Here is a 57066-nt window from a genome sequence, read left to right as displayed (position 1 = left end):
GGCAACGGCTAGCTTCGTGAACTCATCGGTATGCTTCCAAGCCTTGAGCTCCATCTCATTCTGTATAGGCTGATCAAGGAGAGTCTTTGGTCTGTAGATTGATCCCGACAATATACTCCTCATCGAGATCGCGAATTGCTTCGCGTAAACCATGGATACTAGGTTCTGGGTCTTTTTCGAGAGGCGGAAATTTACGGCTTTTTTCTCTTTATCATCTGATGCACAGGTATCAAGGTGTAGGCGTTGAGTGGCCAGAGCCAGTTCTAAGGAAGGTTCGCAAAGCATGCTGCTGAGCTGCTCTGCAAGCGATTCAAGGGCGTCTGATGAAGCGGGCGTTCTGCGTTGGCTGATTGTCATATGAGAGCTCTGAGGCCCACGCAGAAGCGCGAGCAGATTTTCAAAATCGCCACCCCGGCAGAATCGCGAGGGTGTTCAGTCCTTACACCTATTTCTAAGCCTTTGACACTTGGCCTGTTCACGTCCCGGTCATGTGTAGGTCAAAGCCTTCACATACCACATCATCTTCTTCATCCGTTTGATCTGACTGCGCGAGCCTACGACGCTCCATCCATTCAAGGTTCGCGATTTCATCCTCGATTCCTTGAGCGTCTCCATTCATCTCCGCTTCCTCAAGGCGCTGTTTTGCGCGCATCTCAGCTACATCGTTTTCTGTCAGGATGTGAATCTGTAGTGTGGGCAGCTCCTCAATGTCCTGCGCCTGATTGAGCTTATCGATAGGCAGGGAACGTCGGGTCACATCTTGGGTTAGCTTGAGCGCCGTCGATGCGGCTGCGAGCCCCCTGAACGCAACCGGGTCCGTCGGGTCAAGCGCCTCCAAGGCGTTAGCGATCTTGGTCCTGATCAGATGACTCAGTGCCAGCTCCTCAGCTACCAGTGTTGCTACTGTCTGTTGTACAGCGTCGAGTGAAAAAGCAGAGCTGAGCAGCTCCTCCCTCGCTTTGTCGATGAGAGCCTGTGTTCCAGCGCCAGCGACAGCTTTAGTTGTTTTGATGATGCGTTGCACAGTGCTAATGCTTAAGTCCAGGCGATCCGCAATCACCGGCAGTGTGTATCCGGCTTCCCGGAGAATGACGACCTGAGTGCTTTGATCTGGTGTGGTTTTTTTGCCAGGCATCTCACACCTCGTCTTCAAGAACGGGGATGACAGTCGGCTTGGGGGGCAGCTTTGCGAGGGCTAGCAGCTCGCATTCAAGTCTGCCCCAGTTGCCTGTAACTGTGGCAAGCGGAAAGCCGGACAAGCGGGCGATATCTTTTCTCTGAAAGGGAGCTAGCGAGGCGAGCGGGGTGCCGGACGCTCTGAGTGCTTCTGTAAGAGCCTCAGCGATGGCTTGGCGTATGTGGTTGCGCTGCGTGATGCTTGCGGCCGGTTGATTCCTGCATGGTCTAGGCGAACGGATGCCGTTCTTACGGCAGAGATGGTAGGCGGAATCTTTCGTCCAGCGAACCCCGTCGGTTCTGGGATTGCTGTTGTTCAGATGTTGCGCTAGTCGGCGGTATGAGCTGAGTGAGTTGCTGAGGAAATCACGAGCGTTTTCTTCTACGGTACTCATCGGGGCGTATCCTTCGTTCAGGGGATTGGTAGCGGTTCATGAGTGAGTCTCTCGTCTGTTTAATGGTTAATCTGCTTCTATTGAGCAGTGGGTTGATAATAAGGCTTTGAGTGATTAGCGTCTAGCGTTTGAATCCAGATAGAGTGTTGATTTGCAAGCGTTTTTTCGACATTTATCACTGGAAGATTGGGCTGGCTAGAAGTCGTGGTTTCTTGATCCATGCGCCTGAAATTCACACTGCCGACTCCGCGCAAAATTCGTCCGTGGGCGCTGACACATTGCCAAGAAGCAAAAAGCCCGGACGAGGCGGGCTAGGGGACCTTACAGCTAGCTCAGGCGGTCAGTGCCCGCTTGATGCGGTACACAGTCGCAACGCCGCACTCGGCCATCTTGGCGATCTCTTCAGCAGACGCCTGCGGATGTTTTGCAAGGATGCTTTCAACCTTCTTCCACTTGGCCGCGTCCTTGCTCTTGCCGGTGGGCTTCCAGTCAGGGTTAGCGGCTTGCTTGTTCTGGATACCTTGGCGGATACGCTCCACGCGTTTTTCTTGATCGAGACGAGCCATGGTTGCCATTAGGTCGATCAGCATGCCGTTGACCACTTCCATGATCTGGCCGGTGATACCGCTGTCCTGTACAAGTAAGTGGCTGGTTGGTAGGTCAGCGATGACCAGTCGCAAGCCCTTAGCTTCAATCGTAGCTTTCAGCGATCTCCAATCAGACTGAGAGAGGCGAGTAAGCCTGTCTACGGATTCACAGAGACAGATGTCACCGGGTGCTGCTGCTTCGAGCATGGCGAGCAACTGAGGGCGATCAAGCTTAGTCCCGCTGATGTTCTCCGCGTAGATGCCCGCGATGGTGAGCCCTTTCTCTGTGGCAAAGGCTTCGAGTGCAGCTTTCGCTCTGTTGGCGTCTTGATCTTTGGTCGATGCGCGGAGGTAGAGATGGGCGAGCATTAGCGTTTATCCGTTAGACTAAGATTAGATAGGTCTATGATAATCTGATCATATAGCTATTCACGAGAGTTATTTGATAGATGGCGACAAATGGTCGGCTGACTATCAAACCTGTCTACTTTTTTGATAGTGATGGGGGCTGCTCTGGCGCAGGAAGAATGCTTGCTTGAGCTTTAGGGGCTGGCGCACAGCTTGTGGTGTATTTCAAAATTTTTTATGGCTAAAGGCTATGTCTCTTGACCAAAGCTATCGATTTGAGGTTAGTGCTTCAGTGCGTTCAAGGTAGAGAGCGCTACAGCACCAGCAGGGAATTGGGCTGCGCAAGCCGATATCGCCGTTGGAAATTCTAGGAAGAAAGTGGATACAAAGACTGGAGCAATTATGGATCGTGAAATTATCGGCCGACGCTCGCAAGACGTGCAGTCAGGCTTGCGTGATGTTTCGGATTTGCGCGTTTCGGCTACGATACCGGTCACGCGGCAGATCGGTATGGCTGCGCAGCTTGCGGTACACATTCGTGGTTTGGATACGATAGAAAACATCGTTGGCTTCCATCATTTTTGCAGCAACCTCGGGATTACCTCTGACTCGTTGCCTACCGTACTGGGGACGTTGGAGCAGATCGGGTGGATTCGCGTTGTGCCGAACGTGTTTGCCCCGAAGCGAATCGAGGAAAATATTCCTTTCTTTCAAGAACTCTATGGCTTGCTTGGAGAGCAATGGAGCGCGCGTAAGCCTGGCGAGCTGGAACAGGCGACCATGGCAATCATCGACCGACTGACGGTCGCTCCCGTGCCGCTCGAAACGCTAGCGTCTGAACTCGGATTAAAACCCATCGACATTCAGACGGTTATAGATATTGGTGATCTTGGCGGTTATCTAAGGCAGTATGACTCGCCCAAGGACAAAATTCCTATTTTGTATGCACCTCTGTTCACTGAAGAAAACCCCGAAACGCTGTTGAATTTTATCGCCAAAAATCCAGGCAGCCACAGCGCGATAGAGTCAGTTTTTCAAGCCGCTAGATCTCATCCGGGCGCGCCAATTAGTGCGTTAGAGCAAAGTAACCCTTTAGTTCTTGAGCTGGTGAATGAAAATATACTTCGAGCGCCTGCGATCATCTCTTCAGGTGGCGCACAGTCTTTCGCATTTGCACCCTACAAGACTACGCAGCCGCGAGCGATTCTTGAAAAAGCTCGGATTATATTAGCGTGTGTTCGTTACGGTGAAGGCTATTCATCCATCACCCAAATAGCAGATCCAAGTGCGATTCTGAAAGGATTACGAGACCGTAAGATGATTGGTCGGACACCGCATTCCAATATTCAGTCTCAATATGCAGCGGCGGCGAATATGGGTGTTGGTTGGATTGAGCCTGAGGGGGGCCGTTTTCGCTTCAGACTATATGACACCGAGGATAATCTCGCTGCGGTTGATTTGGCTATCGCGATGTGTGCGGGTCGGAGTGAGGATGTTGCGTCTTCGTTACTTTTACCTAATGAAGTAAGACAGCATTTTTCGCGATCTGAACCAGGCGGATTATTACTGCCTGAAGCAAATAGGGTTCGGGCACGCGGTGTGATTGCAACTCGTAAACTCGATCCAAATACGCAAACCGCCGCCAGACTCGGGCGCGCATTACTCGACGACTTGCGAGGAATTCATCGTGTCATCTAATGATAAAGATCATTCCTATAAGCTTTTAGGTAAGCGGATGGCATGGGCACTAGGTTATGTGCCATTGATCAACGTTCCAGTCACCCTGCCAGCGGATACGAGCTCCCGAGCTGGAACAGATCTGACCGATGCGGACGTTTTTGGCTTTCGTTTCAGTGCAAGCGGCAGCGTCTCTCGGCTGCTCATTGACTGCAAAACTACCAGTGGTCGCGCGGTTGATCGCGTGTTGTGGGTGAAAGGGCTGCAAAGTGTATTGCACGTCGAGGAACTCTACCTCTTTAAAAAGAAAATCCCTAACAGTGCTCGTTGGCTAGCCCATGAACTGACAGTGAACTGTGTTGATGAAGCAGAGCTTAACGAGCTCGATGCCAGGCTAGGACTGAGTCGTCTGAAGGGGCCATATTTTGACGGCACGGGTTATAAAAGTATTGAATCACTGCTGGCTTTCTCGAAGGGCAGCGAGTATCGCGCCTTAACCCAGTTCCTTACTACTGGTATTTGGATGCTAAAGCCAGCTAGCAGGGTTTTGACTTTGCTGAGCGTGGGGTATCAAAAAAATCTATACCAGAAGCTAAGACCCGATGATCCGGCGCATACATGCCTAGTTCTGTTGGCAGCAAGAGCGCTTGCGATAAGCCTCGGCCTTCTAGTCAGTAATATGAATGTCGTGGATGTGTTGAGAGTTGAGGAGCGATTGCGCGAAGAGCTTCACGGGGGCGCCGAATCGCTTGCACAGAAAGAACGCTTTGCTTCTGCGATTCAACGCTTGACCGGCGAAAGTGATGATCAGGCGCTTGATCACAAAGACTTCTCAAGTCTTCTCGAGGAGGTAAACCGGCTTCTAATTAGGCGTTATGCTCTTAACGACGCAATCCGAATCACTGATCTTGCATTGCACTACTTTGCGGCTGGTGCCGGGACACTACCTCGCCATTTGAGTGGTAGTGACTCTAAACTTTCTGCAAAGATGGCATCAGATATTCTGGCTCTGTTCGTGAAAAGCAATTCTCTTGATATCGGGTTCTCTCGAGCGATTATCGGATTGTTAGCATCCGCTCAGGATACTACGTCTGATCAAAGCGAGGAGCAGCGTTTCGATGGTCCGGCAAAGGGGGAGCAGTTTTCCTTACTGTCACCATTGCCTCCGCTAGAAGACCGATAGTACGGTGGGGCCCAGATTTTCTAGGCCCCACCAGCTGCATTCATATCTAATTATTCTGGATCCTTCTAATTAAGGCCTTGTTCCGCACGGTTCTGCTCAATTTTTCTGAGCCATCCCTTACCGGGTGAGGGAGAGCCATGGAATAGCCCGCTCAAATTAAGCTGTCCGTTCGCTCTGGTTAAGCTTGTAAGCATCTCGATGCCGTTGAATAGAGGGCTTGAGTTTGTATCCAAGGCGCGCTTGAAAGTCCTCGTATGTGACGGCAGCGAGATCGACAGGTATGACCAAGCTTTCCAAAACTTCCTGCTTCTTCGATTGGCTAAACCCATTGCCGTACTTAGCCACTTGACCTTCTTTGCCTCTTGAGTGCCCCGTGAGGTCGGGCAGTACGAGATATGCCTCTCCCCCAGCTTCACGGGCAAGATCAGTGAATGTGTGGCGAAAGCTATGAAAGTTTTTCCGGTCGGTCTTGCCGTCAGCATCTCTTTCGCGAATGCCGCATTTAAAAAAGTATCCGGATGCTGGTGTGCTCGGGCTAGGGAAGCGGCAGAAGAAATGAGTGGCATTGCTACCCCACCCTTTTTTTAGGTTGTAGGTCAGGCCGTCTGAGAACAACTTCTCGCGCCCTTCCTTGGCCGCTTGTTCTACAAAGGTGAGAAAGCCCATGCGAATAAGCTCACTGTGGATGGGTAAAATTCGTCGGCTGGACTGATTCTTCAATGACTTCGGAAGTGGCCGGTCCAATTCGTCATCCATCATGCTGATTGTCCAGATGCCTTCAGGCTCTTTTTTGCATACGTCCTCGGTGTCGAGCTGGCAGAGCTCGTTCAGACGCCCTCCGGTATAAAGCCCCAATACAGGAAGCCAAAACTGGTATGGGAATACAGCGTTGCTTTTTTCGAGCTCGCTGCCCGTATACAGGTAGCCGGAGAATATCGCTTGGAGGTCAGTCTTCGTGAACGCCTTCTCTACTGGCTTTTTCCCAGGCGGGTTGCGATCCGGAGCCGACCTTTCCGGGGTGTCTGGGTGAATTTTTGTTAGTCCTTTTTTAAAAGCAAATTCATGGAGCACGCCAAGACGAATGATGAGCTTATCGATTGTGCCTGCTTCGATGCGCCGATCTCCGTCTTTAGCCAGGATCGTATCTTTCGGCGAGTCCGGAGAGGGTAGCTTGCTGCCTCGGTTTGGCCGAACATCAAAAATTTCAGAATAGATGCGCTCGAAGTCTTCAACCGTGAACTGATTTATCGGTTTGCTGGCGCTTAAGATGTTCAGCCGACAAGCATGACCTTGCTCATCCTCTTTTGTCCGTTCGCTTTTCTTGCGACCTCTCGACAGTCTCGCGAGCGTTTCCCAGTGTTGCTGCCATAGCTCGTACAAGGTGGGGCCATCCGGTTGAGATGGTTCCTTATTGACGGAAGTAGTCAGTACTGGGGGATCATAGAGATGCAGCGCTATGCGCTCTATAAGCTTAGGTAGGAGCTTTTGGAATTGACGGATAGGAAGGCCGTGACCCTCCTCATATAAGCGCTCTGCTAGCTTCTGCTGGCTCGTGGGTATAGCCCGCCCCGCATGCCCGGTAAGAGCTTGCGCGATGATGGTCCGGCGTTGATTGTCTTCATGCTCTTGCCACTCCTCATCAGTGAGGACTGATTTGAACGACGGGGCGGGTTCAGCCTGGCTTGAGTCGGTACTCCAGAGACCTAATTCATCAACCTTCCCCATTTCTTTGAGGAACACTTCGTAATCATCGTCGGTTGCTTGGTAATCGTCGTGGTCAACCACTGCGAGCGTCCTATCAAAAATAGCTTCATAGCGTGCAGCGTATTGCCGAGCACGGCGAAGCGCTAGTCGTTGGCTATCTGTTTTTAGGGAGCGTCTAATTTCTCGTTGAGAGCCAAATGCTGAACGCAAAGGCTTCGGAACTACCAGTCTAAAGTAGTACGTTCCGTGACGATTGATAGTGAGGTATGAGGGGATGGCTGGCATTGCTGGCACCTTTGCGATGCCCCACCTAAAAGCACTTCACAGCGCCCCACCAGCTTTGCAGACCCTTTAGTTGAAGGAAAAGCTAGTTCCAACAAGCGTTTAGCTGAGCTGGATTAGATGGCGGGATTCGAACCCACGACCCCTGCCTTCGGAGGGCAGTACTCTATCCAGCTGAGCTACGGATGCTTGTGCGGGCGACATCATACCCATGTCGTCCTTGGGCGTCCATGCCGGTCTTTGGCCGTTTGTGGGTAGGAATTGGCTGCACAGAGGCCCTGCGCCGGGCGCCGGTGGTCGATGGGGTGGAACGCGGCCGAATCACGCTGATCAGAAAGATTCGGCAAATGCGCCGTTTTCGTTCTTTTTTTCGAACAGACTATTGCCCTGTACCCCCATTGATCCTAGGATTCGTTTGAGATTTCAAACGCTCTGTCTCCCGTGCGCTCTTTCACTCTTGCCGCGCGCTGGGGCTGATTTCCCTGACGGCAGCCCACAAGGCGCCTTTCAACAACTCTAATTCGCTCCGCGTGCGCGCGGTGCTGTTAAGGAAAGCCGACATGCAGCTCAAAGATACCCAGTTGTTCCGCCAACAAGCCTTTATCGATGGTGCTTGGGTCGATGCGGACAACGGTCAAACCATCAAGGTCAACAACCCGGCCACGGGCGAAATTCTCGGCACCGTGCCGAAGATGGGCGCCGCCGAAACCCGCCGCGCCATCGAAGCCGCCGACAAGGCGCTGCCGGCCTGGCGTGCACTGACCGCCAAGGAGCGCGCCAACAAGCTGCGCCGTTGGTTCGAGCTGCTGATCGAAAACCAGGACGATCTCGGTCGCCTGATGACCCTGGAACAAGGCAAGCCGCTGGCCGAAGCCAAGGGCGAAATCGTCTACGCCGCTTCCTTTATCGAGTGGTTCGCCGAAGAAGCCAAGCGCATCTACGGTGATGTGATTCCCGGCCATCAGCCCGACAAGCGCCTGATCGTGATCAAGCAGCCCATTGGCGTGACCGCTGCAATCACCCCGTGGAACTTCCCGGCCGCGATGATCACCCGTAAAGCCGGCCCGGCCCTGGCCGCCGGTTGCACCATGGTGATCAAGCCGGCTTCGCAAACGCCGTTCTCGGCGCTGGCCCTGGTTGAGCTGGCGCACCGCGCCGGTATCCCTAAAGGCGTGCTCAGCGTGGTCACCGGCAGTGCCGGCGACATCGGCGGCGAGCTGACCAGCAACCCGATCGTGCGTAAATTGTCCTTCACCGGCTCCACCGAAATCGGTCGCCAGCTGATGGCCGAATGCGCCAAGGACATCAAGAAGGTCTCGCTGGAACTGGGCGGCAACGCGCCGTTTATTGTGTTCGACGACGCGGACCTGGATAAGGCCGTCGAAGGCGCGATCATTTCCAAATACCGCAACAACGGCCAGACCTGCGTCTGCGCCAACCGCCTGTACATCCAGGATTCGGTGTACGACGCGTTCGCCGAGAAACTCAAAGTGGCCGTGGCCAAACTCAAGATCGGCAACGGTCTTGAAGAAGGCACCACCACCGGCCCGCTAATCGATGAAAAAGCCGTGGCCAAGGTTCAGGAGCACATCGCTGATGCCCTGAGCAAAGGCGCCAAGCTGCTGGCCGGTGGCAAGGTGATGGAAGGCAACTTCTTCGAGCCGACCATTCTGGTCGACGTGCCGAAAAATGCCGCCGTGGCGAAGGAAGAAACCTTCGGCCCATTGGCGCCGTTGTTCCGCTTCAAAGACGAAGCCGAAGTGATCGCGATGTCCAACGACACCGAGTTTGGCCTGGCTTCCTATTTCTACGCCCGCGACCTGGGCCGTGTGTTCCGTGTGGCTGAAGCCCTGGAATACGGCATGGTCGGCGTCAACACCGGGTTGATCTCCAACGAAGTGGCGCCGTTTGGCGGCATCAAGGCGTCGGGCCTGGGCCGTGAAGGCTCCAAGTACGGGATCGAGGATTACCTGGAAATCAAATACCTCTGCCTGGGCATCTGACCGGCAAGAGCTTGCGGCAAACGCAGAGGGCACGAGAGCGCTGACCCTTTGCGTGTTTCACACCGTTATTCGTAGTGGCCGGGAAAGCTGTGGCAGTCGATCATCGCATGCTGCCGTAGTTGCCTCCCCGCCACGTATTCCTTGGACCACGCCACCCGATGAGTGGCGAATGAGGACTTTATGAGCAAGACCAACGCATCCCTGATGAAACGCCGCGAAGCCGCTGTACCGCGCGGTGTTGGCCAGATTCACCCGATCTTCGCCGAATCCGCGAAGAACGCCACCGTGACCGACGTTGAAGGTCGTGAGTTCATCGACTTCGCCGGCGGTATCGCTGTGCTGAACACCGGCCACGTGCACCCGAAAATCATCGCCGCCGTGACCGAGCAACTGAACAAGCTGACCCACACCTGCTTCCAGGTTCTGGCCTACGAGCCTTACGTGGAACTGTGCGAAAAAATCAACGCCAAGGTGCCAGGCGACTTCGCCAAGAAAACCCTGCTGGTCACCACCGGTTCCGAAGCGGTTGAAAACGCCGTGAAGATCGCGCGTGCCGCCACGGGCCGCGCCGGCGTGATCGCCTTCACCGGCGCTTACCACGGCCGCACCATGATGACCCTGGGCCTCACCGGCAAAGTCGTGCCGTACTCGGCCGGCATGGGCCTGATGCCAGGCGGCGTGTTCCGCGCGCTGTTCCCGAACGAACTGCACGGTGTGAGCGATGACGACGCCATCGCCAGCATCGAACGCATCTTCAAAAACGATGCCGAGCCGCGTGATATCGCTGCCATCATCATCGAGCCGGTGCAGGGCGAAGGCGGTTTCTACGTCGCGCCTAAATCCTTCATGAAGCGCCTGCGCGAACTGTGCGACAAGCACGGCATCCTGCTGATCGCAGACGAAGTGCAAACCGGTGCCGGCCGTACCGGTACGTTCTTCGCCATGGAACAGATGGGCGTCGCCGCCGACCTCACCACCTTCGCCAAATCCATTGCTGGCGGCTTCCCGTTGGCCGGTGTGTGCGGCAAGGCGGAATACATGGACGCCATCGCCCCAGGCGGCCTGGGCGGCACCTATGCCGGTAGCCCGATCGCATGCGCCGCTGCGTTGGCGGTGATGGAAGTGTTTGAAGAAGAGCACCTGCTGGACCGCTGCAAGGCTGTCGGCGAGCGCCTGGTGACTGGCCTCAAAGCCATTCAAGCCAAGTACCCGGTAATCGGTGAAGTGCGTACCCTGGGCGCGATGATTGCGGTCGAGCTGTTCGAAGGTGGCGACAGCCACAAGCCGAACGCTGCAGCCGTCGCCTCCGTGGTGGCCAAGGCGCGTGACAAGGGCCTGATCCTGCTGTCCTGCGGCACCTACGGTAACGTATTGCGCGTACTGGTCCCGCTGACCTCGCCGGACGAGCAGTTGGACAAGGGCTTGGCGATCATCGAAGAGTGTTTCTCCGAGCTGTAAGCGGAACCTGATTTGATCGACAGAAAAAACCCGCCTCGGCGGGTTTTTTTGTGCCCGATGCAGCACATTCAGGCCTTGTTCATTGTACGTAGGCAGCGTGATTGTCTAAGGTTGCAGCATTGCCGATGGAGCGTGCTGGATGACTGCTGTTGATTTACCGGCTGTACCCCGAGTGTTGATTGCCGAGGCGGACCCTTGGTCGCGGGATCTGCTCAAGCAAGTGCTGTTGAATGTGCGCTGCGACGCACGGCTGGATGTGTGTGCTGATGGGCAGCAAGCAGCCATGCTGTTGCGAGAAAAAACCTACGACCTGATTCTCGCGGATTGGGAGTTGCCCGGCGTCGATGGCCTGAGCCTGCTGCGCAGCGTGCGCCAGAAGCGCCGTTCGCTGCCCTTCATTCTGTTGAGCAGTCGCAATGACAGCGCCAGCGTGCGCGAAGCCTTGCCCCTGGCGCCGACGGCGTACCTGACCAAACCACTGAACATGGAAGGCCTGACCCAGCGCCTGCAAGACCTGCTGCTCAACGAAGGCGAAAGCGTGTACTGCGAAATTGCGCCGCTGGCGCCGGGCATGACGTTGCCGGTGTTCCTGGAGCGCCGCCGCGAAGCCTCTGACGGCGCGCCGTTGCGAGTGGATGTGAAAAACGCCGTGGCGCACAGCCTCACGCCGGATGGCCTGGACCTCGAACGCCTGGAAGACCAGGTGCGCATGGACCCGCAAATAACGGCCGTATTGATCGCCGCCGCCAACAGCGCCGGTCATCACGGCACGCCGGTGCAAACCCTGTCGGCCGCGCTGCACACACTGGCGGCCGGGCAGAGCATGAACCTGATTCTGGGCCTGGCCCTCAAGCACAACGTGGTGCTGGGCGACCCGGCGCTGGTGGCCTATGCCGAGCGCCACTGGCAACTGTCCCAAGACACTGCCGACTATGCCCGCCGCCTGGCGCGCATGCTGGAGCTGGACCACGAGCGCTGCTACAGCGCCGGCATCCTGCACCGGTTGGGCGACTTGGCGTTATTGCGTTGCCTGGAAGACTGGCGCCAGGGCGGCGGGGCGTTGGATGACGAAGCCATTGGCGAGTCTCTGGATACCTACGGTGCGGCCTATGGGTCGGCATTGCGCACACGTTGGCGCTTGCCGTTGGAGCTACGCCAGTTGATCGCGTCGATTTATTCACTCGAAGGTGGGGTATATTCGCGAGAATCGCTGGTGATGAACCTGGCGGCGCAGATGGCGCGCTTGACCGAGCGTGAAGGGTTGGAAGAGCTGGCCAGCAGCAAAACGGCGCGCTTGCTGAGGGTCGGGTTGTCGGAGTTGACTCGGGTACGCAAGGCCTAGCCAGCAACGGGGCCGCGTGTGGGAGCCAGACCGCTCCCATCGTTTGAGTGGCGTTAACTCGCTATGACGCGATTCTTGCCTTGGCGTTTGGCCTCGTACATTGCCGCATCAGCGCGCGCAAACAGGCCGTCCAGAGACGCATCTTCTTCGCGCAGGGTGGCCAGGCCCTGGCTGACGGTGACGGTGAATTGCCGCCCTTCGTAGCTGAAACTCAGCGCCTGGATTTCCTTGCCCAATCGCTCGGCCACTTGCAACGCCATGTGCGGCGCACAACCGGGCAGCACGGCGGCGAATTCTTCGCCACCGATGCGCCCGAACAGGTCGCCACGGCGCAGTACGCTGCGACCGCTCTCGGCGATACGCCGCAACACCTGATCGCCCTCCAGGTGGCCGTAACTGTCATTGACCTCTTTGAAGTCGTCAATGTCCAGCAACAGGAACGCCAGCGGTGTGCCCTGAGCGCAAGCGCTGTCGAAGGCCAGGTTGGCGCATTCGAAAAAGTGCCTGCGATTGCTGCTCTGGGTCAGTACGTCGGTGGTGGCGAGTCGGTGCAGTTCCAACTCCATTTGTTTCTTTTCGGTGATGTCTTCGGCCATGCCGACCACGATCACCGGCTTGCCGGGCTCGACCTGCTGGTTGATATAGCATTTATCGCTCAGCCAGCGAATCTGCCCGTCGGCGGTAATGATGCGGTACTCGCGGTCCTCCACGGCGCCTTGCTCCAACACGCGGGCGAGGCTGTATTCAGCGTAATCGAGGTCTTCGGGGTGAATGCTGTTGCGCCATTCTCGGTGGTCGGCCAATAGCAGACCGGCCGAACGGCCAAACACTCGCTCGTAGGCCGGGCTCACGTACAGCACTTGGCGCGTTTCCCAATCGATGGCCCACAGCACGGCATTCACGCTGACCAGCAGTGAGCTGAGCAGTTGCTCGCGCTCACTCAGCCGCTCGACTTCACCCTGGGCGTGCATGAGCGCCAACAAGGTTGCCGCCGCAGCCGGGCGGGCAGGCTCAGCTGTGGGGGCATCGGGCAAGTAAGGCTTTTCGTGGACCATCGGTACAACTCTCTCTGGGCGCGCCGCAGGATGGAGCAGCGGTCACTACAAGGGGTCACCATGATGGCGAAGTGTTCTTTGAGAGAGGGGAATTGCGGTGAAGTTCCGTGAACAGCCTGACTAAGAAATGACGTCAGAAACCGGTTGAAGGCCGATTTTCGTGGTGAATAGGTTGGTTTTAGTGATTAGTTTTACGGTGGCGAGGATGCCCCTTGTGGCGAGGGGCTTGCCATGGCGAGCAGGTTTGCCACAGCAAGCCCGCCTGTCAGGGCCAACCCCGCCGCCTTCGGCCAGCCCGCTCGTACGAGCGGGCTGTGAATGCCTGATCAGACCGTTGCAGGACGCAGCGAGTAGGTCTTCAGTTGGTGGGCAAAATCGCGCAGGGACTGAATGCCGCTGGCCTCGGCCTCGTGCACCCATTCCTTGATCGCTGCCAGCATGTCGTGGCCATTGGAACTGGTTTTTAGCCAGATCTGCTGCAGCGCCAGGCGCTTCTCGTAGATCACGGTGAGCGCATGGCTGTGTTCCAGCAGGCTCTGGATGCGCACGTGGTGGCGGTCATCGAGCAAGCTGGTTTCACGCGACAGCAGGCGTTTGGCCCGGTGGAACTGGTGACGCACCGAGTGATCGACCTTTTCCAGCTCTTGCTTGACCAGCGGGCCGATCACCAACTTGCGGTATTGGGCCATGATCTGGAAGCGGTTGTTGAGGATCGCCATGGCGGTGTCCATGTCCAGATGGCCTTTGCCTTCGACACGGTGGGCGATGGGGGCAACGCGCTGCACCTTGGCCAGGCGCAGGAAGCTGAAGACTTTGATCCACGCCCAACCCAGGTCGAACTCCCACTTCTTCACCGACAGCTTGGCCGAATTGGGGTAGGTGTGGTGATTGTTGTGCAGCTCTTCGCCGCCGACGATGATGCCCCACGGCACCAGGTTGGTCGCCGCGTCACGGCATTCGAAGTTGCGATAGCCCACGGCATGCCCCAGGCCGTTGATCACGCCGGCAGCCCAGAACGGAATCCACATCATCTGGATCGCCCAGATGGTGATGCCGATGGTGCCGAACAGCAGCAGGTCGATGACGCCCATGATCGCCACGCCCAGCAGCGGGTAAGGCGTATAGATTTTGCGCTCGATCCAGTCGTCCGGGCAGTTCTTGCCGTAGATGCGCAGGGTCTCCGGGTTTTCGGCTTCGGCGCGGTACAGCTCGGCGCCTTTGCGCAACACGGTGGACAGGCCTTTGACGACCGGGCTGTGCGGGTCGTCGACGGTTTCGCATTTGGCGTGGTGTTTGCGGTGGATGGCGGTCCACTCGCGGGTGTTCTGCGCCGTGGTCAGCCACAGCCAGAAGCGGAAGAAGTGTTTCAGGCCGGCATTGAGCTCCAGGGAGCGATGGGCTGAATAGCGGTGCAGATAAACCGTGACCCCAACGATGGTCACGTGGGTCATCAACAGAGTGACTGCCACCAGTTGCCAGGCTGACAAGTCAAGAAAACCGTTGTACCACATAGGCTGTATGGCCCTCAGATAAAGAAAAAAGCAGCTCACGCATTATCACTAAGCCTACAGAGAAAACCAGCCGCCCTTTCAGATAGAAGTGACTGGATGTTTCTTATTCTATAATCCGCAGCCTTTGTAGGGCGATTTTGTTTTTTGGTAAGGATTACTGACCATATGCTGTTTTCATACCGAGGTGCCCTGCGTGTGGGGCTGGTATACCTGCTGGTTTCCATTGCGTGGCTCCAGCTCAGCCATCATCTATTGATCGACTTTCTCGATGACCCTTGGGAATTGGAGCGCTGGCTGCAGGTGCGCGGCTATGTCTGGGTGGGGCTCAGCGCGCTGACCCTGTCGCTGATTTGCGCCCGTTTTGCCCGTGCTCATCAGCTGCAGCAGCCGCTGAAAGAAAACCGCGAGCGCCTGCGCCAGGCGGCTGCCGTGTTCGATTGCACCCGCGAAGGCGTGCTGGTCACCGACGCCCAGGGGCTGATCGTGCACGTCAATCGGGCGTTTATCGAGATCACCGGCTATCGCCGCGAAGATGTCATGGGCGAGCGACCAAGCTTGTTCAAGTCCGGGCGCCATTCGTCGAATTTTTATCAACAGATGTTCCGGACCCTGGAACGCACCGGCGAATGGAGCGGCGAAATCTGGAACCGGCGCAAAAGCGGCGAAATTTATCCGCAGTGGCAAACCATCCGCGTCATCCAGGATGACCAAGGCAAGGTCAGCCATTACGTCGCGGTGTTTTCCGATATCAGCGCAATCAAGGATTCCGAACACGAACTGGCGCACCTGGCCCATCACGACCCGCTCACCGACCTGCCCAATCGCCTGCTGTTCACCGACCGCGCCGAGCAGGCGCTGGCCTCGGCGCAAGCGCACAAACGCGGCTGTGCCTTGCTGTTGCTGGACCTGGACCACTTCAAGATCATCAACGACAGCCTCGGCCATAACGTCGGCGACCAGTTGCTCAAAGCGGTCGGCGAGCGGCTCAAGGGCCTGTTCGGCCCCGGCGTGACCCTGGCACGCCTGGGCGGCGACGAGTTCGCCGTGCTCGCCGAAAGTTGTCCACAGGTGGTGCAGGCCGCCGCGCTGGCCCAGCGCATGCTCGATGCGATGAAGCAACCGTTCATCTTTGACGGCCATCAACTGTTTATCAGCGCCAGCATCGGTATCAGCCTGTTCCCCAGCGATGCCCTGAGCGCCCAGCAGTTGCTGCGCAATGCCGATTCCGCGCTGTTCAAGGCCAAGAGTGCCGGGCGCGAAAGCTACGCGCTGTACACCGAAGAGCTGACCGCCCATGCACAGAACCGCGTGGAAATCGCCAGCGAACTGCGCCGCGCCCTCGACCAGCACGAGCTGCGCGTGTATTACCAGCCGGTGCACCACCTGCAGGGCAGCCGCCTGATCGGCGTCGAAGCGCTGGTGCGTTGGCAGCATCCGGAGCGCGGTCTGGTGCCACCCGGCGATTTCATCCCCATCGCCGAACGTACCGGGCTGATTGCCGACATCGACGCCTGGGTCATGGACCAGGCCTGCCGCCAGATGTGCCAATGGCTGGCCGATGGCGCGCCGTTGAGTTTTATCGCGGTGAATGTCTCCAGCCGGCTGTTTGCCCGGCGCGAGCTGTACGAGCAAGTCGCCCAGGTGCTGCACGCCACCGGCCTCGATCCGGCGTTTCTTGAGTTGGAGGTCACCGAAAGCGCGGTAATGGACGATCCGGAAGTTGCCCTTGAGCAGCTGCACCGCCTGCGAGAGCTGGGCTTGCGCCTGGCCATCGACGACTTTGGCACCGGCTATTCGTCACTGCTGCGCCTCAAGCGCCTGCCGGTGCAGAAGCTCAAGATCGACCAGGGTTTTGTCGCCGGGCTGCCATGGGATGAGGACGATGCGGCGATTGTGCGCGTGGTGATCGCCCTGGCGAAAAGCATGGGCATGCAGGTGCACGCCGAAGGCATAGAGCAAGTGGAACAGGCGCGGTTCTTGTTGGAGCAGGCATGCGATATGGGGCAGGGGTACTGGTTTGGGCGGCCGATGCCGGCACAGGAGATTGATTGGCAGCGGGCACCTGCTATCCGATAGGCAAAACTCGGTCAATGTGGGAGCCGGGCTTGCCCGCGATGAGGGCCTTTGAGGCGAAATATTTCGTACCTGACACACCTCCATCGCGGGCAAGCCCGGCTCCCACAGGGTTAAGCAGCGCCGGGGTATCAGTATTTTCATTACCAAAACCTTCGCAACCCCACGTCCTGCCAGAAAATTCTTTCTGGTTATATAAACATTCTTAAATAGTATTTTTAAGAATATCCGCGCTTATCTACTATCGCCCTCACGCCGCAAGCAGTGCCGCCACTGCCAGGCACTATTCATTTCAGGAGCGAGACCATGAGCGCATCTCTACGTAGCGTCGACGGCCAGGACGAAGCAGCCATTTTGCGTGAGATCCAGAGCGCCTTGCGCGACCTGCGGTTTGGCGCGGTGGAGATCACTGTGCATAACGCCCAAGTGGTCCAGATCGAACGCAAGGAAAAATTCCGTTTGCAGAACCCGGGTAACAAACCGAGCTGAGCAACAACGGCGATTCGCATGCTAGACCCGCAACTATAAGAAAAAGCCAACACCCCAGAATTTCAGGAGCCTTCTATGTCGTCGATTCGCCGTTACGCCCTGGCCGCACTGGCCAGTGCCGTGTTTGCCGGTTCCGCTGTTGCCAAAGACTACGAGTTGCTCAACGTCTCGTATGACCCGACCCGTGAGCTGTACCAGGACTACAACGCTGAGTTCACCACCTTCTGGAAACAGTCCCACCCCGGCGACAACGTCAAGATCCAGCAATCACACGGTGGTTCGGGCAAGCAAGGCCGCGCGGTGATCGACGGCCTGCGCGCCGACGTAGTGACCCTGGCCCTGGCCGGCGACATCGACGAAATCGCCAAATTGGGCAAGACCCTGCCGGAAAACTGGCAAACCCGCCTGCCGGACGCCAGCACTCCCTACACCTCGACCATCGTGTTCCTGGTGCGCAAAGGCAACCCTAAAGGCATCAAGGATTGGGGCGACCTGATCAAGAAAGACGTTTCCGTCATCACCCCGAACCCGAAAACCTCCGGCGGCGCCCGCTGGAACTTCCTCGCCGCCTGGGCCTATGGCCTGAAAGCCGGCGGCAGCGAAGCCAAGGCCCAGGAATACGTGAAGGAGCTGTTCAAGCACGTGCCGATCCTCGACACCGGCGCTCGCGGTTCGACCATCACCTTCGTCAACAACGGTCAGGGTGACGTGTTGCTGGCCTGGGAAAACGAAGCGTTCCTGGCGCTGAAAGAAGACGGCGGCGCCGACAAGTTCGACATCGTCGTGCCTTCGCTGTCGATCCTCGCCGAGCCGCCAGTGGCCGTGGTCGACAAGAACGCCGAGAAAAAGGGCAACACCGAAATCGCCACCGAATACCTCAAGCACCTGTACAGCCCGGCTGGCCAGGAGATTGCGGCGAAAAACTTCTACCGCCCACGCGATGAGAAAGTCGCCGCCAAATACGCCCAGCAGTTCCCGAAACTGGACCTGGTGACTATCGACAAAGACTTCGGCGGCTGGAAAACTGCCCAACCGAAATTCTTCAATGACGGTGGCGTGTTCGACCAGATCTACTCGGCGCAGTAAGCCAAATTAAACTGTAGGAGCCTGATTTTCTGTAGGCGCTGGGCTTCTGTGGGAGCTGGCTTGCCTGCGATAGCATCACCGCGGTGTGTCTGACACACCGAGGTGCCTGCATCGCGGGCAAGCCCGGCTCCCACAGAAAAGCCAAGTCCCGCAGAGAGTGCGCTCCTACAGTGGTTTCTACCCTTTAACCAAGGACTCTTATGTCGCGTCGTATTTCCCCCGTCATACCCGGCTTCGGGCTGACGCTGGGCTACACCGTGGTGTACCTCAGCCTGATCGTACTCATCCCCCTGGCGGCGATGTTTGTACATGCCGCTCAACTCACTTGGGATCAGTTCTGGAACATCATCTCGGCACCGCGTGTGCTGGCGGCGTTGAAACTGAGCTTCGGCACGGCGCTGTATGCCGCCATCATCAACGGCGTGATCGGCACGCTGCTGGCCTGGGTGCTGGTGCGCTACACCTTCCCCGGCCGCAAAATCATCGATGCGATGATCGACCTGCCTTTCGCCCTGCCCACCGCCGTCGCCGGTATCGCACTGACTGCGCTCTACACCCCCACCGGCCTGGTCGGCCAGTTCGCCGCGGACCTGGGCTTCAAAATCGCTTACACCCCGCTGGGCATCACCCTGGCGCTGACCTTCGTCACGCTGCCATTCGTGGTGCGCACGGTGCAGCCAGTGCTGGCCGATATCCCCCGGGAAATCGAAGAAGCCGCCGCCTGCCTGGGCGCCAAGCCATTGCAGGTGTTCCGCTACATCCTCGTGCCTGCGTTGCTGCCCGCCTGGCTGACCGGCTTCGCACTGGCCTTCGCCCGAGGCGTTGGTGAGTACGGCTCGGTGATTTTCATCGCAGGCAACATGCCGATGAAAACCGAAATCCTGCCGCTGCTGATCATGGTCAAGCTCGACCAGTACGACTACCACGGCGCCACCTCGATCGGTGTGCTGATGCTGGTGGTTTCCTTTGTTTTGCTGCTGCTGATCAACTTGCTGCAGCGGCGCATCGAACACCCATAAGGAGGCGCGGAACATGTCCCAATCGTCTATTTCCGCCGCGTCTTCGGCCAACGCCGCCCGTCGTGGCAGCGCAGTGTCGCGACGCATCCTGATCAGCCTCGGCTGGCTAGTGTTCTTCCTGTTCCTGCTGCTGCCGCTGTTTATCGTGGTGTCCCAGGGTTTGAAGAACGGCCTTGGCGCGTTCTTCACCGCGATCCTGGAACCCGATGCGCTGTCGGCACTGAAGCTGACGGTGATCGCCGTGGTGATTTCGGTGCCGCTCAACGTGGTGTTCGGCGTCAGCGCCGCCTGGTGCGTGAGCAAATACTCGTTCCGTGGCAAGAGCATTCTGGTCACGCTGATCGACCTGCCGTTCTCGGTGTCGCCGGTGATTGCCGGTCTGGTCTACGTGCTGATGTTCGGCGCTCAGGGTTTCTTCGGCCCGTGGCTGCAAGATCACGACATCCAGATCGTCTTCGCCTTGCCGGGCATTGTGCTGGCGACCATCTTCGTGACGGTGCCGTTCGTGGCCCGTGAACTGATCCCGCTGATGCAGGAGCAGGGCACCCAGGAAGAAGAGGCCGCGCGCCTGCTCGGTGCCAATGGCTGGCAGATGTTCTGGCATGTGACCGTGCCGAACATCAAATGGGGCCTGATCTACGGCGTGGTGCTGTGTACCGCACGGGCGATGGGTGAGTTCGGCGCGGTGTCGGTGGTGTCCGGCCACATTCGCGGCGTGACCAACACCCTGCCGCTGCATGTCGAGATCCTCTACAACGAATACAACCACGTTGCCGCGTTTGCCGTCGCGAGCCTGTTGCTGATCCTGGCGCTCTTCATCCTGCTGCTCAAGCAGTGGAGCGAGAACCGTATCAACCGCCTGCGCAAAAGCGCCGGTGAGGAATAAGTCATGTCGATTGAAGTCCGTAATGTCAGCAAGAATTTCAACGCCTTCAAGGCCCTGAACAGCATCAATCTGGACATCCAGAGTGGCGAGCTGGTGGCGTTGCTGGGCCCGTCCGGCTGCGGCAAGACCACCTTGCTGCGCATCATCGCCGGCCTGGAAACCCCGGATAACGGCAGCATCGTGTTCCACGGTGAAGACGTTTCCGGCCACGACGTGCGTGATCGCAATGTCGGCTTCGTGTTCCAGCACTACGCGCTGTTCCGCCACATGACCGTGTTCGACAACGTCGCGTTCGGCCTGCGCATGAAACCGAAAAACCAGCGCCCGACCGAAAGCCAGATCGCGGTCAAAGTCCACGAGCTGCTGAACATGGTGCAACTCGACTGGTTGTCCGATCGCTACCCGGAACAACTCTCCGGCGGCCAGCGCCAGCGTATCGCTCTGGCTCGCGCGTTGGCGGTAGAACCTAAAGTGCTGCTGCTGGATGAACCGTTCGGCGCCCTGGATGCCAAGGTCCGTAAAGAGCTGCGCCGCTGGCTGGCGCGCCTGCACGAAGACATCAACCTGACCTCGGTGTTCGTGACCCACGACCAGGAAGAAGCCATGGAAGTGGCGGACCGCATCGTGGTGATGAACAAGGGCGTGATCGAGCAGATCGGCTCACCGGGCGAAGTCTACGAGAACCCGGCCAGCGATTTTGTGTACCACTTCCTGGGTGATTCCAACCGCCTGCATTTGGGTGAAGACAAGCACGTGCTGTTCCGCCCGCATGAAGTGTCGTTGTCGCGCCATGAACTGGAAGATCACCACGCGGCTGAAGTGCGTGATATTCGGCCGTTGGGCGCTACCACTCGGGTAACGCTGAAGGTCGAAGGCCAAAGCGAGCTGATCGAAGCTGAAGTGGTAAAGGACCACGACAGCCTGACGGGCCTGGCGCGTGGCGAGACCCTGTTCTTCAAGCCCAAGGTCTGGCAAAAAGCTTAAAAACACCGCAATACCCATGCGGGAGCGGGCTTGTGTGGGAGCCGCTTGCCTGCGATAGCATCACTGCGGTGTGACTGACACACCGAGGTGCCTGCATCGCAGGCAAGCCAGCTCCCACATTCAGACCTTGCTCGGCTTTAGATCGCGGCGTTCTACCGGCCCGGACCGCGCCTCAATCTGCTCCTTGAGGTCATGCCGCAACCCCAGCAAAAACGCCAACTCCGCGACCACAAACAGTGGCCCGACGATCAGCCCCGACACGTCGTCCACAAACGCGGGCTTCCTGCCCTCGTAATAGTGGCCGATAAACTGAATCACCCAGCCCACCACAAACATCCCTATGCCGCTGCTGAGCCACACCAGCGTGCTCTGCGCCGCCAACACGTGCCCGGCCCAGACCGACAAGCCCATCAGCAGCGTCATCAGCACGCCCAGCGCCAGTTCCAGGCGCAGGTAAAACCCGGCCGAGAACAACGCGAGGATCACCGCTGGAGATATCCACAAGCTGCCGACCGGCCATTCAGGACGTGAAAGCAGCACCGCCACGGCGACGACGATTAACGGGATGCCGACAAAGTGGCTGGCGATGTTGCGCGGCTCGCGGTGGTAGGCGGCGTATTGACTGAGGTGGTCGACGAGGCTTTTCATTGTTGTTCCTCCTGTAGGATGCTTGATCATGCCTTGCCGGCCTGTGACTGACTGTCAGCTGGGCGACAATCTTCGGAGTTCGCATGGACACAGAGAAATGGCGCTCGCAGCTGGCCAGCGGTCATTGGTTCAGTCACTTGCCTGCCTCTTTTCAGCATAGCCTGCTGACCAGTGCCCGGCAGCGCCAGCTGGCGGCGGGGCAATACCTGTTCAAGCGCGGCGACCCGCCTTGTGGCCTGTATGCCGTGCTCGACGGCACGCTGCGCATCAGCGCGGTGAACGAACACGGCAAGGAAGCGCTATTGAGCCTGGTAGAGCGGCCATATTGGTTCGGCGAAATCTGCCTGTTCGACGGCTTGCCGCGCACCCACGACGCCTGCGCCGTGGGGCCGTGCACGCTGTTGCAGGTGCCGCAGCAGGCGTTGCTGAACATCCTTGGCGAGTCCCCGCCGTACTGGCGCGACCTGGCCTTGCTGATGAGCCAGAAACTGCGCCTGAGTTTTATCAATATCGAGCACCTGAGCCTGATGCCGGCCTCGGTGCGGCTGGCGCACCGTTTACTGATGATTGTTGAAGGTTACGGCGATACCGAGCAGTCAAAACGTGTGCTGCAACTGCCCCAGGAAGACCTGGCGGCGATGTTGAGCCTGTCACGCCAGACCACCAACGCCTTGCTCAAGGACTTGCAAGCCCAAGGCGTCGTGCGCCTGGGCTATGGGGAAATTGAAATCCTCGATGCTCATCGCTTGCGTGAGGCGGCGCACACCTGAGGGTGTTAGCCTGCAAGCCTGATCAATCGAGGTGTGTTATGCGCGTGCTGTTAGTGGAACATGAAACCGAAGAGGCACAGCGGATGGCCCGAGGTTTGAACGAGGCCGGCTACACCGTGGAGGTCGCAGCCAATGGCATGGCGGCCTTGCGCTTCGTGGAGAGTACCGAGTACGAGCTGGTGATTCTGGATGTGATGTTGCCGGGCTTGAACGCCTGGAAGTTGCAGCAGGCTATTCGGTTGAAGGGCGAGACGCCGGTGTTGTTCCTGACCACGCCGGGCGGGATTGAAGACCGGCTGCGCGGGTTGGAATTGCATGAAGATGATTATTTGCTCAAGCCGTTTGATGCCAAGGCGCTGGCGGCGCGGGCAAGAAAGTTACTGCGCCGCGATCGTGGGCGCTGATTGATCCAGGATGTGCATGGCCTGATCCACCGCCTTCGCGGGCAAGCCCGCTCCCACTTTTGGCTGCATTCACACATCAAAATGTGGGAGGGGGCTTGCCCCCGAAGGCGCTGATTGATCCAGGTTTTGAATGGCCTGATCCACCGCCTTCGCGAGCAAGCCCGCTCCCACTTTTGACTGCATTCACACATCAAAATGTGGGAGGGGGCTTGCCCCCGAAGGCGCTGATTGAGCCAGGATTGCATAGCCTGATCCACCGCCTTCGCGGGCAAGCCCGCTCCCACCTTTGACTGCATTCACACATGAAAATGTGGGAGGAGGCTTGCCCCCGAAGGCGCTGATTGATCCAGGATTGCATGGCCTGATCCACCGCCTTCGCGGGCAAGCCCGCTCCCACCTTTGACTGCATTCACACATCAAAATGTGGGAGGGGGCTTGCCCCCCAAGGCGCTGATTGATCCAGGATTTGCATGGCCTGATCCACCGCCTTCGCGAGCAAGCCCGCTCCCACCTTTGACTGCATTCACACATGAAAATGTGGGAGGAGGCTTGCCCCCGAAGGCGCTGATTGATCTAGGTTTTGAATGGCCTGATCCACCGCCTTCGCGGGCAAGCCCGCTCCCACCTTTGACTGCATTCACACATCAAAATGTGGGAGGGGGCTTGCCCCCGAAGGCGCTGATTGATCCAGGATTGCCCGGGCTGATCCACCGCCTTCGCGGGCAAGCCCGCTCCCACCTTTGACTGCATTCACACATGAAAATGTGGGAGGAGGCTTGCCCCCGAAGGCGCTGATTGATCCAGGATTTGCATGGCCTGATCCACCGCCTTCGCGGGCAAGCCCGCTCCCACTTTTGACTGCATTCACACATGAAAATGTGGGAGGGGCTTGCCCCCGAAGGCGCTGATTGATCCAGGGTTGCATGGCCGGATCCACCGCCTTCGCGAGCAAGCCCGCTCCCACCTTTGACTGCATTCACATATCAAAATGTGGGAGGGGGCTTGCCCCCGAAGGCGCTGATTGAGCCAGGATTGCATGGCCTGATCCACCGCCTTCGCGGGCAAGCCCGCTCCCAGCTTTGCCTGCATTCACACATCAAAATGTGGGAGGGGGCTTGCCCCCGAAGAGGCCCTACCTAGCGCAGCCCATCCCGAAACTGCCCCGGTGTCATTCCCGTCCAGCGCTTGAACGCGCGATTGAAACTGCTGGTATCGGCAAACCCAAGCAAATGGCTGATCTCGGCCAATGAACACTGCGGGTCCCGCAAGTGCAGCAGCGCGAGATTCTCCCGACACTCATTGAGCAACGCGTCAAACCGGCAGCCCTCATCGGCCAGATGCCGTTGCAAGCTGCGCAAACTCAAATGCAACGCCTGGGCGATCCGTTCGGCGCTCGGTTCACCCTCCGGCAATTGCGCCTCGATGGCCGCGCGCACCTTGCGCTCCCAGGTCAGCGGTTGCAGCTGGGCGAGGGTGCGTTTGAGCACGGTTTCATTGTGTTCGGCCAACTCCGGGTTGGCGTCATCCAAGTGGCTGTCGAAGTCTCGCGCGGCAAACTCCAGGCGGTCTTCCTCGGCGCCAAAGAACACCGGTGCGCGAAACACCGTGTGCCACGGCGTGGGGTCGGCCGGCTCCGGGCGCTGCAGGTATACCGCCAGCGGCGCGTATTCACGGCCCAGCCGATTTCGGCAGGTGCGCACATAGATCGCTGCAAACGCATCAATCGCTTCCAGCGCCGGTGCCGGGCTGCCGGCGGGTTGCAGCAGGCGAAAGCAATAGCGCTCGCCCTCTCGACTAAGCTCCAGCGTCAGCGCATCGCTGACCACTTGGTGATAACGCACGATCCGCTCGAACACCTCGCGCAGGCTGCCGCTGGCCACCAACGCATAACCCAGCGCATGAAAGGTGGTCGGGCTGACAAATCGCGACACCCGCAAGCCGATGGCCGGGTCGCCGCTGGCCTGCACGGCCAGTGCCCATAGCCGCGTGGTGGCCGACAACGGATAGCGGGCGTTGGGGTCGTCCATCTGCTGCGGGTCGAGCCCGGCTTGCGCGCACAGCGCGGCGCTGTCGAGGTCCAGGGCGTCGAGCTGCTTGCGCAGGGCGCGGGTCCAGCTGGCGAGGGAAGTGGCTTCGGGCATGACGATTGGCGCTTGCGGTCAACAGGTTGGCGTGTGGGGCTGATGCCCTGGCGCACCGCTTGGGCCAGGATGCATCGATCAATCACCAAGAGGATGGAAGCATGGACGGTACTTCTGCAAGTCCCCAGCAGATGAACGCACAACAGCGTTCAGCGCATATCCGTGACGTGGTGCTCGCCGAAGGGGCCAGATTACGCCAGCAGCACCCCTGGCTGCGGCACCAGGACGCCCTGGGCGCGGGCATTCTGGCGTTTGCCTTGCTGGGCATGCTCGGCTCGGCGGCGCTCTACATCACCGGCCACATGGCGTGGTGGGTTTGCCTGCTGCTCAATGCCTTCCTCGCCTCGCTGACCCACGAGCTGGAACATGACCTGATCCACAGCATGTACTTTCGCAAGCAACGCCTGCCCCACAACCTGATGATGGGCCTGGTATGGCTGGCGCGGCCGAGCACCATCAACCCGTGGATACGCCGGCATTTGCACCTCAATCACCACAAGGTGTCCGGCACCGAGACCGATATGGAAGAGCGCGCCATCACCAATGGCGAACCGTGGGGCCTCGCGCGGTTGTTGATGGTGGGTGACAACCTCATGTCGGCATTCATCCGCATGCTGCGCGCCCGGACCTGGCAGCACAAATTCAACATCCTCAAGCGCTCGCTGTTGGTGTACGCGCCCTTGGCGCTGCTGCATTGGGGCGCGTGGTATGTGTTTTTGGGCTTTCATGCGGCCAATGGTGTCGCCAGCCTGATGGGCGCGCCGATCGCCTGGTCAGCCGGCACCTTGCAGGTGATGCAGGTGATCGACATCGCTGCTGTGGTGATCATCGGCCCCAACGTGCTGCGCACCTTCTGCCTGCATTTTGTCAGCTCCAACATGCACTACTACGGTGATGTGGAGCTGGGCAACGTGATCCAGCAAACCCAGGTGCTGAACCCTTGGTGGATGTGGCCGCTGCAGGCGTTTTGCTTCAACTTCGGCAGCACCCATGGCATCCACCATTTTGTGGTGAAAGAGCCGTTTTACATTCGCCAGATGACTGCCAGCGTGGCGCACAAGGTGATGCGCGAGATGGGCGTGCGCTTCAACGATTTCGGTACCTTCGCGCGGGCCAACCGCCTGGAACCGCAGGCCCGCACACAGGCTGGGCTCAATCCGGCTGAAACGGCGACGCGCTGAGCACCACGCCAGTTTCGTCCACGTACTGCTGCCAGTGGCCGATCAGGGTGTCGAGTTTGTCCGGGTGGCTTGAAGCCAGGTCATGGATTTCTCCGGGATCCTGGCCCAGGTCATACAGTTGCCACGTCGCCGGCCCTACCGGGCCTGGGATGTACACGGCTTTCCACTGGCCCTGGCGAATCGCGCGGCGGCCGAACAGCTCCCAGCCGGTGACGGTATGTTCGTCGTGCACCTGGGCGGTCTCGCCGGACAAAAAGCCCAGCCACGACTTGCCCCGCAACGGCGCCACCGGCTTGCCGCGCCAGTGCTTGCCGGGGTGGCGTACACCGGCAAGGTCCAGAATCGTCGGCGTAATATCCATCACCGTGCCAAACCCATGGCTGATGCGCCCGTTGAGCGCCAGTGGCGGGTAGTGCACCAGCGCCGGCACCCGAATGCCGCCCTCGGTGGTAAACGCCTTGAACAGCCGCGACGGCGCGGTCGCCACCTGCGCCCATGACGGCCCGTACCAGACGTAAGAGTTGGCGCGGCCGATGTTCTCCAGGCTGTTGTCGTAATGCTGGTTGAGATAGGTCAGCAGCTGCGGCCCGAACTTGGGGAAAGCTTCCAGCAGCGCGCCCTCGGCGCCGTTATCGGACATGAACACGATGAAGGTGTTGTCCAGTTGCCCCTGGCGGCGCAGGTACTCCACCACCCGGCCGATGTTCCAGTCCATGCGCTCCACCATCGCCGCATACACTTCCATCGCGCGGGCCGAGAGCTGGCGCTGTTCATCGCTTAAGGCCGCCCATTGGGTGTTCAGCTCGATCAGCGGGTGGGGCTCGACATCGGCGTCGATCAACCCCAGCGCCTTGAGCTTTTCCAGGCGTTCCAGGCGCAGCGCTTCGGGACCGGCGTCGTAGCGGCCACGGTATTTTTCGACAATGTCCGCCGGCGCCTGCAACGGCCAATGCGGCGCCGAAAACGGCAGGTAAGCGAAGAACGGCCGCGCCTGGTCGCGCTCCTTGAGGTACTGCAGCAGCTTGTCGCCAAACGCATCGGAGGAATAGAACCCCTCGGGCAGTTGCTCGACGAAGGTGTCGTCCTCGATGTACAGCGCCGGGGTGGATTTGAGCAGGCCTGGCGTGTCGTCGTCGTAGGTTGGCTCGAAACCATAGTGGTTGGCCGCGCCGGGCAACAGTGAAAACGACCGCTCGAAACCCCGCGCATGCGGCGCCCGTTCGGCGGTGAGGCCCAGGTGCCATTTGCCGCTCATCAAGGTCTGGTAACCGGCCTCGCGCAGCAGCTCCGGCAGCGCCACGACGTTGTCGTTGAGGTAGCCCTCGTAACCCGGTTTGCCGATCAGCTCCGGCGTAAGCGCCTCGGCCATGGTGCCGATGCCGGCGATGTGGTGGTCGGTGCCGGTCAGCAGCATCGAACGCGTGGGGGAGCAGGTCGGCGCGGTGTGGAAGTCAGTCAGGCGCAGACCCTTGAGCGCCAGGGCATCCAGGTGCGGCGTAGAGATTTCCCCGCCGAACGCACCGAGGTCGGAAAAACCCATGTCATCGGCCAGGATCACGAGAAAATTGGGACGTTGTGGCATCACGGCACTCCTCTTCAGCAGGCAATAAAGGCCAGCGGCAGGTCGCGAATCTGTTCGCGCACGGGCGGCTGATAGTGGTCATCGCTGATCAGTTCATGCAGCAGTTCTTCGCGCAGCTGGTGGAATTCGAAGCTGCTGCGCTGGCGCGGATGGGGCAGGGCGATATCGACGATTTGCTTGATCCGCCCAGGCCGAGGCTCCATCACCACCACGCGGTCGGCGAGGAAAATCGCCTCCTCCACGTCGTGGGTCACCAACACCGTGGTGATCTTGGCGCGCGCGCGGATCGCCAACAGCTCGTCCTGCATTTGTTGGCGGGTCAGCGCGTCGAGGGCGCCGAACGGCTCGTCCAGCAGCAGGATGCGCGGGCTGGCGACCAGGCCACGGGCGATCGCCACCCGTTGGGCCATGCCGCCGGACAGCTGATGGGGATACGCGCGGGTAAAGTCGCTCAGGCCCACCAGCTCGATAAAGTCGCTGATGCGCCGGTTGCGCTCGGCTTCGCTCAGCGGCTCGTTGACCAGGCCCAGGCCAATGTTTTGCGCCACGGTCAGCCAGGGGAACAGGCGGTGCTCCTGGAACACAATGCCGCGCTCGCCGCCGATGCCGTTTACGGCCTTACCGTCGACCTGGATGTCGCCGCGAAACTGCGTGTCGAGCCCCACCAACAGGCGCAGCAGGGTGGATTTGCCGCAGCCGCTGGAGCCGACAATCGCGACAAATTCGCCCTCGGCAATCTCCAGGTTGAATTCGCGAATAGCCTCCAGCTCGAAGCCGTCGACGTCGAAGGACTTGCCCACATGGTTGAAGCGGACGATAGGTGCGTTCATGCGTGTCTCCAGCGGGTGGCGCGGGTTTCGATGCGTTGGCCGATAAAATTGAGCGTGGCGCCGGTAAGGCCGACCAGCAGCATGCCGCCCATGATCACGTCCATGCGCAGCAGCTGTTGGGCGCCGATCATCAGGCTGCCGATGCCGCCATTGGACGGCATGAAGTATTCCGCGCCGATGGTGCCGAGCCAGGCGTAGATCAGGCTCAGGCGCAGGCCGGCGAAAATCCCCGCTGCCGCGCCCGGCAACACCAGACGGCGCAGGCGCTGGAACAGGTTCAGGCGCAGCACTTGCGCCGCTTCGCGCAGTTGCGGCGACAGGTTGAGCACGCTGCGTTGGGTGGCGATAAACAGCGGGAAAAACGCGGCGAGTGCGATAAATACTGACTTGGCCAACTCGCCCAGGCCAAACCACGCGGTAAGCAACGGCACCCAGGCAAAAATCGCGATCTGGCGCAGCGCGGCCAAGGTCGGGCCGAGTACGCGCTCACTGCGCCGTGAAAGCCCCAGCCACAGGCCCATGGCAAAGCCCAGGCCGCCGCCCAGCAGCAGGCCGCCCAGTGTGCGGCCCAGGCTTTTGACCAGGGCGCCGGACAGGCTGCCATCCAGCACGCCGGCGCCAGTGGTTTGCAGCACCGCCCATGGGCTGACCAGAATATTGGCGTCCACCCAGCCATGCAGCGTCGCCATCTGCCACAGCGCTACCAACAGCAGCGGCAGTAACCACGGTTGCAGGCGCTGCCAGCCTTGATAGCGCGGCCCGCGACGAATCTGCGCGGTGGCCGGGTGCGGCCAGTGCACCCATTTGCGATCCAGCCAGCCGATGCCACGATCCATCACCACGCCCAGCACGCCGATGACCACGATGCACACGAACACGATGTCGAGCATGAACAACTGGCGCGCCCAGACCATCAGGTAGCCGATGCCTTCACTGGACGCCAACAACTCCACCGCCAGCAACGACGTCCAGCCCGCCGCCAGGGCCAGGCGTACACCGGCCATGAATGCCGGCAGCGCGGCGGGCAGGATCAGGCGACGGATCAACAGGTGCGGGGGCAGGCGCAGCACGCGAGCGGCTTCGCGCAGGTTGGGCTGGGCATCACGCACGCCGACCAGGGTATGCAGGGTGACGGGCACGACGATTGCCTTGACCAGCACCACCAGTTTCAGCGTTTCGCCGATGCCGAAAAACACCATGAACAGCGGAATCCATGCCAGGGTCGGCACTTGCGACAACGCGCTGAAGGTTGGAAATATCAGGCGCTCCGCCCGGGCGCTGAACCCCAACAGCGCGCCCAGCAGCGCGCCTGCGCCGACACCGGCCAGCAGCCCCCAGAACAAACGCTGCACGCTGATCGCCAGATGGCTCCACAACTCGCCGCCGGCCAGTTCTACTGCGCTGCTCCAGACCAGCGAGGGCGGCGGCAGAATCTGCTGGCTCATCCAGTGATTGCGGCTGGCCAGCCACCACAGCGCAAACAGTGCCAGCGGCAGCAGCCAGGGTATGAGGCGGTCGCTCAGCTTCGGCCAACGCAGCGCGGCGTCTTTGCCGGGGGCCGCCAGAGGTAGGCTCAGAAGTGAAATTCGGGCCATGGAGGACCTCCGTTGTCGCCGTGGGCGTTATGTGATTTCGATCTTAGAAAAATGCAAACAAGATGATTGTGAGATAAGAAAAATCATTTAAAGCCTCTGTCCGACACGCATCCAATGCATTCGAAGAATATTTTCGATGCTGTTTATGCATATCCCTCTGGAGCCTGCGTTTTAGCTCGCATAGTCCCAAAAGCTATTAAATTGTGAATTTATAGTATTTAAAGTTTTGATCGGCCTGTGCCTACTTTCTGCTCCCCAGGCGACCGTCGCCCACCAGGAGCTGCGCTTATGAAACTGCCCTTCAAACGTCTGATCAGCCTGTTCGCCGGCACTGCCCTGGCCGGGTTGGTGCAGGCTGCCGATCTCACGGAAATTCGCATCGCCGTGCCCGACCTCAGTGCGGGCAGCCAGCACAGCGGCGGCGGGGTAACCGATGTACTGCAAAGCCAGCAGATCTTCGAAAAGGCCTTTGCCGACCAGGGCATCAAGATTCAATGGAATTATTTCAAGGGCGCAGGCCCGGTGATCAATGAGGCCTTTGCCAACGGCCAGGTGGACCTGGCTTACCTGGGCGACCTGGCGGCGATCATCGGCCGCTCCAATGGCCTGGACACGCGCTTGCTCAGCGCCTCGGCGCGCGGCGTCAAGCATTACCTCGCCGTGGTGCCAGGCTCCGGCATCAAGACCTTGCAAGACCTCAAGGGCAAGCGCGTCGCCGTGTTCCGCGGCACGGCCAGCCAGTTGTCATTCGACACCGCGCTGGCCAGCCAGGGTTTGAGTGAGAAGGACCTGAAAGTCATCAACCTGGACTTCAGCGCCGCCATTGCCGCCCTGGCCGCCAAACAGATTGACGCCACCTGGGGCGGTTCAGGCCTCACGGCGCTGCAAGCCAAGGGCCTGGCCGAGATACCGCTGACCACCAAGGACATCGGTGGCGCCGGCAGCGTGCAGGCGGTGCTGGTGGGCAGTGCCAAGTTTGTGGATGAACACCCGCAAGCTGTGGCCACCTTGCTCAAGGCCCAGCAGCAAGCGGTGCAGTGGTTGACCGATGACAACAACAAGCAGGCTTACATCGACCTGGTGTCGGGGCTGGCCAGTTACCCACCGGTGATTCTGACCAACGATCTGAAAGACCAGAAGCTCAGCGAGATTTTCCCCTCGACCCTGGACCCGGTGTTCCTCGGCAAATTGCAGGACGCGGTGGACTTGGCGTCCAAAGAGCGGCTGATCCGCAAGCCGTTTCAGGTGAGCGATTGGGTGGCGCCGAATCTGGCGGCGGCGGGGCGCTGAGCCTGGTGGTGGCTGGGTTATCGCTATCGCAGGCGAGCCCGCTCCCACAGGGGAACGCCTTCCAACTGGGCGAGCGGGCTTACCCGCGATGAGGCCTTCAAACCGCCACACTCACCTGCTGCCTGTCCACCTCCACCAGCGTCTCAATCATCGCCTTCGCCGCCGGCGACAACCGCGACCCGGTGCGGCTGACAATCCCGCAGCGCGCGCTCATGGTCTCCAGGTTCTGCGGCAGGTTGCGCCAGTGCAGCAGCACCAGCGAGCCCTGGGCGATGTCTTCGGCAAACGCCTCTTCCGTGCCCACCCCAATCGCATCGGACTGCAGCACGATCTTCACCAGCGCCGGGAAATGCTCGGTCTGAATGCTCGGTGAAAAGTCCATGCGCCCACTCAGGTTCGCCAACAATTTTCGGATGCCCTGGGAGATCAGCGGTGAGGCCAGCGGGTAGTCGAACATGTCGTTGGTCGACAAGCTGTCCTTGGCCAATAACGGATGCCCCGGTCGGCAAAAAAACACCCCGCGCTTGGGCGTCAGTGCGCGGGTCTGGAAGTTCGGGTCGGCTTCGAACTGGCGAATGTCGGCGATAAAAAATTCGATCTCTTCACGGCTCAGGGCGCGGCTGAGTTTCTCCCAGTTGTCCACCTGGAAACTGGTGCGAATTTTCGGGTGCGCACCGATAAACCGCGCCACCGCATCCGGCACCAGTTTCACGGCCGGCGCCGGCCCGGTGCCAAAGCGCAGGTCACCGGCGTCGAGTTTGGTCATGCGCGTCACTTCACTGCTCAGCAGGGCGGCGCCATGCACCAGGCTCAAGGCGTGTTGCAGCACCACCTGGCCCTCGGGCGTGGGGCGCAGATCCTTGTTGCCGCGATCGACCAGCACACAGCCGAACTCTTGCTCCAGCCCTTGAATGCTGCGGCTGAAGGCGGGCTGGGTGATGCCCATGGCGTCCGCTGCACGCACGAAACTGCGGTGTTCGTTGAGGGCGATGAAGTAGCGCAGTTGGCGAAGATCCATATGCTTTCCCGGCATCTGAAAAATAGGTCGAAGGCATTTGCGACCGAGGGAGCTGAGGTTTTAAATGCAAGCTCTTATTCCGTCAACGAAGCATTGATTGATTTGCTAGATCTAAAATGCATATCAATAGAGCGTTGCCGGAAGGCATCCCCACCATCAGCAGGCACATGAGGGTCTTCACCATGAGCAACGCCGCATTAGCTGTTCAACCCGTCGCCCAGGCGCTGGACATCCACCCGGTCGCTGGCCGCATCGGCGCCGAGATCCGTGGCATCAAACTGTCCGGTGACCTGGATGCCGCCACCGTCGACGCGATCCAGCAAGCGCTGGTGCAGTACAAAGTGATCTTCTTTCGTGAGCAGACCCACCTCGACGACCAGAGCCAGGAAGCCTTCGCTCACCTGCTCGGTGAGCCGATTGCCCACCCGACCGTGCCGGTGCGCGACGGCACGCGGTTCCTGCTGGAACTGGATGGCACGCGCGGCCAGCGCGCCAACTCCTGGCACACTGACGTGACCTTCGTTGACGCTTACCCGAAAGCCTCGATCCTGCGGTCGGTGCTGGCGCCAAAATCCGGCGGCGACACCGTGTGGGCCAACACGTCCAGCGCCTACAACGACCTCAGCGTCGAGCTGCGCGCCCTGGCCGACACCCTGTGGGCGATTCACAGCAACGAGTACGACTACGCCGGGCGCAAGCCGGATGTATCGGTCGAAAAGCTTGAGGAATACCGCAAGGTGTTCACCTCCACGGTGTACGAGACCGAACACCCGGTGGTGCGCGTGCACCCGGTCAGCGGCGAGAAAACCTTGCTGCTGGGGCACTTCGTCAAGCGCCTCAAAGGCTATTCCCAGGCGGACTCGACGCAGCTGTTCAACCTGCTGCAAAGCCACGTCACCCGCCTGGAAAACACCGTGCGCTGGCGCTGGAATGCCGGCGACGTGGCGATCTGGGACAACCGCGCCACCCAGCATTACGCGGTGGATGACTACGGCACCCAGGAACGCATCGTGCGCCGGGTAACGCTCAAGGGCGACGTGCCGGTGGGTGTGCAGGGGCAGCGTAGCCAGACGACAAAGGGGCTCTAGGCTAAGTTTGGCGATCAAAAATGTGGGAGCGGGCTTGCTCGCGAATGCGCAGTGTCAGTCGATGTATGTATCAACTGACAGACTGCATTCGCGAGCAAGCCCGCTCCCACATTGGTGTGTGGTGTTTACCAGACGCCTATCTGCACCACTTTTTCCGCCTCCGGCTCACCATACCGAAACCGTTGGCCACGCTGATCAATCTCCGCGTGGCTGATAGTGGTGCGCCGCTTTAACCCGCGCAGCCACTCGAACAGATAGCCCAGGTGCGTTTCGCGCACCGCCGCATAGGCCGGATCGGCACCCAGGTCGTGTAATTCCTGCGGGTCATTGTGAAGATCAAACAGCTGTGGGCGAAAGCCGTCATACGCCAGGTACTTCCAGCGCTCGCTGCGCACCATGGTCATGCGGCAACGGTCGATGGGCTGTTCCAGACGCTCGCGGGCCGGGGCCTGGAACGCATAGTCGTATTCGGCGATGGCGTAGTTGCGCCAAGTGATGTCTTTGCCGTGCAGCAGCGGGATCAGCGAACGGCCCTCCAGGCGGTGGTCAGCCGCCGGCAAACCCAGGGCGTCGAGGAAGGTCGGCAGGGCGTCGATGGTTTCCACCAGGCGTGCGTCCACTGAACCACGGCTGATGTCGGCGCTGGCGCGCGGGTCGCGCACGATCAACGGGACGCCCACCGCAGGCTCCAGCAAGAACTCCTTTTCACCGAGGAAGTGGTCGCCGAGAAAGTCGCCGTGATCGCTGGTGAACACGATCAGCGTGTCGTCCCAACGGCCGTTGCTTTGCAGAAAATCGAACAGCCGCCCGAGTTGATCGTCGACCTGTTTGATCAGCCCCATGTAGGTCGGAATCACCGTCAACCGCACCTCATCACGGGAGAAATTCAGGCTCTCCTGGTGCTGGCGGAAGGCGTGGTAAACCGGGTGATCGCTGGTGTGTTCCGGTTGAATGGGCGCCTGGACATGCTCGGCGCCATACAGCGCGTGGTATGGCGCCGCAGCGATATAGGGCCAGTGCGGCTTGATGTAGGACAGGTGCAGGCACCACGGCTGCTCGCCTTGTTCGGCGATAAAATCGATGGCGCGGTCGGTGGTGTAGACCGTTTCCGAATGCTCCTGCGCCACGCGCGCAGGCTTGCCTGAGTGACGCATGTGCCAGCCGCTGAGGATTTCACCGTTTTCACCGGCGGCGGCATTGGCCCATTCATGCCACGGGTTGCTGCCGTCGTAGCCTTGTTCACGCAGGTAATGGGTGTACGGCGCGGACTCGCGTTTGTCCTCGAACAGTGGGCTGTCAGGGTAAATGCCGTCGTGGCGCATGTACGCGTCAAACCCGACCTCATTCAGCGGCTCGGCCTGCGCGCTGTCGGGGTCGATATTCAGACGTTGCAGGGCGTCCAGATTCGGCGTGGCGTGGGTCTTGCCGACCAGGGCGGTGCGGATGCCATGGGGGCGCAGGTAATCGCCAATCGTCAGCTCTTCCAGCGGCAGCGGCACCGCGTTCCACGCCACCTGATGGCTGCTGACATAGCGCCCGGTGTAGGCTGACATTCGCGACGGCCCACAAATGGTGCCCTGGGTGTAGGCCCGGCTGAAGCGCACGCCGGCAGCGGCGAGGCGGTCGATATTCGGCGTGTGCAAATGCGCATGGCCGTAGCACGACAGGTAATCGCGGCGCAGTTGGTCGCACATGATGTAGAGCACGTTGCGCACGGGGTTGGGTTGGGACATGGGGCTTCACCGAACAAAACAAAGGTGACGGTTTTCGCTGTTCGCAGGGGCACTGGCAAGTGCATTTGAGGACTGGGTTTTATGCAGCGAATGCATGGGTGCTACTGCTGACGCCTTCGCGAGCAAGCCCGCTCCCACATTTGAAATGCGTTCAACTGTGGGAGCGGGCTTGCTCGCGAAGGCGTCTACTCAAACAGCGACATTCTCCAATGCACACACATCCTCATCCAACTCATCAATCTGCTTGATCTGCTCGATCATCGCTTCGGCCAGCGGCGACAATCGATACCCCGCGCGGCTGACAATGCCATAGCGGGTGTAACGCTCCTCCAGGTCTTCTGCCAGCCCATCAATGGTCAAACACACCAACTCGCCCCGCGCCATGTGCAGCACGTCGCTGTTGGCGCTGACGATGCCGATGGCGTCCGAACGCAGCACCACGCCCATCAGGCTGTAGCCGTTTTCGCATTCCACATTGGGCAGGTAATCCGGCCGGCCGCTGAGGTCGACAATGACCTTGCGCAGGTTCGGCGGGCGGAGGGTCACGGCCAGTGGATAGCTCATCAGCTCGGCGGCGCTCACGCTGCTGCGCGTGGCCAACGGGTGCCCGGCACGGCAGCAGAAATACCAGCGCCGCGCGCGCAGGCGGTGGGTGTGATAGTCCGGGTTGGCTTCGAAGTGGCGGGTATCGGCGACGAAAAATTCGAACTCTTCGCTGAGCAGGCGCTTGCTCAGGCTTTGCCAGTCATCCACCTGGAACTGCACGCGCGCCTTGGGGTAACGCCCGATAAAACTGCCGATGGCGCGCGGGATCAACCCGGCCGCCGGTGCCGGGCCGCAGCCGAAGCGCAATTCACCGGCCTCAAGGCCATTGAACTGGCTGATCTCGTTGGCCAGTTGCTGCGCGCCGCTGACCAGCCGACGCGCATGTTCGAGCAGCACCTGGCCTTGCTTGGTGGGCGCCAGGTCCTTGCGGCCACGGTCCACAAGTTGGCACCCGGCGCTGTGTTCCAGCGCCTGGATACTGCGGCTGAAGGCCGACTGCGAGAGGTTCACGGCCAACGCTGCCGCGACAAAACTGCGCTGTTCAGCGAGGGCGATGAAGTGGCGAAGTTGGCGCAGATCGATATGCATTTTTCACATCAAAAATATCCGGGAAATGCATTGGCTATGCATTAGGTCGACTCCTTATAAAGGCTATCTCTTATGCAGTAAATGTTCGTAAAAACATAAATAAATAACCTAATGGAATATTCGATAAGGGATATTTCCGGGGTCCGGAGCCGCTTATGAGTCTGTTGAAGTCCTTGCCGATGGCCATGTTACTGGCCGGCAGCACCAGTTGGTCGCCAACCCAGGCCGCCGAAACGCCCGCGCCGGAAAGCAAGGGCGAAAACGCCAGCGGCCAGCTTGAGACGGTCACGGTGACCGCGCGTCGGCGCACCGAAAGCGCCCAGGAAGTGCCCACGCCCATGAGCGTGATTGGCGGCCAGGCGCTGGAGAGTCAGCGGGTCTATCGGATTCAGGATTTGCAGCAACTGGTGCCCAGCGTCAACGTTGCCTACATGCATGCGCGCCAGTCCAGCGTGTCGATTCGCGGCTTGGGCAACAACCCGGCCAGCGACGGCCTGGAAGGCAGCGTGGGGCTGTACATCGACAACGTGTACCTCGGCCGACCGGGCATGGCGGTGTTCGATTTGATGGACATCGAACAGCTTGAAGTGTTGCGTGGCCCGCAAGGCACGCTGTTCGGCAAAAACACCACCGCAGGCGTGATCAACATCAGCACCCGCGCGCCAAGTTTTACCCCGGAACGCAGCATCGAAACCTCGTTGGGCGAGGACGGTTATTTCCAGACCAAGGGCACTATTTCCGGCCCGCTCACCGATAACCTCGCCGGGCGTTTTTCGGCTTATCGCACGCGCAGCGACGGCGACATCAAGAACGAATACAACGGCCACGACCTCAACGGCGGCTCACGCCAGGGCTTTCGCGGGCAGCTGCTGTACAAGCCCAGCGAGACATTCAACCTGCGCTGGATCGGCGACTACAACGAGGAAGATTCCAGCGCCGGCACCCGCGTGCTGTACAGCACCGGGCCGACCATCAATGGCACCAACCTGTATCAATCGCGGGCAACGGCGGCGGGAGCGACACTGGTGGATGGCACTCACCGCAAGGTCAATCTGGACAACGACCAGCACGTCACCGTGTTCCAGGGCGGCACGTCTGTGGAGGCCAACTGGACCCTGCCCAGCGACTTCACCCTGACCTCGGTCAGCTCGTATCGCTGGTGGAATTTCACCCCGCGCAACGATGACGGCCTCAATGTCCCGGCGGCGTATAACGCCGGGGTGTCGGTGGAAGATAAACAGTGGTCCCAGGAGTTCCGCCTGGCCTCGCCTACCGGTGGCTTCTTCGACTACGTGCTGGGCGCTTATTACTTCGGCAATTCGCTGGATAACAAATCCTTTGCCTACTACGGGCCCAAGGCGGATATCTGGAACGGCACGCCAACCGGCGCGTTGAACAATGTGAGCAGCGTCGGCAACGGGCATATCCGCACCGACAGTTTTGCCCTGTTCGCTCAAGGCACCTGGCACCTCACCGAGCGCCTGGATTTCACGGCCGGCCTGCGCGGCACCTATGAAGAGAAAAGTGCCTGGGTCACGCGCAATGCGCCAGTGGGGGGCGCGGCGGTGACCGGCGCGGCAGCCACGGCGCGGCGCGGGCGTGCCGGGGTGTACGACTCGGGCGACCTCAGCCAGTACAGCGCATCGCCTTCTGGGCTGCTGAACCTCAGCTATCACTTCAATGAGAACCTGCTGGGCTACGCGACCTTGTCTCATGGCGAGAAGTCCGGTGGGGTCAACCTGGCCGTGGGCTCCGCGCCGACCGCCGGGGCCGACTCACTGTTGATCGGCACCGAGCGCGCCAACAACGCCGAGCTGGGCTTCAAGAGCACGCTGTGGGACCGCCGCCTGCAGCTCAATGCCAACCTGTTCTGGACCCAGGTCAACGGCTACCAGACCAACGCCTACGACCAGGACAACCGCGTGCAGTACCTCACCAACGCTGGCTTCGTGCGCTCGCGCGGGGTTGAAGTGGAAAGCACGCTGGTGCCGCTCAAGGGCCTGACGCTGAACCTCAACGGCTCGTTCAACGATGTGAGTTACCTGTCTTACAAGGATGCGCCGTGCCCACCGGAAGTCAGCCTGCGCCCCGGTGCGCCGGCGTCCTGCGACCTGACGGGCCACCAGGTGGTCGGCGCGTCCAAGTGGATCGCCAACGCCAACGGTGAGTACAAGTGGAACCTGGATAACGGCTTCGAACCCTACGTGACTGCCAGCTACGCATTCCGCTCCAAAGCAGTGGGCACCGTCGAGGATTCCGACTACGGGCAAATCCCCGCCTACGCCGTGGTGAACCTCTCCACCGGCCTGCGCGGCAACTATCAGCAAGGGCAGTGGGACGTGTCGTTGTGGCTGAAAAACGCCTTCGACAAAACCTACTACACCACCCTGTGGACCGGCGGCAACGGCGGCTACGAAGGTCTGCTGGGCACACCGCGCACGTTAGGCGTGACCGGGCGCTACGACTTCTGATGCGCTGCGATAGGTGGCCGGGCTGAACACCCGTGTCACCAGCAGCATCGCCACCGCGGTCACCGTCAGCACCACCCAGGCGCTGACAAAGGCGCCGGTGAGTTGGCGCAGCCAGCCGGTCAGCCACGGTGAAATCGCGTTGATCAGAAAGCCCACGCCTTGTACGAAGGCGGCCAGTTGCCCGGCTTGGCGTGGGTCGCGGTGATGGTCGAGGGTCAACAGCAGGCTCAGGGCGAAACACGCGCCCAGGCCGAAGCCGCACAGCGCCACCCACAGGTGCGGATAGTCCAGCGGCGCGATGATCAGGCCGAGGTAGCCGATGGTTTGCGCCAACAGGCTGATGCCCAGCAGCGGACGACGGTCGACTCCGCGTTGCGCCAGCACCGGCATCAACAGCGCGGCGATCACCTGGAAGATGGTCATGAAGGCCAGCAGCGAACCGCTCGGCAACACGCCCCAGCCCAGTTGCTGATAGTACGCAGGCAGCCACGCCACCATGCTCATGTAGCCGCAGTTCACCAAACCGAAATACAGCGCCAGCAGCCACGCGCGACGATTGCGCAGGCCTTTGAACGTGGGGGCCATGTGAGGATTGCGCGGCGCACCCAAAGGCAACCACGCCCACAACAGCAACGCCCCCAGCGCCGGCAGCAGCCACACGCCCAACCCCGCCTGCCATTGCTGGAAGTGCGTAGCCACCACCGGGCTGAGCAGCGCGGCCAGCCCGCCACCGGCCATCAACGAGGCCGAATACACGCCCATCGCCACCGGCACACGGTGCTGAAATTCCCGCTTGATCATCGCCGGTACCAACGCCTGGATCAGCGCCACACCGGCGCCGCCGAGCAAGGCTGTGACCAGTAACGCCGACGCCTGGCCCATCAACCAGCGCGCCAGGCACGCCAGCAGAATCATCATCAAGCCCAGGGCAATACCGCGCCGCTCGCCCAGTCGCGCCTCGACGCGCACGCCGACCAGCGCCACCAGGCCCATGCACACCACCGGCAGGCTGGTGAGCAGGGCGCTGCTCTGGAAACTCAGGCCCGTGGCCTGGCGAATCTCGCCGAGCAACGGGCTGATGGAACTGAGGATCGGCCGTAGGTTCAGGCCAAGCACTACCAGCAGGCCCCAACCGGCGAGTCTGCTCATGAATGAAGGGTTGAGCGGCATGCAGGACCTTTTCAGTGTGCAAAAGAGGCGGGAAGTATGGGCAGCTCGCAAGGTATTCTGAAATTAAATATAACCATGCCAATCAGTGGCAAACGCAATGGTGAAGCGCCATGTTCGACCCCGTGTTGTTACGCAGTTTTGTCGCCGTGGTGGATTGCGGCAATTTCACCCGCGCCGCCGAGCGCCTGCACGTGACCCAGTCCACCGTGAGCCAGCAGATCCGCCGCCTGGAAGAGGCCGTGGCGTGCCAGTTGCTCGACCGCGATCAACGCCGCGTGGTGGCCACCGCCGAGGGTGAGCGCTTGCTGGCGTACGCGCGGCGCATCCTCGCGCTGCATGAAGAGGCTGCCGACGTGCTGATCACTCAGCAAAGCGACGGCGTGCTGCGCCTGGGGGTGCCAGAGGACTTTGCCGCTGAACGGCTGATGCCGTTGCTGTCGTCGTTTGTGGTGGCCTACCCGCGCGTGCGCCTGGAAGTCACCAGCGGCCTCGGCCCGGAGCTGCAGCGTCAATACCGTGCAGGTGAGTTCGACGTGTTGCTGGTCAAGCAAATGGGTGACAGCGACGACTGCCTGGCGTCGTGGCCGGAGCCCCTGTGCTGGGTCGACAGCCGCAGCATGCCGTCACTGGGCCGCGACCCGTTGCCCTTGGTGGCGTTTCCGGTGGGTGGGTTGTACCGCAATGAAATGCTGCATCACCTGGAAGTGGGCGGCTGGCGCTGGCGCATCGGCTATTCCAGCGCCGGCCTGGCCAGTGTGTGTTCGGCAGTGGCGGCGGGGCTCGGTATCAGCCTGTTACCACGCCGGGTAGTGCAACCGGGGCACGTGGTGCTCGGCGAGGACAGTGGTTTGCCCGCGGTGCAAGGCGTGCGCCTGGCGTTATATGGCCGCAGCGGGTTGGGCGCAGCCGGGCAGACGTTGCAACGTCAATTGCTCGCGTTATGCGCCAATAGCCCAGCGTAAAGCAGTCGCTGAGCGCCATGTTCCTGGCGAGCGGCCTTGCCCCGCGTTGGGCTGTGTAGCCGCCTCAAAACCTGCCCAACCGATCTACCTGACACCGCGTTGTTTCCCGGTGGGTCTGCTGCGCAACCCCGCGCGGGGCAAGCCCACCCGCCGCATTCGATGCCTTTACTGAATATTTTTTATGCCTGAAATGCATCGAAAAACCGCGCCTTCGCCACAGGCCGCGCAGGCCGTGGCTTTGGCATTTCAGGATGTTTCTGTTATTCAATTTAGATCTATGTATAACTTTAAAGATTACTTTAAGAGATAAGCGTCTGGCCCCGATGATTCAGCCCTCGACGGCCGCCAAGGCAGGCCTGTCGGTTTTTTTGTGTGAAAACCGTAGGGAGTGAATCAATGGGCAATGTCCAGACCGCCGCCAGTGCACCCGAGGCGCAATGGCGCCAGGCACCGGGTGGTGAGTTGGTCGACCTTGGCCGGCCGCATCGCGCGCCGTTGGGACAGTTGCGTTTGCAGAAAACCCCGAAGCGCTTCTCGAGCCGTCGCGAAGGGCTTCTGCTCGGCTTACTGGTGTTGGCGCTGCACGGCGCGGTGATCTATTGGGTGAGCCAGAAGCCGACGCCGGTGTTGCCGATTGTGCCGCCGGAAATCCCGCCGATGACGATCGAATTTTCCCAGCCGGCGCCGCCGGTGGTTGAACCACCACCGCCCGTGCCGCCACCGCCACCTGTGGTCGAGCCACCGCCGCCGGTTGTGGATGAATTGGCCGCCAAGCCGGCGCCGCCCAAACCGATTCCCAAGCCTAAACCCAAGCCGGTGCCCAAGCCCGAGCCCAAGCCTGCACCGAAACCGGTCGAGCAGCCGCCCGCGCCACCGACGCCGGCGCCACCTGCACCGCCCGCGCCAGCCGCACCACCGTCGCCGGCGCCGGTGACACCCGCTTCGGCAAACGCCGCGTACCTGAAGAACCCGGCGCCGGAGTACCCGTCACTGGCCCAGCGTCGCGGATGGGAAGGCACGGTGTTGCTCAGGGTGCATGTGTTGGCCAGCGGCAAGCCGGGCGAGATCCAGATCCAGAAAAGCAGCGGCCGTCAGCAACTCGATGACGCCGCACTGACCGCCGTGAAGCGTTGGAGCTTCGTGCCGGCCAAGCAGGGCGATGTGGCCCAGGACGGCTGGGTCAGCGTACCGATCGATTTCAAGATTCACTAACTATTCGGCAGCGGTGTGTTGGACACGTCGCGACCTGCACAGAGGGAAAACATCATGGCATTAGCATCTCCACTTGAATCCATCGAAAGCGCGGTGATCTGGCTGCTGGTGGCCTTTTCAGTCGCCACCTGGGGCTTCGCCTTGCTCAAGGGCGTGCAGTTCGGTCGCCTCAAGGCCCAGGATCGCAAATTCCACAAACAGTTCTGGGCGGCGTCGAGTCTCGACTCGGCCGCCGAACTGGCCGACACCCAGCCCGGCGCCGCAGCGCGTGTGGCCCAGGCCGGTTATGCCGCGATTCAGGTGGGTGACGCGCCGCACGCTGCGGACCTGAGCCAGGCCATCAACCATCAGGACCGCCTCGAACGCGCCCTGCGTCAGCAGATCGTGCGTGAGCGTCGCTCGCTGGAAACCGGCCTGGCCGTGGTCGCCAGTATCGGCAGCACCTCGCCGTTTATCGGCCTGTTCGGCACCGTGTGGGGGATCATGGAAGCGTTGAAAGGCATCAGCGCCGCCGGCTCCGCCAGCCTGGAAACCGTGGCCGGCCCGATTGGTGCGGCGCTGGTGGCCACCGGTGTCGGTATCGCCGTCGCGGTGCCGGCGGTGCTGGTCTACAACTATTTCCTGCGTCGTTTGAAGCTGACGGCTGCTGACCTTGACGACTTTGCCCACGACTTCTACAGCCTGGCGCAGAAAAACTCTTTCCGCGTGCTGTTGCACCCTGCGCTGACCAAGAACGCAGCCGGCAACCCGCAGAAAGTGAAGGAGGCGTCCTGAGATGGCCTTTTCCACGCAAGACAGTGACGAGGTGCTGAGCGAGATCAACGTGACGCCGCTGGTGGACGTGATGCTGGTGCTGCTGGTGGTGTTTATCGTCACTGCGCCGCTGTTGACCAACGCGATCCCGATCAACCTGCCCAAGACCGAAGCCGTGGCGCCGGTTGAGCAGAAAGACCCACTGGTGGTGAGTATCGACGGCGCCGGCAAACTGTTTATCAACAAGGACGAAATCCAGCCGGACCTGCTGGAGTTCAACCTGCAGGCGGCCAAGGCCAAGGACCCCGATGTGCGGGTGCAACTGCAGGCTGATAATGGAGTGAACTACGGCGAAGTGGCGCGAGCCATGGCGTCTATCGAACGCGCGGGGATTACCAAGTTGTCGGTGATTACTGCACGTTAGTTTCAAATGCCTCGACAATTTTTTGGCCGTCTCCTTGGCAGGGTGCGGCCTTTTTTTTGCCTGAAATTCCGCTGAAGCTCGATGCGAAATGAGGTCTATGTGGGAGCGGGCTTGCTCGCGAATACGGTGGGTCAGTAGCAGATGCGCTGTCTGATATACCGCCTTCGCGAGCCAGCCTGCTCCCACCTTTTGATCCTTTTCGTCTTTGAGTTTTTGGTTATTAATAAATAGCTTCTTATTCCTTAACGAATATAACCCCCGTCCCTATACTGGTCAGCAACGTTAAACGCTGCAGGAGGGCACACCCATGCACAGCGAGTCGATTCGTTATCTGATCGTGCCGGGCTGGCAAGGATCGCCAGAAGATCATTGGCAAACCCATTGGCAGAACAGCCTGCCCAACAGCGCGCGGGTGGAGCAGGCCGATTGGCTGACGCCGCGTCGCGAAGACTGGGTGGCCGCACTCGCCGAGGCCATCGCCGCCGACAGCACGCCGGTGATCCTGATCGCCCATAGCCTGGGTTGCATCACCGTCGCGCATTGGGCCGCCACTGCGCCGGTGCAATTTCTGCGTCAAGTCCGCGGTGCTTTGCTGGTGGCTCCGGCGGATGTCGAACGCCCGGCCTGCTCACCGGCCTTGCGCAACTTCGCACCGATCCCGAGCGACCTGCTGCCGTTTCCCAGCCAAGTGGTCAGCTCCGACAACGACAGCGCCGTCAGCGCCCCGCGGGCCCTGGAACTGGCGCGCAATTGGGGCGCGGAGGCCGGGATTCTGTCCGGCGCCGGCCATATCAATGTGAAGTCCGGCCACCAGCGCTGGGAGCAGGGCTTCGCCTACCTCTATCGCCTGCAAAATCGCCTTGAGCACCACGCCCGGCGTACTGCCTGAACATTTTTCAACGCCCCGTCCCTGAGTGGATTTGGGGCGGGAGCCTGCCATGAGTCTGCATGAAACCTACGGCCAGCCCTTGCTGACCTTCCCCGACGCCGAAAAAAGCCCGCTGAGCATCCGTGCCAAGGCCCTGGTGTTTGTCGACCCGCGCTCGCGCCAATTGCGTGAAGACCTGGAAAGCCTGGCGCCGCGCGCCTTGCCGGTGTTGATTCGCGGTGAGACCGGCAGCGGCAAGGAACTGCTGGCGCGGCATATCCACCGTGGCAGCGACCGCACCGGGTTGTTTGTCTCGGTCAACTGCGGCGCGATCAGCCCCACTTACGCCGATGCCGAACTGTTTGGCTACGCGGCCGGCAGCCACAGCGGCGCGGCGAGCAGCCGGGCCGGGTGGTTCGGGTCGGCCAACGGCGGCACCTTGTACCTGGATGAAATCGGCGACTTGCCGTTGCCGATCCAGGTGAAATTGCTCGCTGCCCTGGAGAATCACGAAGTCACCCGCGTCGGCGCCCACCAGCCCAGCCCGGTGGATGTGCGCCTGGTGGCGGCGACCAGCATCGACCTGGCCCAGGCGGTGGCGGCGGGCAAGTTTCATGAGCGCCTGTTCCATTACTTGAGTGAAGGCCGGCTCGACCTGCCGGCTTTGCGTGAGCGGGTCGGCGACATCCTGTCCCTGGCCGAGTATTTTCTCGGCATCTACAGCCAGCGCCTGGACCTGCCGGTGCCGCTGATCAGTGATGCCGCCCAGCGTGTGTTGGAACTCCACAGCTGGCCGGGCAATACCCGCGAGCTGGAAAACGTTATTCACTTTGCGTTGCTGGTGAGCAGTGGTGATGAGATTTTGCCCGAACATCTCAACCTGCCGGTGGCGGGCTCGCCACTGGAACAGGTGCAGCGGATCTTCGCGAGTGCCAGCGCCGCCGAGCGGCAAACCTTGCTCGGCTTTCTAAATGAACAGCAGCTACATGAGCAAAATGGAATATCAAAGTGAATAAAAGATATTGTTCGGGAATAAAAAATCTAGGTATTGTCCACTCCACGCCGCGATAGCACTTCGCTGGCACACCATAAAAACGGTCGTCAGAGACGCCCCGGAATTTCGATAAGGACACTGCATGAAAAAGGTTCTGTTGTTTACCGCACTGGCGGCTGCCCTGACTGCAAGCTTCGCCCAGGCCAACGAAAAACTGGTGGTTGCCGCCACGCCGATCCCGCACGCCGAGATCCTTGAGCTGGTCAAACCGACCCTGGCCAAAGAAGGCGTGGACCTGGAGATCAAAGTATTCACCGACTACGTGCAACCTAACGTGCAAGTGGCCGAGAAGCGTCTGGACGCCAACTACTTCCAGACCCTGCCGTACCTGGAAAACTTCAACAAGGGCAAGGGCACCAACCTGGTCACTGTGATCGGTGTGCACGTTGAGCCTTTCGGCGGTTACTCGAAAAAGATCAAGAACATTTCTGAGTTGAAGGACGGCGCCACCGTGGCCATCCCGAACGAAGGCTCCAACAGTGGCCGCGCCCTGTTGCTGCTGCAGAAAGCCGGTGTGATCACCCTCAAAGACCCAAGCAACGCCCTGGCCACGCCGAAAGACATCGCCAGCAACCCGAAACACCTGAAATTCAAAGAGCTGGAATCGGCGCTGCTGCCACGCGTGCTGGACCAGGTTGACCTGGACTTGATCAACACCAACTACGCGCTGGAAGCTGGCCTGAACCCAGCCAAAGACGCACTGATCATCGAAGACGCCAAGTCGCCGTACGTGAACTTCCTGGTGGCACGCCCGGACAACAAGGACAGCGACGCTATCCAGAAGCTGGCCAAGGCCCTGACCAGCCCTGAAGTCAAAGCGTTCATCGATTCCAAGTACAAAGGCGCGGTAGTGCCTGCGTTCTGATGTAAACAAAACCCCCTTCAAGGTTTGAACGCCGACGGCTCACTTAGCGTCGGCGTTTTTTATGCCTGAAGTTTGGAATGCCAATCAAATGTGGGAGGGGGCAAGCCCCCTCCCACATTTGATTGGCGCAGGCTTACCTGTTTTGTGTATTGATCGCCCGGCGCAACGCCATCAACCACTTCACCAGCTCCTGCGGATCAATCGGTTTCACTTCGTTCATGGTTCAATCCCTCGAATCTCAGACCCCCCAACCCTAGCCGTCACCCGGACAACCCGCGAATCCGGCGGTTATCTTTTTGGGTGATATCAATATGCTATTTGGGTATTTAAATTTTGCTTTTTATACCTTTAAAGTTCGCGCTACCCGGCGTTACCCACGCCGGACCGGACTGCGCCCGCTGCATTACCCTTGCGGCGTCATGGACTCAAGATGACCTTCGATTTCGCTTTTATCCTCAGCACCTTGCCGGCGTTTCTCAGCGCCGTTGGGGTGACGCTGCAAGTGGGCCTGATCGCCATTGCCACCTCGTTGCTGGTGGCACTGATCAACGCCGCGCTGCTGGTGTTTCGCACGCCGTACCTGTCGCGCCTGGTGGCGCTGTATGTGGAGCTGGCGCGCAACACGCCGCTGCTGATCCAACTGTTTTTTGTGTACTTCGCCTTGCCGGCGCTGGGGTTCAATATCTCCGGGTTCTGGGCGGCGATCATCACCATGACCTTCCTCGGCGGCGCCTACCTCACCGAAGTGCTGCGCGCCGGTGTGGAGGCAGTGCCGCTGGCGCAGATCGAGTCGGGCAAGTCCATCGGCCTGTCCGACTGGCAGCTGCTGCGCCATGTGATCCTGCCTCAGGCCGGCATCCTCAGCCTGCCGGCGCTGTTCGCCAATTTCATCTTTCTGCTCAAGGAGACCACGGTGGTGTCGGCCGTGGCGGTGCCGGAGATTCTCTACACCACCAAGAGCTACATCGCGCTCTACTACAAAACCTACGAAATGCTCGCCGTGCTGACGCTGATCTGCGTGCTGTTGTTTTTGCCGCTGTCGCTGCTGCTCAGCCGCCTGGAAAGGAGGCTCCAGCATGGCCAGTTCGGGTCTTGAGTTGTTGTGGGTGTCGTTGCCGCAACTGGGCAAGGGCGCTGCGCAAACGCTGTCGATTTCATTTTTGAGCATTGCCTTCAGCACCGTCGGCGGCGTGCTGTACGGCGTGCTGCGCACGCTCAATAACACGCTGATCAACGCGGTGCTGCGGGTGTACCTGGAGCTGTTTCGCGCGATCCCGGTGCTGGTGTGGTTGTACCTGCTGTTTTTCGGCCTGCCGATTTTCTTCGGCCTGAGCATTCCGAGCTTCTGGTGCGCGGTGCTGGTGCTGTCATTGTGGGGCGCCAGCGAGGTCGGTGAAGTGGTCCGTGGCGCGCTGCATTCGCTGCCGCGTGGCCAGCGCGAGGCCGGGTTGTCGATTGGCCTGTCCGACCCGCAGCTGTACGGCTACGTGCTGCTGCCCCAGGCCCTCAAGCGCATGACGCCGCCAACCATCAACGTCTACACGCGCATCATCAAGACCAGCTCACTGGCGGTGCTGATCGGCGTGGTGGACGTAATCAAGGTTGGCCAGCAAATCATCGAACGCACCTATGAGTCAGTACTGATCTACGGCGTGCTGTTCCTGTTTTTCTTCTTTATCTGCTACCCGTTGTCAGCCGCCTCCAAGGTGCTGGAACGGCGCTGGGCCCAAGCATGAGCGCATTGATCGAGTTCCAGGCTTTCAACAAATTCTTCGGCGAGCAGCAGGTGCTCAAGGGCATCGACCTGAGCGTGCAAAGCGGCGAGGTGATGGTGATCCTCGGCCCCAGCGGCTGCGGCAAAAGCACCTTGCTGCGCTGCCTCAACGGCCTGGAAGTGGCGCACAGCGGCAGCCTGCGTTTTGCCGGCAAAGAGCTGCTGGACAAAAATACCGATTGGCGCCAGGTGCGCCAGGACGTGGGCATGGTGTTCCAGAGTTACCACCTGTTCCCGCACATGAGCGTGCTCGACAACATTCTGCTCGGCCCGCTGAAAGTGCAAAAACGCACGCCTCGCGAAGCCCGTGCCCAAGCGGAAAAATTGCTCGAACGCGTTGGCCTGGCCGACAAGCGCGACGCCTTCCCACGCCAGCTGTCCGGTGGTCAGCAGCAACGCATCGCCATCGTCCGTTCGCTGTGCATGAACCCGCAAGTGATGCTGTTTGACGAAGTCACCGCCGCCCTCGACCCGGAAATGGTCAAGGAAGTGCTGGAAGTGATTCAAGGTCTGGCCCGCGACGGCATGACCTTGTTGATCGTCACCCATGAAATGGCCTTCGCCCGCGCCGTCGCCGACCGCGTGGTGTTCATGGAGGCCGGTCGCATCCTTGAGCACAACACCCCCGAAGAATTCTTTACGAACCCGCAAACCGCACGCGCGCAGCAGTTCCTGGAGAAGTTCTCCTTTGTTTCAACACTGCCCAAGAAAACCAAGGAATTGGAGCTGATATGAAAAAACTACTGCTGCCACTGTTTGCCGTCGCCTTACTGGCCGGCTGCGATAAAAAGGCCGAAGAGCCTGCCAAACCCGTCGCTGCTGCCAGCTACATCGACAAGATCAAAGCGCGGGACAAGCTGATCGTCGGCGTATTCACCGACAAACCGCCGTTCGGTTTTGTGAACGAAGCCGGTCGCTACGTCGGCTTCGATACCGATATCGGCCGCCAATTCGCCAAGGACCTGTTGGGCGATGAAAACAAGGTGGAATTCGTCGCCGTCGAACCGGCCAGCCGTATTCCGTTCCTGCAGAGCGACAAGGTCGACCTGATCCTTGCCAACATGACCGTAACGCCGGAGCGCAAGGAAGCGGTGGACTTCACCAATCCCAACCTGAAAGTGGCGGTACAGGCTTTGGTGCCGCAGGACAGCTCGGTGAAAAGCCTGGATGACCTGGCCACCCGCACCACCATCGTCACCACCGGCACCACTGCCGATATCTGGCTGACCAAAAACCACCCGGACTGGAAGCTGCTCAAGTTCGAGAAAAACTCCGAATCGCTGCAGGCGCTGTCGGCCGGGCGTGGCGATGCGTACGCGCAAGACAACCTGGTGCTGTTCAGCTGGGCCAAGCAGAACCCGGGCTACCGCGTGCTGGAAGAGAAACTCGGTGATGAAGCACCGATTGCGCCAGCCGTGAAGAAGGGCAACATCGAACTGCGCGACTGGGTGAATACCGAGTTGGCGAAGTTGGGTGAGGAGAAGTTCCTGCTCAAGCTGTACGACCAATATGTGCGTAAAGAGCTGAGCGATGATACCAAGCCTGAGAGTGTGATTGTTGAGGGCGGTAAGTGGCAGGGTTGATCCCGCGCTGACTGTCACACCGCTATCGCAGGCAAGCCAGCTCCCACCTTTGACCGAGTTCCCACCTTGGAATGCAGGCTAATGTGGGAGCGGGCTTGCCCGCGAAGGGGCCGGTGCAGTCACTGCACCTACTCCGGCCAATGCCAACTTCTACCGCTATCGCAGGCAAGCCAGCTCCCACCTTTGACCGAGTTCCAACCCTGGAATGCAGGCTAATGTGGGAGCGGGCTTGCCCGCGAAGAGGCCAGTGCAGTCACCGCACCTACTCCGGCCAATGCCACCTTCTACCCCTATCGCAGGCAAGCCCGCTGCCACCTATGACCGAGTTCCAACCCTGGAATGCAGGCTAATGTGGGAGCGGGCTTGCCCGCGAAGAGGCCGGTGCAATCACTGCACCTACTCCGGCCAATGCCACCTTCTAACCCCTATCGCAGGCAAGCCAGCTCCCACCTTTGACCGAGTTCCAACCCTGGAATGCAGGCTAATGTGGGAGCGGGCTTGCCCGCGAAAAGGCCGGTGCAGTCACTGCACCTACTCCGGCCAATGCCACGTTCTACCGCTATCGCAGGCAAGCCAGCTCCCACCTTTGACCGAGTTCCAACCCTGGAATGCAGGCTAATGTGGGAGCGGGCTTGCCCGCGAAGAGGCCGGTGCAGCCACTGCACCTACTCCGGCCAATGCCACCTTCTACCCCTATCGCAGGCAAGCCAGCTCCCACCTTTGACCGAGTTCCAACCTTGGAATGCAGGCTAATGTGGGAGCGGGCTTGCCCGCGAAGAGGCCGGTGCAATCACCACTTATTCCGACCAATGCCACGTTCTACCGCTATCGCAGGCAAGCCAGCTCCCACCTTTGACCGAGTTCCAACCTTGGAATACAGGCTAATGTGGGAGCGGGCTTGCCCGCGAAAGAGGCCGGTGCAATCACCACTTATTCCGGCAATGCCACGTTCTACCGCTATCGCAGGCAAGCCAGCTCCCACCTATGACCGAGTTCCAACCTTGGAATGCAGGCTAATGTGGGAGCGGGCTTGCCCGCGAAGGGGCCCGTGCAATCACCACTTATTCCGGCCAATGCCACGCCGGCGCATCCAACATCCCTTGCCCCACAATCCGTGTCTCGCCCATCACCTTCTCCAACACAATCGAATTACACCCTTCATCCTGCTGCAACGCCGCAATCAACCGGCTGGCATGCGACACCACCCACACCTGGCAATGCTGGGATGCCTGGATAATCAAACGCGCCAGCGCCGGCAGCAAATCCGGGTGCAGGCTGGTTTCCGGCTCGTTCAGTACCATCATGGTCGGCGGCCGTGGCGTGAGCAGCGCCGCGATCAACAGCAGGTAACGCAAGGTGCCGTCCGACAGCTCGGCCGCCGACAATGGCCGCAGCAAGCCTTCCTGATAAAACTCAATCGCAAAGCGCCCGCCCTGCAGCGGCTGGATGTTCAGGCGTGCGCCGGGGAATGCATCGCTGACCGCGCGCTGCAACGCCTCGGGGTCGCCGATCTCGCGGATGGTCTGCAATGCCGCCGCCAAATCGCGCCCGTCGTGATGCAACACCGGGGTACGCGTGCCCAGTTGCGGTTGGCGAACGGGCGCGTCCACGTCGCTGCGAAAGTGATCATAAAAGCGCCAGCCACGAATGCTTTCGCGCAGCAGCAACACCTCCGGCGAGCCGCGCAGGCTGCCCACCTGATCGAACAGGCTGTGGTAATTGGGCGTGTGCTGGGCCACGACATCCCAGGTGCGCCCGTCTCGGGCCCGAACCATCGGTCCGCAGCGTTGCACCAAAAGGCTGGCGGGGCGATAAATGTGGCCGGCCCAGATGCATTCCTTTTTCACTTCTGGGTCGAGTGAAAAGTACGACGAGGTCGTTTCCGGCAGCCCAAGGGAAATTGCATAACTGAAATCTTCCCCGGCGAACCCAAGGCGTAAGCGTTTCACGCGTTGGCGTACGGTAGGCTCCACCGGCACCTCGCCGTTGCGCATGCGCCGGCTGATGGTTTCCGGCCCGGCCCAGAAGGTTGAATCCAGCCCGCCTTCACGGGCCAGCGCATTGATGACGCCGCCTTGGGCGGTTTCCGCCAGCAGGCGCAAGGCGCGATACAGGTTGGACTTGCCGCTGCCATTGGGGCCGGTGACCAGGTTCAGCCGGTCCAGGGGCACCACCAATTTATTGATCGAGCGGTAATTGGCCACCGCCAGGGTTTTCAACATAGGTATTCAGTCGACGTGGGAACCATTGAAGTATGGGATCCTCCATGCAGATAAGGAACCCTGATCTAAGCTCACAGTCGCATACACACTTGCAAGTCGGCATCACGTAAAAGGAGCCTGCATGGGCGGTCGCACTTCGATAGTTTTACTCAGCCTTGGCCTCTTGGCGCTGCTGAGCGGCTGTGGTCAGGAAAAGGCCGAGCCCAAGGCGCATTCGCGGGTTTTTGTGCAGACTGTGCAGCCGGCGGACTTTGCCGCGGCAGTCACCCTGACCGGCGATATCCAGGCCCGTGTGCAAACCGATTTGTCCTTTCGCGTGGGTGGCAAAATCATCCAGCGCATGGTCGACGTGGGTGACCGTGTGACCGCCAAGCAAGTGCTGGCCAAGCTCGATCCCAAGGACCTGCAGACCAACGTCGATTCCGCGCAGGCCCAGGTCGTGGCTGAGCAGGCACGCGTCAAGCAAACCGCCGCCGCCTTCGTTCGCCAGGAAAAACTGCTGCCCAAGGGCTACACCAGCCGCAGCGAATACGACGCCGCCCAGGCCGCGCTGCGCAGCAGCCAAAGCGCCCTGGCCGCCGCGCAAGCCCAGCTCGCCAACGCCCGTGAACAACTCGGCTATACCTCGCTGATCGCCGATGCGCCCGGTGTGATTACCGCGCGCCAGGCGGAAGTCGGCCAGGTTGTGCAGGCCACCGTGCCGATTTTCAGCCTGGCCACCGATGGCGATCGTGATGCGGTGTTCAATGTCTATGAATCGCTGCTGGTAGAGCCGCCGCCGGATGCACCGATCACGGTCAGCCTGCTGGACAACCCGAACATCAAGGCCGTGGGCAAGGTTCGCGAGGTCACGCCGGCGGTGGCGGCCAATACCGGCACCGTGCAAGTCAAAATCGCCCTGCAATCGCTGCCCAAGGGCATGCAGTTGGGCTCGGTGGTCAGCGCCACCGCCAATGGCCCGGCCAAGGCCAGCATCGAGCTGCCGTGGTCGGCCTTGACCAAAGACCTCAACGAACCCGCCGTGTGGCTGATCGACGGTGACGGCAAGGCGCAATTGCACAAGGTCAGCGTGGCGCGTTACCTCACCGGCAAAGTCATTATTGGCGAGGGGCTTAAAGGCGGCGAAAAAGTCGTGGTGGCCGGCGGGCAATTGTTGCACCCCGGCATGCTGGTCGAGATCGCCCAGCAAGGAGCCCAGCCATGAAGCGCCTGACGGCTCTGCTCGCCGCCAGCCTGTTGTTGGCCGCCTGCTCCAAGAAAGAACCGCCGCCCGAGCCCGTGCGCCCGGTGTTGTCGATGGAAGTCAAAGCCGAAGACCAGGAAAACCTCGGCCGCTTCGCCGGCACCATCCAGGCCCGCTATGAAAGCAACCTGGGCTTTCGCGTACCCGGCCGTATCGCGCGCCGCGCGGTGGACGTGGGTGCTGAAGTGGAGAAGGGCGCCTTGCTTGCCGTGCTCGATCCCACCGATCAGCAAAACCAATTGCGCGCCGCCCAAGGCGACCTCGCCCGCGTGCAGGCGCAGTTCATCAACGCCCAAGCCAACGCCCGCCGCCAGCAGGAACTGTTCAACCGTGGTGTCGGCGCCCAGGCTCAACTGGACGTGGCCCAGACCGACCTGAAAACCACCCAGGCCACCCTCGACCAGGCCAAGGCTTCGGTCAACCAGGCCAAGGACCAGCTCAACTACGCCGAACTGCGCACCGACCACGCCGGTATCGTCACCGCCTGGAACGCCGAGGCTGGCCAGGTCGTCAGCGCCGGCCAGCAAGTGGTGACCCTCGCGCGCCCGGACATCAAGGAAGCGGTAATCGACCTGCCGGCCGGTCTGGCTGAGCGCCTGCCCACCGATGTGGTGTTTGTGGTTGCTGGCCAACTCGACCCGAGCGTCAACACCACCGCCATCGTGCGTGAGATCGAACCTCAGGCCCAAAGCGCCACGCGCACCCGGCGTGCGCGATTGACCCTGGCCGAAACACCGCCAGCCTTCCGCCTGGGCACCGCTATCAGCGTGACCTTGAGCACCGCCATCGCACCCCGCATCCAACTGCCGGTGAGCGCCTTGCAGGAAGTTGACGGCAAGACCCGCATCTGGCTGCTCGACACCCACAACCAGACCGTGCAGCCGCGTGACGTCACGGTGGTCAGCCGCGACGCCGACAGCGCCGTGCTCAACGGCGGCGTCAACCCCGGCGAACGCATTGTCACCGCTGGCGTGAACAGCCTGAAGCCTGGGCAAAAAGTCAAAATCGACGAGGACAGCCCGCGATGAAAGGGAGCTTCAACTTATCCGACTGGGCCCTCAAGCATCAGTCCTTCGTCTGGTACCTGATGTTCGTCGCGCTGCTGATGGGCGTGTTCTCCTACATGAACCTTGGCCGCGAGGAAGACCCCTCGTTCACCATCAAAACCATGGTGATCCAGACCCGCTGGCCGGGTGCGACCCAGGAGGAAACCCTCAAGCAGGTTACCGACCGCATCGAGAAAAAACTCGAAGAACTCGATTCCCTCGACTACGTGAAAAGCTACACGCGACCGGGCGAGTCCACGGTGTTCGTGTTCCTCAAAGACACCACCAGCGCCAAGGCGATTCCGGATATCTGGTACCAGGTGCGCAAGAAGATCGATGACATTCGCGGCACCTTCCCCCAAGGCTTGCAGGGGCCGTCGTTCAACGATGAATTCGGTGACGTGTTCGGTTCGGTCTACGCGTTTACCGGTGACGGCCTGTCGATGCGCCAACTGCGTGATTACGTCGAGCAAGTGCGCGCTGAAATCCGCTCGGTGCCGGGCCTGGGCAAGGTCGAGATGATCGGCCAGCAGGACGAAGTGATCTACCTGAACTTCTCCACGCGCAAACTGGCAGCATTGGGGATTGACCAGCGCCAGGTCGTACAGAGCCTGCAGTCGCAGAACGCGGTGACCCCGGCCGGGGTAATCGAGGCCGGGCCGGAGCGGATTTCGGTGCGCACCTCAGGGCAGTTTGCCTCCGAAAAGGACCTGGCCAACGTCAACCTGCGCCTCAATGACCGTTTTTACCGTTTGGCCGACATTGCCGACATCAGCCGTGGCTACGTCGATCCGGCGCGGCCGATGTTCCGTTTCAATGGCAAGCCGGCGATTGGCTTGGCGATTGCCATGCAGAAGGGCGGCAATATCCAGTCCTTCGGCAAGGCCCTGCACACACGCATGGATGAGTTGACGGCTGACCTGCCGGTGGGCGTTGGCGTGCACAAAGTCTCCGACCAGGCAGAGGTGGTGGAGGAGGCCGTCGGCGGCTTTACCAGCGCGCTGTTTGAAGCCGTCATCATCGTGCTGGTGGTGAGCTTTATCAGCCTCGGCATGCGTGCCGGGTTGGTGGTGGCGTGCTCGATTCCGTTGGTGCTGGCGCTGGTGTTCGTGTTCATGGAGTACAGCGGCATCACCATGCAGCGCGTGTCGCTGGGCGCGTTGATCATCGCCCTCGGCCTGTTGGTGGATGACGCGATGATCACCGTGGAGATGATGATCACGCGCCTGGAAAAAGGCGAAACCAAGGAACAGGCGGCGACCTACGCCTATACCTCGACCGCGTTCCCGATGCTCACCGGCACGCTGGTGACCGTCGCCGGCTTTGTGCCTATCGGCCTCAACGCCAGTTCGGCGGGCGAGTACACCTTCACGCTGTTTGCGGTGATTGCCGTGGCGATGCTGGTGTCGTGGGTGGTGGCGGTGCTGTTCGCGCCAGTGATTGGCGTGCATATCCTCAGCGCCAACGTTAAGCCCGAAAACAAAGAGCCTGGGCGCATCGGTCGCGCATTCAATGGCGGCATGCTCTGGGCCATGCGCAACCGCTGGTGGGCCATCGGCATCACCGTGGGGCTGTTTGCGGCGTCGGTGTTCTCCATGCAGTTTGTGCAGAATCAGTTTTTCCCGTCATCGGACCGCCCGGAAATTCTCGTCGACCTCAACCTGCCGCAAAACGCCTCGATCAACGAAACGCGCAAGGCGGTCGACCGCCTTGAGGCGATCATCAAGGACGATCCGGATATTGCGCGCTGGAGCACCTATATCGGCCAGGGTGCGATTCGTTTCTACCTGCCCCTCGACCAGCAATTGGAAAACCCCTACTACGCGCAGTTGGTAATCGTCAGCAAAGGCCTGGAAGAGCGCGGCGCGTTGATTGCACGCCTGCAAAAACGCCTGCGCGATGACTTTGTCGGCATCGGCAGTTATGTGCAGCCCCTGGAAATGGGCCCGCCGGTCGGGCGGCCGATCCAGTATCGCGTGTCTGGCAAGGACACCGATCAGGTGCGCAAGCACGCCATTGAACTGGCAACCTTGCTGGATAAAAACACCCACCTGGGCGAGATCATTTACGACTGGAACGAGCCGGGCAAAGTGCTGCGCGTGGACATCGCCCAAGACAAGGCGCGGCAATTGGGGCTGTCGTCGGAAGACGTGGCGCAGTTGATGAACAGCGTGGTCAGCGGTGCATCGGTGACCCAAGTGCACGACGATATCTACCTGATCAACGTGGTCGGTCGCGCCGAAGACGCCGAGCGCGGCACCCCGGAAACCTTGCAGAACCTGCAGATTGTCACGCCCAATGGCACCTCGATTCCGCTGCTGGCCTTCGCCACCGTGCGGTATGAGTTGGAGCAGCCGCTGGTGTGGCGTCGCGACCGCAAGCCAACCATCACCGTCAAGGCTTCGGTGCGTGATGAGATGCAACCGACCGACCTGGTCAAGCAACTCAAGCCCGAAATCGACACGTTCAGCGCCGGCCTGCCGGTGGGCTATAAAGTCGCCACCGGCGGCACCGTCGAAGAAAGCGGCAAGGCCCAAGGCCCCATCGCCAAAGTGGTGCCGTTGATGCTGTTCCTGATGGCCACGTTCCTGATGATCCAACTGCACAGTGTGCAGAAGATGTTCCTGGTCGCCAGTGTCGCGCCGCTCGGGCTGATTGGCGTGGTGTTGGCGCTGATTCCCACGGGCACGCCCATGGGCTTCGTGGCGATCCTCGGCATTCTGGCGCTGATCGGCATTATCATCCGC

General features: G+C 60.3%; 48 protein-coding genes (2 of these 48 cut by a window edge). 31 read left to right on the top strand and 17 right to left on the bottom strand.

Features of this window, described 5'->3' with window-relative positions:
• From AC19YS_RS05890 to AC19YS_RS05875, 4 genes are all read right to left on the bottom strand, one after another.
• Positions 1-357, bottom strand: partial view of a hypothetical protein gene (locus AC19YS_RS05890; protein WP_073453908.1) — the 5' portion only. The gene continues 597 nt to the left of window position 1, outside the view; only the first 357 of its 954 coding nucleotides appear in the window; its start codon is at positions 355-357; its stop codon lies beyond the left edge, outside the window.
• 118 nt (positions 358-475) lie between these two features.
• A complete protein-coding gene (locus tag AC19YS_RS05885) occupies positions 476-1135 on the bottom strand; it encodes a helix-turn-helix domain-containing protein (RefSeq protein WP_073453910.1) in 660 nt (219 codons plus the stop codon).
• Between the two features lies 1 nt (position 1136).
• Positions 1137-1571 carry a hypothetical protein gene (locus AC19YS_RS05880; protein WP_073453912.1) on the bottom strand — a complete coding sequence of 145 codons (435 nt, stop codon included), beginning with the start codon at positions 1569-1571 and terminating at the stop codon, positions 1137-1139.
• A gap of 332 nt (positions 1572-1903) precedes the next feature.
• Entirely contained in the window at positions 1904-2527 is a 624-nt protein-coding gene (locus AC19YS_RS05875; RefSeq protein ID WP_500601166.1) for a recombinase family protein, read from the bottom strand.
• 381 nt (positions 2528-2908) lie between these two features.
• Between AC19YS_RS05875 and AC19YS_RS05870 the strand changes: the two genes are divergently transcribed.
• Together AC19YS_RS05870 and AC19YS_RS05865 are read left to right on the top strand one after the other, a co-directional pair.
• Positions 2909-4204 carry a hypothetical protein gene (locus AC19YS_RS05870; protein ID WP_481860958.1) on the top strand — a complete coding sequence of 432 codons (1296 nt, stop codon included), beginning with the start codon at positions 2909-2911 and terminating at the stop codon, positions 4202-4204.
• Positions 4194-5366 (top strand): hypothetical protein, encoded by a 1173-nt coding sequence (locus AC19YS_RS05865; RefSeq protein ID WP_481860957.1) that lies wholly within the window; start codon positions 4194-4196, stop codon positions 5364-5366. The genes AC19YS_RS05870 and AC19YS_RS05865 overlap by 11 nt, the downstream gene beginning before the upstream one ends.
• Positions 5367-5522: 156 nt before the next feature.
• Here the strand turns inward: AC19YS_RS05865 and AC19YS_RS05860 are convergent, their stop codons facing one another.
• A complete protein-coding gene (locus tag AC19YS_RS05860) occupies positions 5523-7355 on the bottom strand; it encodes a DUF6538 domain-containing protein (RefSeq protein ID WP_500601164.1) in 1833 nt (610 codons plus the stop codon).
• A 557-nt stretch (positions 7356-7912) separates the two neighbouring features.
• Here AC19YS_RS05860 and gabD point away from each other — a divergent pair.
• The 3 genes from gabD (at position 7913) to AC19YS_RS05845 (ending at position 12155) form a co-directional block, all read left to right on the top strand.
• Positions 7913-9355, top strand: a complete 1443-nt coding sequence (gene gabD, locus AC19YS_RS05855; protein WP_124416146.1) for an NADP-dependent succinate-semialdehyde dehydrogenase — start codon at positions 7913-7915, stop codon at positions 9353-9355.
• A 180-nt stretch (positions 9356-9535) separates the two neighbouring features.
• Positions 9536-10813 carry a 4-aminobutyrate--2-oxoglutarate transaminase gene (gene gabT, locus AC19YS_RS05850; protein ID WP_500601163.1) on the top strand — a complete coding sequence of 426 codons (1278 nt, stop codon included), beginning with the start codon at positions 9536-9538 and terminating at the stop codon, positions 10811-10813.
• A 139-nt stretch (positions 10814-10952) separates the two neighbouring features.
• Positions 10953-12155, top strand: coding sequence for an HDOD domain-containing protein (locus tag AC19YS_RS05845; protein WP_500601161.1), 1203 nt, complete (start codon positions 10953-10955; stop codon positions 12153-12155).
• 53 nt (positions 12156-12208) lie between these two features.
• Here the strand turns inward: AC19YS_RS05845 and AC19YS_RS05840 are convergent, their stop codons facing one another.
• Positions 12209-13210, bottom strand: coding sequence for a sensor domain-containing diguanylate cyclase (locus AC19YS_RS05840; protein ID WP_106577352.1), 1002 nt, complete (start codon positions 13208-13210; stop codon positions 12209-12211).
• 326 nt (positions 13211-13536) lie between these two features.
• Complete coding sequence (desA, locus tag AC19YS_RS05835) at positions 13537-14721, bottom strand: delta-9 fatty acid desaturase DesA (protein ID WP_124416149.1); 1185 nt, start codon at positions 14719-14721, stop codon at positions 13537-13539.
• Between the two features lie 165 nt (positions 14722-14886).
• Here desA and dibA point away from each other — a divergent pair, with 165 nt between their 5' ends.
• The 6 genes from dibA (at position 14887) to AC19YS_RS05805 (ending at position 21258) form a co-directional block, all read left to right on the top strand.
• Positions 14887-16797, top strand: coding sequence for a phosphodiesterase DibA (gene dibA, locus AC19YS_RS05830; protein WP_500601159.1), 1911 nt, complete (start codon positions 14887-14889; stop codon positions 16795-16797).
• 303 nt (positions 16798-17100) lie between these two features.
• A complete protein-coding gene (oscA, locus tag AC19YS_RS05825; RefSeq protein WP_003170956.1) occupies positions 17101-17283 on the top strand; it encodes a sulfur starvation response protein OscA in 183 nt (60 codons plus the stop codon).
• Between the two features lie 75 nt (positions 17284-17358).
• Positions 17359-18369 carry a sulfate ABC transporter substrate-binding protein gene (locus AC19YS_RS05820; RefSeq protein ID WP_106577355.1) on the top strand — a complete coding sequence of 337 codons (1011 nt, stop codon included), beginning with the start codon at positions 17359-17361 and terminating at the stop codon, positions 18367-18369.
• Between the two features lie 200 nt (positions 18370-18569).
• A complete protein-coding gene (cysT, locus tag AC19YS_RS05815) occupies positions 18570-19388 on the top strand; it encodes a sulfate ABC transporter permease subunit CysT (protein WP_003218141.1) in 819 nt (272 codons plus the stop codon).
• 13 nt (positions 19389-19401) lie between these two features.
• Positions 19402-20274: a sulfate ABC transporter permease subunit CysW gene (cysW, locus tag AC19YS_RS05810; RefSeq protein ID WP_003218139.1), complete on the top strand. Its 873-nt coding sequence runs from the start codon at positions 19402-19404 to the stop codon at positions 20272-20274.
• 3 nt (positions 20275-20277) lie between these two features.
• Complete coding sequence (locus AC19YS_RS05805; protein ID WP_010168838.1) at positions 20278-21258, top strand: sulfate/molybdate ABC transporter ATP-binding protein; 981 nt, start codon at positions 20278-20280, stop codon at positions 21256-21258.
• A gap of 120 nt (positions 21259-21378) precedes the next feature.
• On the opposite strand, the gene AC19YS_RS05800 is transcribed toward AC19YS_RS05805, so the two are convergent.
• Positions 21379-21906, bottom strand: a complete 528-nt coding sequence (locus AC19YS_RS05800; RefSeq protein ID WP_500601156.1) for an Mpo1 family 2-hydroxy fatty acid dioxygenase — start codon at positions 21904-21906, stop codon at positions 21379-21381.
• 83 nt (positions 21907-21989) lie between these two features.
• Between AC19YS_RS05800 and AC19YS_RS05795 the strand changes: the two genes are divergently transcribed.
• Positions 21990-22676, top strand: a complete 687-nt coding sequence (locus AC19YS_RS05795; RefSeq protein WP_179610123.1) for a Crp/Fnr family transcriptional regulator — start codon at positions 21990-21992, stop codon at positions 22674-22676.
• 38 nt (positions 22677-22714) lie between these two features.
• Entirely contained in the window at positions 22715-23080 is a 366-nt protein-coding gene (locus tag AC19YS_RS05790) for a response regulator (RefSeq protein ID WP_119738264.1), read from the top strand.
• A gap of 1136 nt (positions 23081-24216) precedes the next feature.
• Here the strand turns inward: AC19YS_RS05790 and AC19YS_RS05785 are convergent.
• Positions 24217-25221: an AraC family transcriptional regulator gene (locus tag AC19YS_RS05785; RefSeq protein WP_106577361.1), complete on the bottom strand. Its 1005-nt coding sequence runs from the start codon at positions 25219-25221 to the stop codon at positions 24217-24219.
• 101 nt (positions 25222-25322) lie between these two features.
• On the opposite strand from AC19YS_RS05785, the gene AC19YS_RS05780 reads away from it, so the two are divergent.
• Positions 25323-26402 (top strand): fatty acid desaturase, encoded by a 1080-nt coding sequence (locus AC19YS_RS05780; protein WP_500601155.1) that lies wholly within the window; start codon positions 25323-25325, stop codon positions 26400-26402.
• Here the strand turns inward: AC19YS_RS05780 and AC19YS_RS05775 are convergent.
• Genes AC19YS_RS05775 through AC19YS_RS05765 form a run of 3 tightly spaced genes read right to left on the bottom strand, consistent with a single transcriptional unit; the run spans position 26374 to position 30409 of the window.
• Complete coding sequence (locus AC19YS_RS05775) at positions 26374-27984, bottom strand: arylsulfatase (RefSeq protein ID WP_500601154.1); 1611 nt, start codon at positions 27982-27984, stop codon at positions 26374-26376. The genes AC19YS_RS05780 and AC19YS_RS05775 overlap by 29 nt on opposite strands.
• A 14-nt stretch (positions 27985-27998) precedes the next feature.
• Positions 27999-28814 carry an ABC transporter ATP-binding protein gene (locus AC19YS_RS05770; RefSeq protein ID WP_106577364.1) on the bottom strand — a complete coding sequence of 272 codons (816 nt, stop codon included), beginning with the start codon at positions 28812-28814 and terminating at the stop codon, positions 27999-28001.
• Positions 28811-30409, bottom strand: coding sequence for an ABC transporter permease (locus tag AC19YS_RS05765; protein WP_500601152.1), 1599 nt, complete (start codon positions 30407-30409; stop codon positions 28811-28813). The genes AC19YS_RS05770 and AC19YS_RS05765 overlap by 4 nt, the downstream gene beginning before the upstream one ends.
• Positions 30410-30697: 288 nt before the next feature.
• Here AC19YS_RS05765 and AC19YS_RS05760 point away from each other — a divergent pair, with 288 nt between their 5' ends.
• On the top strand, positions 30698-31699 hold the full coding sequence (locus AC19YS_RS05760; protein WP_119738252.1) for an ABC transporter substrate-binding protein: 1002 nt from the start codon (positions 30698-30700) through the stop codon (positions 31697-31699).
• A gap of 97 nt (positions 31700-31796) precedes the next feature.
• Here AC19YS_RS05760 and AC19YS_RS05755 read toward each other — a convergent pair whose 3' ends face one another.
• Positions 31797-32717, bottom strand: coding sequence for a LysR family transcriptional regulator (locus tag AC19YS_RS05755; protein WP_106577367.1), 921 nt, complete (start codon positions 32715-32717; stop codon positions 31797-31799).
• A 182-nt stretch (positions 32718-32899) separates the two neighbouring features.
• Here AC19YS_RS05755 and AC19YS_RS05750 point away from each other — a divergent pair, with 182 nt between their 5' ends.
• Positions 32900-33805, top strand: a complete 906-nt coding sequence (locus tag AC19YS_RS05750) for a TauD/TfdA dioxygenase family protein (RefSeq protein ID WP_106577368.1) — start codon at positions 32900-32902, stop codon at positions 33803-33805.
• Positions 33806-33930: 125 nt separating this feature from the next.
• On the opposite strand, the gene AC19YS_RS05745 is transcribed toward AC19YS_RS05750, so the two are convergent.
• Together AC19YS_RS05745 and AC19YS_RS05740 are read right to left on the bottom strand one after the other, a co-directional pair.
• On the bottom strand, positions 33931-35538 hold the full coding sequence (locus AC19YS_RS05745) for an alkaline phosphatase family protein (RefSeq protein ID WP_500601149.1): 1608 nt from the start codon (positions 35536-35538) through the stop codon (positions 33931-33933).
• A gap of 189 nt (positions 35539-35727) precedes the next feature.
• Entirely contained in the window at positions 35728-36672 is a 945-nt protein-coding gene (locus AC19YS_RS05740) for a LysR family transcriptional regulator (protein ID WP_124416156.1), read from the bottom strand.
• A gap of 179 nt (positions 36673-36851) precedes the next feature.
• Between AC19YS_RS05740 and AC19YS_RS05735 the strand changes: the two genes are divergently transcribed.
• Positions 36852-39143, top strand: a complete 2292-nt coding sequence (locus AC19YS_RS05735; protein WP_500601220.1) for a TonB-dependent receptor — start codon at positions 36852-36854, stop codon at positions 39141-39143.
• Here AC19YS_RS05735 and AC19YS_RS05730 read toward each other — a convergent pair.
• Positions 39114-40313, bottom strand: coding sequence for a CynX/NimT family MFS transporter (locus AC19YS_RS05730; RefSeq protein ID WP_500601148.1), 1200 nt, complete (start codon positions 40311-40313; stop codon positions 39114-39116). The two genes, AC19YS_RS05735 and AC19YS_RS05730, sit on opposite strands and share 30 nt — an antisense overlap.
• Positions 40314-40423: 110 nt before the next feature.
• On the opposite strand from AC19YS_RS05730, the gene AC19YS_RS05725 reads away from it, so the two are divergent.
• From AC19YS_RS05725 to AC19YS_RS05675, 11 genes are all read left to right on the top strand, one after another.
• Complete coding sequence (locus AC19YS_RS05725; protein ID WP_472525724.1) at positions 40424-41275, top strand: LysR family transcriptional regulator; 852 nt, start codon at positions 40424-40426, stop codon at positions 41273-41275.
• A gap of 396 nt (positions 41276-41671) precedes the next feature.
• Entirely contained in the window at positions 41672-42487 is an 816-nt protein-coding gene (locus tag AC19YS_RS05720; RefSeq protein ID WP_106577374.1) for an energy transducer TonB, read from the top strand.
• Positions 42488-42538: 51 nt separating this feature from the next.
• Complete coding sequence (locus AC19YS_RS05715) at positions 42539-43261, top strand: MotA/TolQ/ExbB proton channel family protein (protein ID WP_106577759.1); 723 nt, start codon at positions 42539-42541, stop codon at positions 43259-43261.
• Between the two features lies 1 nt (position 43262).
• The gene (locus AC19YS_RS05710; RefSeq protein ID WP_106577375.1) at positions 43263-43664 is read left to right on the top strand and encodes an ExbD/TolR family protein; all 402 of its coding nucleotides are present in this window, start codon (positions 43263-43265) and stop codon (positions 43662-43664) included.
• Between the two features lie 307 nt (positions 43665-43971).
• Positions 43972-44553: an alpha/beta hydrolase gene (locus AC19YS_RS05705; protein WP_500601146.1), complete on the top strand. Its 582-nt coding sequence runs from the start codon at positions 43972-43974 to the stop codon at positions 44551-44553.
• Between the two features lie 49 nt (positions 44554-44602).
• Positions 44603-45544, top strand: coding sequence for a sigma 54-interacting transcriptional regulator (locus tag AC19YS_RS05700; protein WP_106577377.1), 942 nt, complete (start codon positions 44603-44605; stop codon positions 45542-45544).
• A 124-nt stretch (positions 45545-45668) separates the two neighbouring features.
• Complete coding sequence (locus tag AC19YS_RS05695; protein ID WP_119738235.1) at positions 45669-46451, top strand: MetQ/NlpA family ABC transporter substrate-binding protein; 783 nt, start codon at positions 45669-45671, stop codon at positions 46449-46451.
• A 430-nt stretch (positions 46452-46881) separates the two neighbouring features.
• On the top strand, positions 46882-47547 hold the full coding sequence (locus AC19YS_RS05690; RefSeq protein ID WP_106577379.1) for an amino acid ABC transporter permease: 666 nt from the start codon (positions 46882-46884) through the stop codon (positions 47545-47547).
• Positions 47528-48187 carry an amino acid ABC transporter permease gene (locus AC19YS_RS05685; RefSeq protein WP_032884905.1) on the top strand — a complete coding sequence of 220 codons (660 nt, stop codon included), beginning with the start codon at positions 47528-47530 and terminating at the stop codon, positions 48185-48187. The genes AC19YS_RS05690 and AC19YS_RS05685 overlap by 20 nt, the downstream gene beginning before the upstream one ends.
• Positions 48184-48960, top strand: coding sequence for an amino acid ABC transporter ATP-binding protein (locus AC19YS_RS05680; RefSeq protein ID WP_500601144.1), 777 nt, complete (start codon positions 48184-48186; stop codon positions 48958-48960). The genes AC19YS_RS05685 and AC19YS_RS05680 overlap by 4 nt, the downstream gene beginning before the upstream one ends.
• Positions 48957-49808 carry a transporter substrate-binding domain-containing protein gene (locus tag AC19YS_RS05675; protein WP_200624243.1) on the top strand — a complete coding sequence of 284 codons (852 nt, stop codon included), beginning with the start codon at positions 48957-48959 and terminating at the stop codon, positions 49806-49808. The genes AC19YS_RS05680 and AC19YS_RS05675 overlap by 4 nt, the downstream gene beginning before the upstream one ends.
• A 1061-nt stretch (positions 49809-50869) precedes the next feature.
• Here the strand turns inward: AC19YS_RS05675 and AC19YS_RS05670 are convergent.
• Positions 50870-52030: an AAA family ATPase gene (locus AC19YS_RS05670; RefSeq protein WP_124416164.1), complete on the bottom strand. Its 1161-nt coding sequence runs from the start codon at positions 52028-52030 to the stop codon at positions 50870-50872.
• A gap of 121 nt (positions 52031-52151) precedes the next feature.
• On the opposite strand from AC19YS_RS05670, the gene AC19YS_RS05665 reads away from it, so the two are divergent.
• The 3 genes in view from AC19YS_RS05665 to AC19YS_RS05655 are tightly spaced (each overlapping or abutting the next) and all read left to right on the top strand, a layout consistent with a single transcriptional unit that may run on beyond the window.
• Complete coding sequence (locus AC19YS_RS05665) at positions 52152-53234, top strand: efflux RND transporter periplasmic adaptor subunit (protein WP_106577383.1); 1083 nt, start codon at positions 52152-52154, stop codon at positions 53232-53234.
• Positions 53231-54301, top strand: coding sequence for an efflux RND transporter periplasmic adaptor subunit (locus AC19YS_RS05660; protein WP_500601142.1), 1071 nt, complete (start codon positions 53231-53233; stop codon positions 54299-54301). Before AC19YS_RS05665 ends, AC19YS_RS05660 begins: the two co-directional genes overlap by 4 nt.
• Positions 54298-57066 carry the 5' portion of an efflux RND transporter permease subunit gene (locus AC19YS_RS05655; RefSeq protein ID WP_106577385.1) on the top strand. 285 nt of this gene lie beyond the right edge of the window, so 2769 of the gene's 3054 nt are visible here — the first part of the coding sequence; it begins with the start codon at positions 54298-54300; its stop codon lies off the right edge, out of view. Before AC19YS_RS05660 ends, AC19YS_RS05655 begins: the two co-directional genes overlap by 4 nt.

The organism is Pseudomonas sp. MF08831, assembly GCF_059862645.1.
This window is presented reverse-complemented; position numbering and strand designations above follow the sequence as displayed.

Excerpts from the sequence above, each read along its gene's own strand:
- AC19YS_RS05885 (WP_073453910.1), bottom strand. The coding sequence starts at position 1,135 with ATGCCTGGCAAAAAAACCACACCAGATCAAAGCACTCAGGTCGTCATT.
- AC19YS_RS05880 (WP_073453912.1), bottom strand. The coding sequence starts at position 1,571 with ATGAGTACCGTAGAAGAAAACGCTCGTGATTTCCTCAGCAACTCACTC.
- AC19YS_RS05875 (WP_500601166.1), bottom strand. The coding sequence starts at position 2,527 with ATGCTCGCCCATCTCTACCTCCGCGCATCGACCAAAGATCAAGACGCC.
- AC19YS_RS05870 (WP_481860958.1), top strand. The coding sequence starts at position 2,909 with ATGGATCGTGAAATTATCGGCCGACGCTCGCAAGACGTGCAGTCAGGC.
- AC19YS_RS05860 (WP_500601164.1), bottom strand. The coding sequence starts at position 7,355 with ATGCCAGCCATCCCCTCATACCTCACTATCAATCGTCACGGAACGTAC.
- gabD (WP_124416146.1), top strand. The coding sequence starts at position 7,913 with ATGCAGCTCAAAGATACCCAGTTGTTCCGCCAACAAGCCTTTATCGAT.
- gabT (WP_500601163.1), top strand. The coding sequence starts at position 9,536 with ATGAGCAAGACCAACGCATCCCTGATGAAACGCCGCGAAGCCGCTGTA.
- AC19YS_RS05845 (WP_500601161.1), top strand. The coding sequence starts at position 10,953 with ATGACTGCTGTTGATTTACCGGCTGTACCCCGAGTGTTGATTGCCGAG.
- AC19YS_RS05840 (WP_106577352.1), bottom strand. The coding sequence starts at position 13,210 with ATGGTCCACGAAAAGCCTTACTTGCCCGATGCCCCCACAGCTGAGCCT.
- desA (WP_124416149.1), bottom strand. The coding sequence starts at position 14,721 with ATGTGGTACAACGGTTTTCTTGACTTGTCAGCCTGGCAACTGGTGGCA.
- dibA (WP_500601159.1), top strand. The coding sequence starts at position 14,887 with ATGCTGTTTTCATACCGAGGTGCCCTGCGTGTGGGGCTGGTATACCTG.
- oscA (WP_003170956.1), top strand. The coding sequence starts at position 17,101 with ATGAGCGCATCTCTACGTAGCGTCGACGGCCAGGACGAAGCAGCCATT.
- AC19YS_RS05820 (WP_106577355.1), top strand. The coding sequence starts at position 17,359 with ATGTCGTCGATTCGCCGTTACGCCCTGGCCGCACTGGCCAGTGCCGTG.
- cysT (WP_003218141.1), top strand. The coding sequence starts at position 18,570 with ATGTCGCGTCGTATTTCCCCCGTCATACCCGGCTTCGGGCTGACGCTG.
- cysW (WP_003218139.1), top strand. The coding sequence starts at position 19,402 with ATGTCCCAATCGTCTATTTCCGCCGCGTCTTCGGCCAACGCCGCCCGT.
- AC19YS_RS05805 (WP_010168838.1), top strand. The coding sequence starts at position 20,278 with ATGTCGATTGAAGTCCGTAATGTCAGCAAGAATTTCAACGCCTTCAAG.
- AC19YS_RS05800 (WP_500601156.1), bottom strand. The coding sequence starts at position 21,906 with ATGAAAAGCCTCGTCGACCACCTCAGTCAATACGCCGCCTACCACCGC.
- AC19YS_RS05795 (WP_179610123.1), top strand. The coding sequence starts at position 21,990 with ATGGACACAGAGAAATGGCGCTCGCAGCTGGCCAGCGGTCATTGGTTC.
- AC19YS_RS05790 (WP_119738264.1), top strand. The coding sequence starts at position 22,715 with ATGCGCGTGCTGTTAGTGGAACATGAAACCGAAGAGGCACAGCGGATG.
- AC19YS_RS05785 (WP_106577361.1), bottom strand. The coding sequence starts at position 25,221 with ATGCCCGAAGCCACTTCCCTCGCCAGCTGGACCCGCGCCCTGCGCAAG.
- AC19YS_RS05780 (WP_500601155.1), top strand. The coding sequence starts at position 25,323 with ATGGACGGTACTTCTGCAAGTCCCCAGCAGATGAACGCACAACAGCGT.
- AC19YS_RS05775 (WP_500601154.1), bottom strand. The coding sequence starts at position 27,984 with ATGCCACAACGTCCCAATTTTCTCGTGATCCTGGCCGATGACATGGGT.
- AC19YS_RS05770 (WP_106577364.1), bottom strand. The coding sequence starts at position 28,814 with ATGAACGCACCTATCGTCCGCTTCAACCATGTGGGCAAGTCCTTCGAC.
- AC19YS_RS05765 (WP_500601152.1), bottom strand. The coding sequence starts at position 30,409 with ATGGCCCGAATTTCACTTCTGAGCCTACCTCTGGCGGCCCCCGGCAAA.
- AC19YS_RS05760 (WP_119738252.1), top strand. The coding sequence starts at position 30,698 with ATGAAACTGCCCTTCAAACGTCTGATCAGCCTGTTCGCCGGCACTGCC.
- AC19YS_RS05755 (WP_106577367.1), bottom strand. The coding sequence starts at position 32,717 with ATGGATCTTCGCCAACTGCGCTACTTCATCGCCCTCAACGAACACCGC.
- AC19YS_RS05750 (WP_106577368.1), top strand. The coding sequence starts at position 32,900 with ATGAGCAACGCCGCATTAGCTGTTCAACCCGTCGCCCAGGCGCTGGAC.
- AC19YS_RS05745 (WP_500601149.1), bottom strand. The coding sequence starts at position 35,538 with ATGTCCCAACCCAACCCCGTGCGCAACGTGCTCTACATCATGTGCGAC.
- AC19YS_RS05740 (WP_124416156.1), bottom strand. The coding sequence starts at position 36,672 with ATGCATATCGATCTGCGCCAACTTCGCCACTTCATCGCCCTCGCTGAA.
- AC19YS_RS05735 (WP_500601220.1), top strand. The coding sequence starts at position 36,852 with ATGGCCATGTTACTGGCCGGCAGCACCAGTTGGTCGCCAACCCAGGCC.
- AC19YS_RS05730 (WP_500601148.1), bottom strand. The coding sequence starts at position 40,313 with ATGCCGCTCAACCCTTCATTCATGAGCAGACTCGCCGGTTGGGGCCTG.
- AC19YS_RS05725 (WP_472525724.1), top strand. The coding sequence starts at position 40,424 with ATGTTCGACCCCGTGTTGTTACGCAGTTTTGTCGCCGTGGTGGATTGC.
- AC19YS_RS05720 (WP_106577374.1), top strand. The coding sequence starts at position 41,672 with ATGGGCAATGTCCAGACCGCCGCCAGTGCACCCGAGGCGCAATGGCGC.
- AC19YS_RS05710 (WP_106577375.1), top strand. The coding sequence starts at position 43,263 with ATGGCCTTTTCCACGCAAGACAGTGACGAGGTGCTGAGCGAGATCAAC.
- AC19YS_RS05705 (WP_500601146.1), top strand. The coding sequence starts at position 43,972 with ATGCACAGCGAGTCGATTCGTTATCTGATCGTGCCGGGCTGGCAAGGA.
- AC19YS_RS05700 (WP_106577377.1), top strand. The coding sequence starts at position 44,603 with ATGAGTCTGCATGAAACCTACGGCCAGCCCTTGCTGACCTTCCCCGAC.
- AC19YS_RS05695 (WP_119738235.1), top strand. The coding sequence starts at position 45,669 with ATGAAAAAGGTTCTGTTGTTTACCGCACTGGCGGCTGCCCTGACTGCA.
- AC19YS_RS05690 (WP_106577379.1), top strand. The coding sequence starts at position 46,882 with ATGACCTTCGATTTCGCTTTTATCCTCAGCACCTTGCCGGCGTTTCTC.
- AC19YS_RS05685 (WP_032884905.1), top strand. The coding sequence starts at position 47,528 with ATGGCCAGTTCGGGTCTTGAGTTGTTGTGGGTGTCGTTGCCGCAACTG.
- AC19YS_RS05680 (WP_500601144.1), top strand. The coding sequence starts at position 48,184 with ATGAGCGCATTGATCGAGTTCCAGGCTTTCAACAAATTCTTCGGCGAG.
- AC19YS_RS05675 (WP_200624243.1), top strand. The coding sequence starts at position 48,957 with ATGAAAAAACTACTGCTGCCACTGTTTGCCGTCGCCTTACTGGCCGGC.
- AC19YS_RS05670 (WP_124416164.1), bottom strand. The coding sequence starts at position 52,030 with ATGTTGAAAACCCTGGCGGTGGCCAATTACCGCTCGATCAATAAATTG.
- AC19YS_RS05665 (WP_106577383.1), top strand. The coding sequence starts at position 52,152 with ATGGGCGGTCGCACTTCGATAGTTTTACTCAGCCTTGGCCTCTTGGCG.
- AC19YS_RS05660 (WP_500601142.1), top strand. The coding sequence starts at position 53,231 with ATGAAGCGCCTGACGGCTCTGCTCGCCGCCAGCCTGTTGTTGGCCGCC.